This window comes from Xanthomonas sp. NCPPB 1068, from assembly GCF_041479385.2.
Taxonomy (GTDB): Bacteria; Pseudomonadota; Gammaproteobacteria; order Xanthomonadales; family Xanthomonadaceae; genus Xanthomonas; species Xanthomonas cannabis.
Genome location: NZ_CM192986.1, coordinates 1,030,905 through 1,087,184 on the forward strand (window position 1 = coordinate 1,030,905; position 56,280 = coordinate 1,087,184).

At 66.9% G+C, this 56,280-nt stretch carries 53 protein-coding genes (2 of these 53 running past the window's edge); 23 read left to right on the top strand and 30 right to left on the bottom strand.

The annotated features are described in order from the left end of the window. Positions 1–1,158, top strand: the 3' portion of a protein-coding gene (locus ACCQ12_RS04270; protein WP_372383028.1) for an OmpA family protein. It extends 45 nt beyond the left edge of the window; only the last 1,158 of its 1,203 coding nucleotides appear in the window; its start codon lies beyond the left edge, outside the window; it ends in the stop codon at positions 1,156–1,158. A 607-nt stretch (positions 1,159–1,765) separates the two neighbouring features. After that, positions 1,766–3,163 carry a histidine-type phosphatase gene (locus ACCQ12_RS04275; protein WP_372383029.1) on the top strand — a complete coding sequence of 466 codons (1,398 nt, stop codon included), beginning with the start codon at positions 1,766–1,768 and terminating at the stop codon, positions 3,161–3,163. A gap of 513 nt (positions 3,164–3,676) precedes the next feature. On the opposite strand, the gene metK is transcribed toward ACCQ12_RS04275, so the two are convergent. Beyond that, positions 3,677–4,888, bottom strand: coding sequence for a methionine adenosyltransferase (gene metK / locus ACCQ12_RS04280; RefSeq protein WP_047694400.1), 1,212 nt, complete (start codon positions 4,886–4,888; stop codon positions 3,677–3,679). Between the two features lie 221 nt (positions 4,889–5,109). Here metK and ACCQ12_RS04285 point away from each other — a divergent pair, with 221 nt between their 5' ends. Then, positions 5,110–6,210 carry a metal-dependent hydrolase gene (locus ACCQ12_RS04285; protein WP_372383030.1) on the top strand — a complete coding sequence of 367 codons (1,101 nt, stop codon included), beginning with the start codon at positions 5,110–5,112 and terminating at the stop codon, positions 6,208–6,210. Here ACCQ12_RS04285 and ACCQ12_RS04290 read toward each other — a convergent pair. The 4 genes from ACCQ12_RS04290 to ACCQ12_RS04305 all read right to left on the bottom strand — a co-directional run bounded on the left by ACCQ12_RS04290 (position 6,204) and on the right by ACCQ12_RS04305 (position 10,925). Next, on the bottom strand, positions 6,204–7,031 hold the full coding sequence (locus ACCQ12_RS04290; protein ID WP_047694402.1) for a class I SAM-dependent methyltransferase: 828 nt from the start codon (positions 7,029–7,031) through the stop codon (positions 6,204–6,206). The two genes, ACCQ12_RS04285 and ACCQ12_RS04290, sit on opposite strands and share 7 nt — an antisense overlap. Before the next feature lie 28 nt (positions 7,032–7,059). Continuing rightward, on the bottom strand, positions 7,060–8,058 hold the full coding sequence (gene dusB, locus ACCQ12_RS04295; protein WP_372383031.1) for a tRNA dihydrouridine synthase DusB: 999 nt from the start codon (positions 8,056–8,058) through the stop codon (positions 7,060–7,062). 531 nt (positions 8,059–8,589) lie between these two features. Further along, on the bottom strand, positions 8,590–9,546 hold the full coding sequence (locus tag ACCQ12_RS04300) for a ribokinase (RefSeq protein WP_039565492.1): 957 nt from the start codon (positions 9,544–9,546) through the stop codon (positions 8,590–8,592). Between the two features lie 80 nt (positions 9,547–9,626). Then, positions 9,627–10,925 (bottom strand): NupC/NupG family nucleoside CNT transporter, encoded by a 1,299-nt coding sequence (locus ACCQ12_RS04305; protein WP_039408521.1) that lies wholly within the window; start codon positions 10,923–10,925, stop codon positions 9,627–9,629. A gap of 169 nt (positions 10,926–11,094) precedes the next feature. Here ACCQ12_RS04305 and ACCQ12_RS04310 point away from each other — a divergent pair, with 169 nt between their 5' ends. The 5 genes from ACCQ12_RS04310 to ACCQ12_RS04330 all read left to right on the top strand — a co-directional run bounded on the left by ACCQ12_RS04310 (position 11,095) and on the right by ACCQ12_RS04330 (position 16,503). After that, the gene (locus tag ACCQ12_RS04310) at positions 11,095–12,063 is read left to right on the top strand and encodes a potassium channel beta subunit family protein (RefSeq protein WP_372383032.1); all 969 of its coding nucleotides are present in this window, start codon (positions 11,095–11,097) and stop codon (positions 12,061–12,063) included. Positions 12,064–12,164: 101 nt separating this feature from the next. Continuing rightward, the gene (hemP, locus tag ACCQ12_RS04315) at positions 12,165–12,404 is read left to right on the top strand and encodes a hemin uptake protein HemP (protein WP_024938306.1); all 240 of its coding nucleotides are present in this window, start codon (positions 12,165–12,167) and stop codon (positions 12,402–12,404) included. Between the two features lie 270 nt (positions 12,405–12,674). Beyond that, complete coding sequence (locus ACCQ12_RS04320) at positions 12,675–14,906, top strand: TonB-dependent hemoglobin/transferrin/lactoferrin family receptor (RefSeq protein WP_372383033.1); 2,232 nt, start codon at positions 12,675–12,677, stop codon at positions 14,904–14,906. 5 nt (positions 14,907–14,911) lie between these two features. Beyond that, positions 14,912–15,544 carry a Hemin transport protein gene (locus tag ACCQ12_RS04325; RefSeq protein WP_372383034.1) on the top strand — a complete coding sequence of 211 codons (633 nt, stop codon included), beginning with the start codon at positions 14,912–14,914 and terminating at the stop codon, positions 15,542–15,544. A 29-nt stretch (positions 15,545–15,573) separates the two neighbouring features. Continuing rightward, positions 15,574–16,503: a DUF6607 family protein gene (locus ACCQ12_RS04330; RefSeq protein WP_372383035.1), complete on the top strand. Its 930-nt coding sequence runs from the start codon at positions 15,574–15,576 to the stop codon at positions 16,501–16,503. 141 nt (positions 16,504–16,644) lie between these two features. Here ACCQ12_RS04330 and ACCQ12_RS04335 read toward each other — a convergent pair whose 3' ends face one another. The 7 genes from ACCQ12_RS04335 to ACCQ12_RS04365 form a co-directional block, all read right to left on the bottom strand. Then, the gene (locus ACCQ12_RS04335; protein WP_039408585.1) at positions 16,645–16,998 is read right to left on the bottom strand and encodes a DMT family protein; all 354 of its coding nucleotides are present in this window, start codon (positions 16,996–16,998) and stop codon (positions 16,645–16,647) included. A 168-nt stretch (positions 16,999–17,166) separates the two neighbouring features. Next, on the bottom strand, positions 17,167–18,051 hold the full coding sequence (locus ACCQ12_RS04340) for an ABC transporter permease (RefSeq protein ID WP_166750258.1): 885 nt from the start codon (positions 18,049–18,051) through the stop codon (positions 17,167–17,169). After that, positions 18,048–18,881 carry an ABC transporter ATP-binding protein gene (locus ACCQ12_RS04345; protein WP_372383036.1) on the bottom strand — a complete coding sequence of 278 codons (834 nt, stop codon included), beginning with the start codon at positions 18,879–18,881 and terminating at the stop codon, positions 18,048–18,050. The genes ACCQ12_RS04340 and ACCQ12_RS04345 overlap by 4 nt, the downstream gene beginning before the upstream one ends. 3 nt (positions 18,882–18,884) lie before the next feature. Then, complete coding sequence (locus ACCQ12_RS04350) at positions 18,885–19,931, bottom strand: ABC transporter substrate-binding protein (protein ID WP_372383037.1); 1,047 nt, start codon at positions 19,929–19,931, stop codon at positions 18,885–18,887. Between the two features lie 40 nt (positions 19,932–19,971). Further along, the gene (locus ACCQ12_RS04355; protein WP_372383038.1) at positions 19,972–20,889 is read right to left on the bottom strand and encodes a TauD/TfdA dioxygenase family protein; all 918 of its coding nucleotides are present in this window, start codon (positions 20,887–20,889) and stop codon (positions 19,972–19,974) included. A 380-nt stretch (positions 20,890–21,269) separates the two neighbouring features. Beyond that, complete coding sequence (locus ACCQ12_RS04360; protein WP_372383039.1) at positions 21,270–23,753, bottom strand: ABC transporter permease; 2,484 nt, start codon at positions 23,751–23,753, stop codon at positions 21,270–21,272. Then, positions 23,750–24,349 carry an ABC transporter ATP-binding protein gene (locus ACCQ12_RS04365; RefSeq protein ID WP_039565510.1) on the bottom strand — a complete coding sequence of 200 codons (600 nt, stop codon included), beginning with the start codon at positions 24,347–24,349 and terminating at the stop codon, positions 23,750–23,752. Before ACCQ12_RS04365 ends, ACCQ12_RS04360 begins: the two co-directional genes overlap by 4 nt. Before the next feature lie 109 nt (positions 24,350–24,458). On the opposite strand from ACCQ12_RS04365, the gene ACCQ12_RS04370 reads away from it, so the two are divergent. From ACCQ12_RS04370 to ACCQ12_RS04380, 3 genes are all read left to right on the top strand, one after another. Next, positions 24,459–25,127 (top strand): arylesterase, encoded by a 669-nt coding sequence (locus ACCQ12_RS04370; RefSeq protein WP_372383554.1) that lies wholly within the window; start codon positions 24,459–24,461, stop codon positions 25,125–25,127. Between the two features lie 91 nt (positions 25,128–25,218). Further along, positions 25,219–25,932 (top strand): response regulator transcription factor, encoded by a 714-nt coding sequence (locus tag ACCQ12_RS04375; RefSeq protein ID WP_002811889.1) that lies wholly within the window; start codon positions 25,219–25,221, stop codon positions 25,930–25,932. Between the two features lie 141 nt (positions 25,933–26,073). Next, positions 26,074–27,345: a sensor histidine kinase gene (locus ACCQ12_RS04380; RefSeq protein WP_372383040.1), complete on the top strand. Its 1,272-nt coding sequence runs from the start codon at positions 26,074–26,076 to the stop codon at positions 27,343–27,345. Positions 27,346–27,528: 183 nt separating this feature from the next. Here ACCQ12_RS04380 and ACCQ12_RS04385 read toward each other — a convergent pair whose 3' ends face one another. Continuing rightward, positions 27,529–28,227 (bottom strand): SGNH/GDSL hydrolase family protein, encoded by a 699-nt coding sequence (locus ACCQ12_RS04385; RefSeq protein ID WP_372383041.1) that lies wholly within the window; start codon positions 28,225–28,227, stop codon positions 27,529–27,531. A gap of 185 nt (positions 28,228–28,412) precedes the next feature. Here ACCQ12_RS04385 and ACCQ12_RS04390 point away from each other — a divergent pair, with 185 nt between their 5' ends. The 7 genes from ACCQ12_RS04390 (at position 28,413) to ACCQ12_RS04420 (ending at position 34,001) form a co-directional block, all read left to right on the top strand. After that, complete coding sequence (locus ACCQ12_RS04390; protein WP_372383042.1) at positions 28,413–28,793, top strand: diacylglycerol kinase; 381 nt, start codon at positions 28,413–28,415, stop codon at positions 28,791–28,793. Positions 28,794–29,183: 390 nt separating this feature from the next. Then, complete coding sequence (locus tag ACCQ12_RS04395) at positions 29,184–29,810, top strand: LemA family protein (protein WP_184552790.1); 627 nt, start codon at positions 29,184–29,186, stop codon at positions 29,808–29,810. 409 nt (positions 29,811–30,219) lie between these two features. After that, positions 30,220–31,113 carry a TPM domain-containing protein gene (locus tag ACCQ12_RS04400; protein WP_166743940.1) on the top strand — a complete coding sequence of 298 codons (894 nt, stop codon included), beginning with the start codon at positions 30,220–30,222 and terminating at the stop codon, positions 31,111–31,113. After that, positions 31,113–31,604 carry a TPM domain-containing protein gene (locus tag ACCQ12_RS04405; RefSeq protein WP_166743941.1) on the top strand — a complete coding sequence of 164 codons (492 nt, stop codon included), beginning with the start codon at positions 31,113–31,115 and terminating at the stop codon, positions 31,602–31,604. Before ACCQ12_RS04400 ends, ACCQ12_RS04405 begins: the two co-directional genes overlap by 1 nt. 53 nt (positions 31,605–31,657) lie before the next feature. Continuing rightward, positions 31,658–32,548, top strand: a complete 891-nt coding sequence (lgt, locus tag ACCQ12_RS04410) for a prolipoprotein diacylglyceryl transferase (protein WP_166750249.1) — start codon at positions 31,658–31,660, stop codon at positions 32,546–32,548. Then, on the top strand, positions 32,545–33,339 hold the full coding sequence (locus tag ACCQ12_RS04415) for a thymidylate synthase (protein WP_166752418.1): 795 nt from the start codon (positions 32,545–32,547) through the stop codon (positions 33,337–33,339). The genes lgt and ACCQ12_RS04415 overlap by 4 nt, the downstream gene beginning before the upstream one ends. 173 nt (positions 33,340–33,512) lie before the next feature. Further along, positions 33,513–34,001, top strand: coding sequence for a dihydrofolate reductase (locus ACCQ12_RS04420; protein WP_372383555.1), 489 nt, complete (start codon positions 33,513–33,515; stop codon positions 33,999–34,001). Between the two features lie 95 nt (positions 34,002–34,096). Here the strand turns inward: ACCQ12_RS04420 and ACCQ12_RS04425 are convergent, their stop codons facing one another. From ACCQ12_RS04425 to ACCQ12_RS04500, 16 genes are all read right to left on the bottom strand, one after another. Continuing rightward, complete coding sequence (locus ACCQ12_RS04425) at positions 34,097–34,489, bottom strand: hypothetical protein (RefSeq protein WP_372383043.1); 393 nt, start codon at positions 34,487–34,489, stop codon at positions 34,097–34,099. A 7-nt stretch (positions 34,490–34,496) separates the two neighbouring features. After that, entirely contained in the window at positions 34,497–35,684 is a 1,188-nt protein-coding gene (locus tag ACCQ12_RS04430) for an acyl-CoA dehydrogenase family protein (RefSeq protein WP_372383044.1), read from the bottom strand. 115 nt (positions 35,685–35,799) lie between these two features. After that, a complete protein-coding gene (locus tag ACCQ12_RS04435; protein WP_372383045.1) occupies positions 35,800–36,555 on the bottom strand; it encodes an ABC transporter ATP-binding protein in 756 nt (251 codons plus the stop codon). Beyond that, positions 36,552–37,403: an ABC transporter permease gene (locus ACCQ12_RS04440; protein WP_228333527.1), complete on the bottom strand. Its 852-nt coding sequence runs from the start codon at positions 37,401–37,403 to the stop codon at positions 36,552–36,554. Before ACCQ12_RS04440 ends, ACCQ12_RS04435 begins: the two co-directional genes overlap by 4 nt. An 8-nt stretch (positions 37,404–37,411) precedes the next feature. After that, positions 37,412–38,416, bottom strand: coding sequence for an aliphatic sulfonate ABC transporter substrate-binding protein (locus ACCQ12_RS04445; protein ID WP_372383046.1), 1,005 nt, complete (start codon positions 38,414–38,416; stop codon positions 37,412–37,414). Positions 38,417–38,427: 11 nt separating this feature from the next. Continuing rightward, on the bottom strand, positions 38,428–39,591 hold the full coding sequence (gene ssuD / locus ACCQ12_RS04450; RefSeq protein ID WP_166743950.1) for an FMNH2-dependent alkanesulfonate monooxygenase: 1,164 nt from the start codon (positions 39,589–39,591) through the stop codon (positions 38,428–38,430). 88 nt (positions 39,592–39,679) lie between these two features. Then, positions 39,680–40,243, bottom strand: a complete 564-nt coding sequence (msuE, locus tag ACCQ12_RS04455) for an FMN reductase (RefSeq protein ID WP_104580916.1) — start codon at positions 40,241–40,243, stop codon at positions 39,680–39,682. A gap of 883 nt (positions 40,244–41,126) precedes the next feature. Next, entirely contained in the window at positions 41,127–42,110 is a 984-nt protein-coding gene (locus ACCQ12_RS04460) for a symmetrical bis(5'-nucleosyl)-tetraphosphatase (protein WP_166752414.1), read from the bottom strand. A gap of 28 nt (positions 42,111–42,138) precedes the next feature. Continuing rightward, positions 42,139–42,522 carry a Co2+/Mg2+ efflux facilitator ApaG/CorD gene (gene apaG / locus ACCQ12_RS04465; RefSeq protein ID WP_039413027.1) on the bottom strand — a complete coding sequence of 128 codons (384 nt, stop codon included), beginning with the start codon at positions 42,520–42,522 and terminating at the stop codon, positions 42,139–42,141. A 36-nt stretch (positions 42,523–42,558) separates the two neighbouring features. Next, a complete protein-coding gene (rsmA, locus tag ACCQ12_RS04470; RefSeq protein WP_039413030.1) occupies positions 42,559–43,347 on the bottom strand; it encodes a 16S rRNA (adenine(1518)-N(6)/adenine(1519)-N(6))-dimethyltransferase RsmA in 789 nt (262 codons plus the stop codon). A 115-nt stretch (positions 43,348–43,462) separates the two neighbouring features. Beyond that, positions 43,463–44,434: a 4-hydroxythreonine-4-phosphate dehydrogenase PdxA gene (pdxA, locus tag ACCQ12_RS04475; protein WP_372383047.1), complete on the bottom strand. Its 972-nt coding sequence runs from the start codon at positions 44,432–44,434 to the stop codon at positions 43,463–43,465. 4 nt (positions 44,435–44,438) lie between these two features. Further along, positions 44,439–45,830 carry a peptidylprolyl isomerase gene (locus ACCQ12_RS04480; RefSeq protein WP_184439544.1) on the bottom strand — a complete coding sequence of 464 codons (1,392 nt, stop codon included), beginning with the start codon at positions 45,828–45,830 and terminating at the stop codon, positions 44,439–44,441. Continuing rightward, complete coding sequence (gene lptD, locus ACCQ12_RS04485) at positions 45,827–48,268, bottom strand: LPS-assembly protein LptD (protein WP_372383048.1); 2,442 nt, start codon at positions 48,266–48,268, stop codon at positions 45,827–45,829. Before lptD ends, ACCQ12_RS04480 begins: the two co-directional genes overlap by 4 nt. Positions 48,269–48,393: 125 nt before the next feature. After that, a complete protein-coding gene (locus ACCQ12_RS04490; protein ID WP_039413038.1) occupies positions 48,394–49,302 on the bottom strand; it encodes a histone deacetylase family protein in 909 nt (302 codons plus the stop codon). A gap of 38 nt (positions 49,303–49,340) precedes the next feature. Further along, positions 49,341–49,898, bottom strand: coding sequence for a cob(I)yrinic acid a,c-diamide adenosyltransferase (locus tag ACCQ12_RS04495; RefSeq protein WP_104580910.1), 558 nt, complete (start codon positions 49,896–49,898; stop codon positions 49,341–49,343). Between the two features lie 3 nt (positions 49,899–49,901). Continuing rightward, entirely contained in the window at positions 49,902–50,480 is a 579-nt protein-coding gene (locus tag ACCQ12_RS04500; RefSeq protein ID WP_372383049.1) for a hypothetical protein, read from the bottom strand. 197 nt (positions 50,481–50,677) lie between these two features. On the opposite strand from ACCQ12_RS04500, the gene ubiH reads away from it, so the two are divergent. The 5 genes from ubiH (at position 50,678) to ACCQ12_RS04525 (ending at position 55,576) form a co-directional block, all read left to right on the top strand. Continuing rightward, complete coding sequence (gene ubiH, locus ACCQ12_RS04505) at positions 50,678–51,886, top strand: 2-octaprenyl-6-methoxyphenyl hydroxylase (RefSeq protein WP_372383050.1); 1,209 nt, start codon at positions 50,678–50,680, stop codon at positions 51,884–51,886. After that, on the top strand, positions 51,883–53,064 hold the full coding sequence (locus tag ACCQ12_RS04510; protein WP_372383051.1) for a UbiH/UbiF family hydroxylase: 1,182 nt from the start codon (positions 51,883–51,885) through the stop codon (positions 53,062–53,064). Before ubiH ends, ACCQ12_RS04510 begins: the two co-directional genes overlap by 4 nt. Positions 53,065–53,189: 125 nt before the next feature. Further along, positions 53,190–53,909, top strand: a complete 720-nt coding sequence (locus ACCQ12_RS04515) for an alpha/beta fold hydrolase (RefSeq protein WP_372383052.1) — start codon at positions 53,190–53,192, stop codon at positions 53,907–53,909. An 82-nt stretch (positions 53,910–53,991) separates the two neighbouring features. After that, complete coding sequence (locus tag ACCQ12_RS04520; RefSeq protein WP_372383053.1) at positions 53,992–54,420, top strand: nuclear transport factor 2 family protein; 429 nt, start codon at positions 53,992–53,994, stop codon at positions 54,418–54,420. Positions 54,421–54,541: 121 nt separating this feature from the next. Then, a complete protein-coding gene (locus ACCQ12_RS04525) occupies positions 54,542–55,576 on the top strand; it encodes a SphA family protein (protein WP_372383054.1) in 1,035 nt (344 codons plus the stop codon). Between the two features lie 169 nt (positions 55,577–55,745). Here ACCQ12_RS04525 and ACCQ12_RS04530 read toward each other — a convergent pair whose 3' ends face one another. Then, positions 55,746–56,280, bottom strand: partial view of a GntR family transcriptional regulator gene (locus tag ACCQ12_RS04530; RefSeq protein ID WP_039413062.1) — the 3' portion only. Its footprint extends 140 nt past the window's final position; the window shows 535 of its 675 coding nt (coding positions 141–675); its start codon lies beyond the right edge, outside the window; its stop codon occupies positions 55,746–55,748.

The following is a 56,280-nucleotide window of genomic DNA, read 5'->3' on the forward strand; positions in this document are numbered from 1 at the left end:
GCGGCTTGCAGCCGTGGCGAAGGTCAGAAGACCGCGGCAGACGCTGCAGGCACAAGGCCGCAGGCAACGCAGACCGCAACGCTTGCCACCGATGCGCCACCCGCGACCGATGCGGCAGTGCCCGAATTTCCGGCCATCCCAATGATCGTGGTCCCCGACATCGTCGGCGTGACCCCGGCGCAACGCGCACTGGAAGCCTCGTTGCAGGACGTGCTCGACCCGATCGAAGGCGTCAGCGTGGCGCCCGCGCGTTGTGGCGATGGCGGCACGCTGATCACCGATGCCGGCATCACCAGCGTCGATGCCCATGGCAACCTGCTGCGCAACGGCGATGGTGGTTTGTTCGATCTCAAGGCCGACGGCAGTGGCACCGCCAACTTCGATGGCGGCTTGATCAGCATCAACGCCGATGGCAGCGGCACCATCAACGGCACCGGCCAGAACGGCGACGATGCGCTCATCGACGTGCAGTCCAATGGCGGCGGCACCTACAACGGCCCGGCTGGTTTGATCAGCCTGGACGGCAAGGGCGCCGGCACCTGGAACAGCAGCAAGAGCGGCCTGATCGACAATCGCGGCGATGGCAGCGGCACCTGGAACGGTCCGCGCGGGCTGGTGACCATCAACGCCGATGGGTCGGGTACCTGGAACGGGCCCGAGGGTCTGGTGCAGAACCACGGCGACGGCACCGGCACGGTGGGCACGCCTTCCCGCGAGGTGCGCATGCCGCCGCTGCCCAAGGTGCCGCCGGCCGGCCGCTTCCCGCCGCTGCAGAAGTTCGCCCCGCCCGGTGCGCCCTGCGGTTATCTGATCACTTTGAACGACCGCATCCTGTTCGACTTCGACAAGTCCGACATCCGTCCCGATGCGGCACGCGTGCTCGATACCCTGGCCGCTGCGCTCGGCAAGGTGACAGCACAGGACATGCAGGTGCGCGGGCATACCGACAGCAAGGGCGAGGACGCCTACAACCAGGCCCTGTCCGAGCGCCGCGCCAACGCCGTGTTGGCCGCGCTGCGTACGCGCGGTACCGCCCAGACGGCCGGTGCGAAGGGCTATGGCGAATCGCAGCCGGTGGCACCCAACACCCTCAACGGGCAGGACAATCCCGGCGGACGGCAGCTCAATCGGCGCGTGGAGATCTTTCTGCGGACGTGAGTGCGGCCCGCTGCCCACGGCATGGATGGCGGGTGCCTGGTCACGCTCTTTGGAAGAAGAGTATTGGATGGCGAAACAGGCTGCGGGGGCCGTAGCGCGAGTGCCCGCACTGCGATCCGAGTGGAAATGTCCGCGACCGCGCCGCTGCCCTCGTCTGCGCAGCCCGGCCGCCATTCCAGCTGCGTGGTCGCGCAACTGTGCCGAGGTGCGCGCCTGAGGCATGCAGATTTCGGGTCTTGCCCGGGCGTCACCGGGGTGAAACAACCCATCCCCATCATGCGCCGCGCCTGCCTGCAGGCGTGGTGCAGGGCTGCTGCATCGCTTTTCCGCTTGTGCCGTCGCACTGTCGGGATGTCCGACGGTGTTGCAGCCCGGCTGTGCTCTGGATGACGGAATGTACGCTCGTTGTTGGCTGCTTCACCGCTTACGAAGCTGCTCAGAGGACATGCAGACGATATGGGCTGCCGTCGTCGACAGGCGCCGCCGCAGCAGGATCGCCGCGCGCGAAGTCGGTGATGTAGGGCAGGGTGCCGGGCCGCAGGGGGCGTTCGCCGGCAAGCGGGAATTGCCGCGGTCCGCAGCGGATCGATGCAGCGGGCGCGATGCGATGGGGATCGCGTGGCGCCCGCCGCACTCCACGGGGCACCCTGCGCCGCCGGCAAGCAGCGCAACGCATGACGCGCGCATGCCGCGTATCGGTATGCCATCGATGTTCGCCGCAAGCGCGCTGTGGACGTCGTTGGCCGCCACGTTGTTGAGCGGCTGCGCAGCATCGGAACCGCATGCACCGCTGCCGTTGTCGGATGCGCGCACGCAAGGCAGCGCCGCCGCAGCGGGACCATCACCCGCTACAGCCACGGCCCACCTCGAGCGCGTGGTGGTGATCTTCCGGCACGGCGTGCGTGCGCCGCTACAGGGCGAAGCAGCGGCGGCACGCTATGCCGACCAGCCCTGGCCGCAGTGGTCCACCCCGGCCAGCCTGCTGACCCCGCGGGGTCGCACGGCAGTGCGCTTGAGCGGGGAGTATCTGCGTCAGTGGCTGGCGGCGCAGGGGCTGCTGCCGCACGCCGGCTGCCCGTCGCCGGGCAGCGTGTCGGTCTGGGCCAACACCGATCAACGCACCATCGACAGCGGCGCGCTGCTGGCCGACGCACTGGCACCCGGCTGCGGCCTGGTCGCCGGCCACCGCGAGGCAGGCAGCGACGACCCGCTGTTCCGGCCGATCGAAGCCGGCGCGGTGGCATTCGACGCGGCCGCTGCCGTGGCATCGATCCAGCGGCAGACTGGCGGGCCGGCCGCCTTGCTGGTAGGCCATGCGGCCGAACTGCAGGCGATGCAGCAGATTCTGGGCTGCCGCCGCACGCCCTGCGATTTTGCGCGCATGCCCTCCACGCTGGCGCCCTCGGCCAATGGGCGAGGCCTGGCCCTGGGCGGGCCGATCGACCTGACCTCCGGCACCGGCGAAGTGCTGTTGCTGCAGTATGCGGATGGCCTGCCGTTGGCGCAGGTCGGCTGGGGCCGCGCCACGCCCGAGCGTCTGGCACAGGTGTCGCGATTGCATGCACTGCTGTTCGATCTCTATGCACGCCCGCACTACATGGCGCAGCGTTCGGGCGCCCCGTTGGCGCGCGCGGTGCTGCAACGGTTCGGAAATGCGCAGGCGCCGAAGGTGTCGCTGTTCGTCGGCAGCGACACGCACATCGCCGCGCTGAGCAGCCTGCTGGGCGTGCACTTCCACTTGCCCGGCTACGGCGCCGACGACCCGCCACCGGGCGGCGCGTTGCTGCTCGGCCTGTGGCGTGCGCCAGACGGCACCCAGGTGGTACGCGCACGTTACCTGGCGCAATCGCTGGATCAACTGCGCACGCTCGCGCCGCTGGATCTGGCCCACCCGCCGCTGCAGCAGGAACTGTCGCTGGGCTTGTGCGCTCCGGAGCAACGCATGGCCTGCCCATTGGCAGATTTTGCTACGGCGCTGCAGCAGCAGTTGCAGCTCGATCAGTAGCGGAAAGGTTCGCGACAACTGTCCTGCGATAGTTTGCATGGCATGTGACTTCGACCGTACCCTCACCCCGACCCCTCTCCCGCAGGAGAGGGGCTTGAGCAGCGGTTGACGTCGTTGTCCCTTCTTCCCGCGCACAGTGTCCTCTTTCATGGGGGACAAGGTGCCCCGCAGGGGCGATAAGGGTACGTGCGCAGCCACGTGCTATTCGGCAGAGAGTGGCTTCGCCCCCGTACCCTCACCCCAACCCCTCTCTGCGCCCCGGCCCGCGCTTGCGGCGCGGGCGCTCCAAGGCACACGCGCCGGTGGCGCGTAAGCCGTGCCTTCTCGCCCCGCGGGGAGAGGGGCTCCATCTCGTCACGCCCGTCCGCGTGCGGGTCTGCCATAAGCCGACGCCTTCGCAACCTGCCACTTCCTGCAGTTGGGCAACCCACCGACAGACCCCCAAAACGCAACCGGGCCGCATTAGCGGCCCGGTCGTCACGCATCGCGCCCGCTCCCGCAGGAGCGGCGTGATTATTTCAGCTTGGCGTCGGCACGCAGGGCGTCGGCGCGGTCGGTCTTTTCCCACGAGAACGAGGTGGCGGAATGCTGCACGCCGGCACCGTCGGTGTAGGTGAAGTCCTTCGGCTTGCGGCCGAAGTGGCCGTAAGAGGCGGTCTGCTGGTACATCGGGTGGATCAGGTCGAGCATCTGGATGATGCCGAACGGACGCAGGTCGAAATGCTTGCGGATCAGCTTCTCGATCTGCTCGTCGGCGATCTTGCCGGTGCCGAAGGTGGTGACCGAAATCGAGGTCGGCTCGGCCACGCCGATGGCGTAGGAAACCTGCACTTCGCAACGGTCGGCCAGACCCGCGGCCACCACGTTCTTGGCCACGTAGCGCGCCGCATAGGCAGCCGAACGGTCGACCTTGGACGGATCCTTGCCCGAGAACGCGCCGCCGCCGTGACGGGCCCAGCCGCCGTAGGTGTCGACGATGATCTTGCGACCGGTCAGGCCGCAGTCGCCCACCGGGCCGCCGATCACGAACTTGCCGGTCGGGTTGATGTGGAATTTGGTGCCCTTGTGAAGCCACTTGGCCGGCAGCACCGGCTTGAGGATTTCCTCGCGCACGGCTTCGATCAGGTCCTTCTGCTTGATGCCCGGGTCGTGCTGGGTCGACAGCACCACCGCATCGATCGCGGTCGCCGCGCCGTCTTCATAGCGCAGGGTGACCTGCGACTTGGCATCCGGACGCAGCCAGGCCAGCGCCGAGTTCTTCTTCTTGCGGATCTTGGCCTGCTGCTCGACCAGGCGGTGCGACAGGTGGATGGCCGCCGGCATGAAGCTGTCGGTTTCGTTGGTGGCATAGCCGAACATCAGGCCCTGGTCGCCGGCACCCTGTTCTTCGGGCTTCTTGCGGTCCACGCCCTGGTTGATGTCCGGCGACTGCTTGCCGATCAGGTTGAGCACGCCACAGGTCTCGCCGTCGAAGCCGACGTCGGAGCTGTTGTAGCCGATGTCCAGGATCACCTTGCGGGTCAGCGCTTCCAGATCGATCCAGGCGCTGGTGGTCACTTCGCCGGCGACGATCGCAACGCCTGTCTTGACCAGCGTCTCGCACGCCACGCGGGCACGCTTGTCCTGGGCCAGGATGGCATCCAGCACGGCGTCGGAGATCTGGTCGGCGATCTTGTCCGGATGGCCTTCGGAGACCGATTCGGAGGTGAACAGGTAGCTGGACATCAGGCTTATATCCCTTAATTCGGATGAAAAGATGGGTGCGGATGATACACGCCCCGTGTGTCGGTTGCATTGTGCGCCTGAACGCGATGCCGTGGGGTTAAGCCGATGTCGGTGGGCGCGGCGCGTCCGGCGCAGGAGCCGGCGCATCCACAGCCCCGCGCCGACGAAACCTGGCGGTGGATATTCCCATGCGTGCATGTCGGGCCTGCTAGCATCGGCCGATGGATTCATTGACCCAGATCGTTCTTGGCGGCGCCATCGCCGCTGCCATCGCGCCGCCCGGACAGCGGCGCGCTGCCTTGTTGGCCGGCGCGGCACTGGGCACCTTGCCCGACCTCGACTCGCTGGCGTTGCTGCCGCTGACCGACGACCCGGTCACCCTGATGACCGTGCACCGCAGCGCCAGCCATTCGTTGTTCGTGCTGCCGTTGGTGGGCTGGCTGATCTGGTGGCTGTTCCGGCGCTACGGCAACGGGCGCGTGGCCAGTGCACCCACGCGCTGGTTCTGGGCGATCCAGCTGGCGCTGATCACCCATCCGCTGCTGGATGCCTTTACCGTCTACGGCACCCAGCTGTGGTGGCCGCTGCAGCCGCATCCGGCCATGTGGTCGAGCGTCTTCATCATCGACCCGGCGTACACGCTGTGGCTGTTGCTGGCCTGTGCGGTGGCCTGGTTCGCGCGTGCGCGCCCACTTGCGCAGCGCGCGCTGGTGATCGGGCTGGTGGCGAGCAGCGCGTACCTGGGCTGGTCGCTGATGGCCAAACACCTGGTCGACCAGCAGGCCGATCGCGCGCTGGCGGCGATGGGGCTGGCCGACGCGCCACGCTTCTCGGTGCCCATGCCGTTCAACACCTTGCTGTGGCGCGTGGTGGCGATGACGCCCGGCGGTTATGTGATCGGCGAACGTTCGCTGGTGGCCGACAGCGGCCCGATGCAGTTCCGCGGGTTCTCCAGCAATACCCAGGCACTGGGCGAAGTGGCCCGGTTCGATTCGGTACGCAGGCTGACTTGGTTCAATCGCGGCTTCATGCGCGCACGCCTGGTCGATGACGACCTGATGCTCAGCGATCTGCGCATGGGCCTGGAGCCGGACTACAACTTCAATTTCGTCGTGGCCCATCGCGAGGACGGACAGTGGCAGCCAATCGTGCCGCGGCAGGTGCAGGCGGCGTATCGCGCACCGGTGGCCCGCGACCAGATCGGCGCGGTGCTGGCGCAGATGTGGCGCCGCATCTGGCAGGCGCCAAGCGGCACGACGTTGACCGGCGACCTGGACACGGCCGGGACGCCAGCCGCCGCACCCGCTCCGAACGCTCAATAGACCGTGGCGCGGGCCTGCACGAACGAGTAGAAGAACACCGCATTCGGGTCGCTTTGCACCTGCGCCAGTTCGCCGCGCATGCCCTCCACGGTGTCTGCGTCGACGGCGCCGGCCTGCAGCAGCTGATCGGCCGCCGACAGCAGCACTTCTTCCCAGAACCCGATCATGGTCTTGCGCCGGCCGGGCTCGCGGTTGTCCAGATGCAGGGTCTTGATCTGCGTGTGCACATCGCGGAAGCCGCCGGCCAGCAGCAGGTTGCCCAGCTTGGCACCGACGAACGGGTCGCCGCCCTGGTCGTGCTGGAAGTCGTTGAACGCCATCCAGTAGCGCCACAGATTGGGCGAGTACGGGTGCAGCAGGAACGAGGCATTCATCACCTCGGTCACGTAGACCGGCGCGCCGGGCAGCAATACGCGCCGCACTTCGTTGAGTACGCGCGCCGGCGAGGGCACGTGTTCGAGCACCCAGCACAGGAAGGCCGCATCGAACTGGCGCGCCTCGAACGGCAGGTCGCCCGCATCGGCCTGCTGCAGCGTGTAGCGCTCGCGGCACCACGCCAACCGTTCAAGATTGGCCCGCGCCGCGCCCAGCTGCGCCTCGCTCAGGTCCACGCCGGTGACGTGCAGGTCGGGAAACCGGCGCAGCAGGATCTCGGTCTGCGCGCCGACCCCGCTGCCCACTTCCAGCAGGCGCCGCGCGCCGCTGTAGTCGACCTCGTTGAACAGGGTGGTTTCCAGCAGCCGGGCCTGTTTGAGCAGGCGCGCCTGTTCGGTGGCCGAAAATCCGTGCAGATAGGTCGGGGTGTCGCTTGGTGCACTCATGCGTGCGGCTCCAGCAATGCAGAAAAACTCAGGCAGCGTCCGACAATGCGGGCGGCACGCCGGCGATCAAGGCGTCGAAGTAATTGCGCGTCAGCGCCAACTGCGCTTCCGGCGTTTCGGCGCGATTGACCACCGCACGGAAGTCCGCGCTTTGCGGGTGATCCTTGGCATACCAACCCAGGTGCTTGCGCGCGATGCGCACGCCCTGCGGTTGGCCGTAGAACGCATGCAGGGCTTCCAGGTGGCCGAGTAGGGTATCGCGCACGAAGGCCAGCGATGGCGGCGGCAACACCTCGCCGGTGGCCAGAAAATGCGCCACTTCGCCAAAGATCCACGGACGTCCCTGCGCCGCGCGCCCGATCATCACTGCATCCGCACCGGTCTCACGCAGCACCTGCGCGGCCTTCTGCGGCGAATCGATATCGCCGTTGGCGATCACCGGGATCTGCAACGCCGCCTTGATCTGCGCGATCGTCGCGTACTCGGCGCTGCCGGTGTAATGCTGGTCGCGGGTACGCCCGTGCACGGCGAGCGCGGCAATGCCACAGTCCTGCGCGATGCGGGCGATGGTGGGGCCGTTGCGATGGTCGCAATCCCAGCCGGTGCGGATCTTCAAGGTCACCGGCACATCCACCGCCTGCACCACCGCGCGCAGGATGCGCGCCACGAGCGCCTCATCGCGCATCAATGCCGAGCCGGCCCAGGCATTGCACACCTTCTTGGCCGGGCAGCCCATGTTGATGTCGATCAGCTGCGCACCGTGGTCCACGTTGTAGCGCGCCGCCTCGGCCAGTTGCTGCGGCTCGGTGCCAGCGATCTGCACGCTGATCGGGTCCGGTTCGCCGGCATGATCCATGCGGTGCAGCGATTTACGCGTGCCCCAGAAGCGTGAGTCGGAAATGGTCATCTCCGACACCGCCAGCCCGGCGCCAAGCCGCTTGCACAGCAAGCGGAACGGCTTGTCGGTGACGCCGGCCATGGGCGCGAGAATCACCTTGGGGGCGATGGAGTAGGGGCCGATCTGCATGGGGGCATTGTAGCTGGGTGGGGAATCGGGAATCGGGAAAGCGCTTCCGGCCTTCGGTCCTGCGCGATTGCTGTGTGGGGCGCGCGACCAGATAGAACGAGGGCGGCGAACCTGTTGGCTGGCCGTACCCTCACCCCAACCCCTCTCCCGCGGGGAGAGGGGCTTCTATTCCTTCTCCGCCTCGTGGGTAGAAGAGCAGCTTCTTTCCTTCTCCACTTGGGAGTGGGAGCAGCTTCTATTTCCTTCTCCCGTCGGGAGAAGGTGGCGCGTCAGCGCCGGATGAGGGTACGGGCGCCCGACGCTGCATCACGCCTCATTCCCTAGCATCACGCCTCATTCCTGTACCCGACGCTTTCCGACGAAGGCGACCGAAGTTCCTGCACCAGCAGAGCTCGCAGCGCCCGTCGGCAGCCACGTCTCAACCTGCGGTCCCCGGCGCAAAACAGTCTCCAACGTGCACGCCAAACCCCTGAACGCAGAAGGCGACCGCATCGCTGCAGTCGCCTTTGTTGATCGCTTGACGCGTGCGGTTTACACAGCCACGTCAGGCAGCATCCGTGGCATCGAGGTCGCCGCGCCTTCCACCTCGGTGGAGCGCGCCGCGTAGCGGGTGGCAAAGCGCACGTGGGTGATGAAGCTTGCCCCCGGCGACTGCGCCAGCGAGGCGACCAGCGCGCCGTTGAAGGCGTCGCCGGCACCGGTGGTGTCCACCGTCTGCGCGCTTTCGGCGCCCACGCGATAATGCGCGGCAGTGTCGCCGCGCAGCTGTTCGTCGGCGTGCGAAATGAAGGCGCCCACCGCACCCAGCGTGACCACCACGGTCCCGCCCGGCAGCAACTTGCGGCACAGCGAGTGCAGCGTGTTGCCATCCAGCGCCGCGACATCGTCGGCGTTGATGCGCTCGCCGACGTGGCGGCCGAGCAGCGCGGCGAATTCGGTCTCGTTCGGGGTCAGCACGTCCGACAGCTTGAGCAGGCCGATCGAGGTCGGCGCATTGGCGGGCGCGGCGTTGAGCACGGTCAGTACGCCGCATTCGCGTGCAAGCGCCAGTGCCGATTCGACGGTTTCTGCCGGCGATTCCAGCTGTGCCAGCAGCACGCGTGCCGAGGCCACCAGCGCGCGCTGGTTGTCGACAAAGGCTGCACTCAGCACCGAGTTGGCGCCGGCACCGATTACGATGGTGTTGCGGCCGTGACCGTCCACATAGATGCCACCGGTGCCGGTGGGCTCGTTGCTGGGCTCGGCGATCAGCGCAAAGCCGTCGTGTGCGGCCAGCGAGCGCGCCAGCGCGCCGCCGGCATCGTCGCCCAGCGCGCACAGGAAATGCGTCCTGGCACCGGCACGCGCGGCCGCGACCGCCTGGTTGAACCCCTTGCCACCGGGCCCGGTGCTGTAGCGGCCGGCGATGGTGGCACCCGGCGCCGGCAACACGTCGCAGCGCCACACGTGATCGACATTGAAAGACCCGACAACGACGACCGAACTCATAAATACCTGCTTGCTTGAATGACTTGAATGAAACGTGGCGTGCAGCGATTAGACCGTGACGCCGATGAACCCGCGCCGCCTCAACCGAAGTGCGAGAGCACCCCGGCAATGGTAGCGGTCATGAAGGTGGCGATCGAACCGCCGAGCACCGCACGCAGGCCGAATTTGGCCAGATCGTGACGACGTTCCGGCGCCAGCCCGCCAATGCCGCCGATCTGGATCGCGATCGAGCTGAAGTTGGCAAAACCGCACAGGGCATACGTGGCAATCAGGCGGCCTTCTTCGCTCAGGCTCACGCCGGCCACCTGGCCCTTCACGATCTGCGACAACTCGGTGTAGGCGACGAACTCGTTGATCACCACCTTCTGGCCGATCAACGAACCGACCGTGGTCGCGTCCGCCCAGGGCGTGCCGATCACCCAGGCAACCGGTGCCAGCACATAACCGAAGATCGTCGACAGGTTGGTCGGCCGGCCCAGCGCGGCAGCCGCGCCGGTGACCTCGCCCAGCCAGGTCAGCGGCGCGTTGATCAAGGCGATCAGCGCGATGAAGGCCAACAGCATCGCACCGATGTTCAGTGCCAGGCGCAGACCGTCTCCGGCCCCGGCCGCCGCCGCGTCGATGATGTTGCTGGTGGTCTTTTCCACTTCCATCTTGACCGTGCCGCGGGTCAGCGGGGTGCCGGTTTCCGGCACCAGCAGCTTGGCGACCACCAGGGTGGCGGGTGCGGCCATGATGCTGGCGGCGAGCAGATGCTTGGCATAGAACGCCTGCTGCGCGGGGTCGCTGCCGCCGAGCATGCCGACGTAGGCGGCCAGTACGCCGCCGGCGATATGCGCCATGCCGCCGATCATCATCGTCAGCAGTTCGGACTGGGTCATCTTGGGGATGTACGGGCGCACCGTCAGCGGGGCTTCGGTCTGGCCGATGAACACGCTGGCGCACACGCTGGTGGTTTCCGCGCCGGACACACGCATCACCTTGGTGATTGCCCATGCCATCGCCCGCACCACCACCTGCATCACGCCCAGGTGGTAGAGCACGCCCATCAGCGCAGAGAAGAAGATGATGGTGGGCAGCACCTGGAACGCGAAGATGAAGCCGTAGCTTTCGATGTTCATCAGGCTGCCGAAAATGAAGGTGGAGCCTTCATTGACGAAGCTCAGCACCTTCACAAAGCCCTTGCCCAGCGAATCGAACACATCGCGTCCGCCCGGCACCAGCAGCACCAGCGAGGCGAACGAGATCTGCAGCAGCAGGCCGGTGCCAACCAGCTTCCAGTCGATCGCGCGGCGGTTGCTCGAAAACAGCCAGGTGATGCCGATGAGCACCGCCAGACCGAACAGGCCGAAACCGATCCTTCCCAAACCTTCGACCATTCCAATCCCCGGGGCTGCTGACGGCAAAACGAGAAGCCTAGAGCAGGGGGTGTCGGCGGGCAAGGCGAGCGGCATTCAGACGGCCGTCGCAGGCTTGCGCACAGCCCCGGCCCGGTAAACTGCGCAAGCCGGTCCGGGGCAGGTGCCCCGGAGGTTGCAGGAGTTCGCCATGCTTTACCGTCGTCTGGGTTCCACCGGGCTGCAGCTGTCGGCGTTGTCGTTCGGGGCCTGGGTCACCTTCGGCAAGCAGATCGGGCGCGGCGAAGCGCGCAACCTGATCGCTGCGGCCTGGGACAACGGCATCAATTTCTTCGACAACGCCGAGGTCTATGCACGCGGCCGCGCCGAAGAGGTGATGGGCGATGTGATCGCCGATCTGCGCCTGCCGCGCGACGGCTACTGCGTGTCGAGCAAGGTGTTCTTCGGTGCGGTGGACAGCCCGCGCCCGACCCAGCGCGGGCTGTCGCGCAAGCACGTCACCGATGCCTGCCACGCCGCGCTCAAGCGCCTGCGCGTGGACTATCTGGATCTGTATTTCTGCCACCGGCCCGACCCGGACACGCCGGTCCAGGAAACCGTGCGCGCCATGGACGCGCTGATCCGCCAGGGCAAGGTGCTGTATTGGGGCACCTCCGAGTGGAGTGCCGACCAGGTGCACGCGGCCATCGCCATCGCCGAGCAGGAGCACCTGCATGCGCCGGCGATGGAGCAGCCGCAGTACAACCTGCTGCATCGCCAGCGGCTGGAACACGAGTACGCGCCGCTGTGCGAGCGCGGGCTGGGCACCACCATCTGGTCGCCGCTGGCCTCGGGCCTGCTCACCGGCAAATACAACCAGGGCGTGGACGCGGACAGTCGTCTGGGCCAGCCCGGCAACGCCTGGTTGCAGGAAGAGGTGTTGGGGGCAGCGGAGTCGCGCCGTGTCGAGCGCGCACGCGCGTTCTGCGCGCTGGCCGCCGAACTGGGCCACGCGCCGGCACGGCTGGCCATCGCCTGGTGCCTGCGCAACCCGCACGTGTCCAGCGTCATCCTCGGTGCCAGCCGGGTCGCGCAGCTGGAAGAAAACCTCGGCGCCCTGGAGACGCTCGCGCAGATGGATGCAGCCGGATGGGAGCGGGTGGACGCAGTCACATTTTGACGCGTGGCGACACTATCGATTGATCTTGTCAATTGATAACTATGAGTTGATGCAAAGATCCAGCCATTCAGATGAGAATGGCTCTTGATCATTAAATGAGAATGGTTATTATTTGTCTGGCCAACCGACTGGAGATCCAGATCATGACCGCTCATCCCGTGCTGCTCCGCTCCGAACCGGTCAACCTGCGCGACCGCGCCGCGCCGCGTGCCGTGCCTGCCGAAGACCTCATCAGCAGCGAGGCGCTGCTCAAGGGCCGCCGCGAAGTGCTGATCCAGCATGGCGACCGTGTGTATCGCCTGCGCCATACCAGCAACGACAAGCTCATTCTCACCAAGTAACCCTGGCAGCGCGCCCGGCTGCGCCCCCACCACGCGGGCGCGGCCGTACGACGCTGAAGGCAGGACAGGCGCGCCCTCGCGCTAGTGTCCAGGGCACCGCTGCAACAGCAGCGCTTTACTGCTGTCGATTTGCACCAACGCACCCGCTGACGGGTGCGGCATCACCGCTGCGGGCGCTGCCGCCGCCGTCCGCCATTCCGTTCTCCCTCGGCTGCCGCACGCGGCGTATCGCTGCGCGCAAGGTCCGGGGTCTCCCACAAAGGTTCTTGAATGATCCGCCTGCATCCGCTGGTGGCCGCGCTGTCGCTTGCGCTGCCTGCAGTTCCGTTGTGTGCCCATGCTGTCGACGCAGATGCCGGCGGCGAGTCGGCGCGTGAGGTGCACGATTTCGACCGCCTGCAGGTCACCGCCACGCGCACCCAACGGGCGTTGGTCGACGTGCCGGGCACGGTGGACGTGATCGACCGCGAGCAGCTGGACAACCAACTGGTGCGCGAACTCAAGGACTTGTTTCGCTATACGCCCGGTGTGTCGGTCACCACCAACAGCGGCCGTTTCACCGGTGCCAGCGGCATCCGCGTTCGTGGCCTGGACGGTAACCGCGTGGCGATCCTGGTCGACAACGTGCCGGTATCGGATACCTTCGCGTTTGGCAGCTATCTCAATGCCAACCGTAACTTTGTCGATCTGGAAACGCTCAAGCGCGTGGAAGTGGTGCGCGGGCCGGCCAGCGCCTTGTACGGGTCCGATGCGCTGGGTGGTGTGGTGGCCTTCGTCACCAAGGATCCATCGGATTATCTGAGCGACGATACGTCCAGCTACGTCGGCCTGAAGTTCGGCTACGAAGGCGACTGGAACGGGCTGTTTGCCGGCGCCACCGGCGCCTTCGGCGGCGAGCGCTGGAGCGGGATGGTGGCCGTTGCGCACCGACAGGGCCAGGAGGCGCAAAACCAGGGCGAGATCCGCAGCCGCGATTTCACCCGCACTGCGGCCAACCCGCAGCAGGTCGACGGACGCAGCGTGCTGACCAAGCTGGTGTATGCGCCAAGCGCACGACAGCGTTTCAAACTCACGGTCGAAGGCAACGAAGACTACGGCAGCATCGATGCGCTCAGCAGCATCGACACGCGCTCGCCAAGCGCCTCGCTGCGCATTCTGTCGCAGGAGGGGCGCGACCATCAGACCCGTGCGCGGGTGTCGCTGCGGCACGAGATCGATGCGCTGGATTCCGCACTGGCCGACGATCTGCAGTGGCAGGTGTATCGCCAGGACAGCGAGAGCCTGCAGCGCACCAACGAGTTACGCGGCAACAACACCCGCCGCCATAACGAACACACCTTCGATCAGCGTGTTTACGGCCTGCTGGTCAACGCCCACAAAGGCATCGACACCGGCACGCTTCGCCACGAAATCACCTATGGCCTGGACGGCACCTGGACCGACACGCGTGCCAAGCGCGATGGCTATTCGGTCAACCTCGCCAATGGGGCAGTCACCAATCGGGTAGGCCAGGACGTGTTTCCGGTACGCGATTTCCCGACCAGCGAAACCACCAAGCTCGGGTTGTATGCGCAGGACGAAATCGGCCTGCTCGATGGTCGACTGTCGCTGACGCCGGGCGTGCGCGTGGACTATTTCCGGCTGTCGCCGCGGGTGGACGACATCTTCCGCGAAGACAATCCGGGCGTTGCCGCCGCGACCATCGAGCAAACCCAGGTCTCGCCCAAGTTCGGCGCGGTGTGGCGGTTCTCCGACGCATGGTCGGCTTACGCCAACTACGCGCATGGCTTCCGCGCGCCGCCGTACAACGACGTCAATATCGGCTTCACCAATCTGCAGGGGCGCTATACCGCCATCGCCAACCCCGACCTGAAAGCGGAAACCAGTCGCGGTGGTGAACTGGGGCTGCGCTTCAACGACGCGCTCGGTTATCTCGGCCTGGCGGTGTACTACACCGATTACCGCGATTTCATCGAGTCCAATGCGCCAGCCGGGGTCAACGCCGACGGTTTCATGGTGTTCCAGTCGCGCAACGTGGACGATGTGGTGATCAAGGGCGCAGAGGCACGCGGCGGCCTGGATCTCGGGGTGCTGGCCGGCTGGCAGGGCTGGTCGTTGAACAGCGCGGTTGCCTATTCGGAAGGCGACAACCTGACCGACAACACGCCGCTCAACTCGGTGGATCCGCTGCGCGGCACGCTCGGCGTGGCCTTCGACAGCGACAGCTGGGGCGCAGAGCTGATCGGCAGCTTCGTCGCGCGCAAGCGGCGCCCGCAGTTGGCCAGCTATTACACCCCGGCCGGCTACGCCACGCTGGACCTGATGGGGCACTGGGAGTTCGCACCCGGCGCCAGGCTCACCGCCGGCCTCTTCAATCTGGCCGACCGCCGCTATGTGGACTGGAATGCACTGCCCAACGGCACGCTGGCCGGCAGCACGGTGGTGGACCGCTTCACCGGCGCCGGGCGTACCGCCGCAGTCAGCCTGGCCGTGAGCTGGTAGCGGCCATGCCCATCGCCCGCACACCGCCGGTGTCGTCGCATGCACGCGCTACCGCCGCGGCGCTGCCGCGTCCGCCGCAGTTGTCGGCGTTGGGCACGGTGCTGTGCCTGTACCGCCCTGCGCTGGGCAATGAACTCGATGGCTGGCAACACGCGGTCGATGCGGCCGCCTTGCGACAGGTCGATAGCGAGGGCGTGCGCGAGAGCGTGTGGTTCTTCGATGCCGACGGCCACTGCTGCTGGCGGTTGTACCTGTTGCCGGACAGTGACTTCCTGAGTTGGGACCGGCTGGTTTCGCGCTTGCCGCCCGTACCGGACGACACCCAGGGCCTGGGCGTGGGCGAGCGCCTGTGGCGGCGGCTGGCCGGACGCATGCGCGGCGAGAGCTGGCGGTTGAGCGCGCTGCGGTTGCACCCGGCCGGCGGGCGCGCGCAACCCCTGGCGGCGAGCCTTGCGACCGTGTCGGCGTTGGGGGCGGAGGTCGCCGCACGGCTTGCGCGGGAAGAAGGCATCGACGGTCGCGTGGCCGTGGACGATTGCTGCTGCGCGCGCGCTGCCTTGTCGCGCGCGGCGCAGGCCGGCGCGCGCGGGGCCGATCCCATCGCCATGACCGCTGCGCTGCTGCGCCTGCGCCGCTGACATCCCCGTCTTCACCACCGAGAGTTCCGATGAGTCGATTCGTCCCCCCTTGTCTTGCCCTGACCCTGAGCCTGTTACCCGTGGTCGCCACTGCAGCGACAGATGCCGAGCGCGATCGCCAGAGCATCCTGGCGATGCAGGGCGAGTACGCGGTGGATTTCGCCTTCGACGAAACCGTGTTGCTCAAGCCCGGCTACGAGCGCGCCTCGGCGATGCGCAGCGGTGCAAGCGAGGTGGTCATCGTGGTCGAGGACAGCCCGCGCAAGATCGTGTTGCAGCACCTGCTGGTGGACGAGAAGACCAAGCACGTGACCAAGCACTGGCGGCAGGACTGGGTCTATCAGGCGCCACAGCGGTTCGAGTTCAGTGCGGACCAGACCTGGCAGGTACGTGCGGTGCCGGCCGCCACGACCACCGGTGCGTGGACCCAATGTGTGTTCGAAGTCAGCGATGCGCCACGCTACTGCGGTACCGGCCGCTGGGACTACGCCGATGGCCACCCGACCTGGACCAGTGACTTGAGCTGGCGCCCGTTGCCGCGCCGCGAGTACACCAAGCGCAGCGACTACAACGCGCTGTCGGTGATCAACCGGCATACCCTCACGCCCAATGGCTGGACGCACGAACAGTTCAACACCAAGGTGCTGCGCAAGCCCGACGGCAGCCAGGAAGCGATCGCACGCGAGTTCGGCTTCAACGACTACCGCAAGACCACCGAGGTCGATTTCGCTCCGGCCTATGCCTACTGGAAGGGCACGCAGGATTACTGGGCCAAGGTGCGTGCACGCTGGGCCAGATTTCTGGACACACCGCCGGGCCTGCACCTGAAGACCAGGCCCGATGGCATGGCGATGATCATGCCGATGTTCGAGCAGGCCGAAGCTGTGCAAGCGGGCAGGCGCGTCAAGGACGCGCAGATCGATGCAGTGTTCGCGCAATGGGCCGAACCGGCGAACTAGCCAGCCCAGGCCGTAGGAGCGCACCAGGGCGCGACGTGGCTTTCCCGACACGCCCATCGCGCCGCGCCCATGACGCTGCTGCGAGGTCGCGCCCTGGTGCGCTCCTACAGGCGAGGCGCGGGTTGGTCGCTCAAAGGGCCGTTATTCCTTGAACATCAGAAACGCCGCCACCAGGATCAGCCCGAATGCGGCCCAGTGGTTCCATTTCAGCGACTGGCCCAGGTAGAACGTCGAGAACCCGGCGAACACCAGCAGCGTGATCACTTCCTGCATGCCCTTGAGCTGCGGCGCCGAATACACCGCGCTGCCCAACCGGTTGCCCGGCACCTGCAGGCAATATTCGAAGAACGCAATGCCCCAGCTGACCAGGATCGCGATCATCAGCGGGGTGCTCTTGTACTTCAGATGCCCGTACCAGGCGAAGGTCATGAACACATTGCTGGCGAGCAGCAACAGGACCGGATACAGATAGGCGGTGAACGACGCGGTGGGCATGACGGCAGACGGCAGCGAAGGGGCCGGCAGCATAAGCCAGACCCGTTAAGCGCACGCGACCGTGCCGATGAGCCCGGCAAGCAGGCCAAGGCTGCTCAGGCTGGCCGCGTGCAGCGCAGTCAGGCATCGGGCCCCGGCTGCGCCTCGCCGCCGCCGGGGACAGAGCCGCTAGCGCTGCATGCCCCAGCGCCGCACGGTGAGCCGCTCGATCGCCTGGAACACCACGCCCTCCACCAGCAGGCCCAGCACGATCACCATGGCCAGGCCGGCAAACACCTTGTCGGTGTAAAGCTCGTTGCGGTTCTGGAAGATGTACCAGCCCAGCCCGCCCTGACCGGAGGTGGCGCCGAACACCAGCTCGGCGGCGATCAGGGTGCGCCAGGCGAACGCCCAGCCGATCTTCAGGCCGGACAGGATGGCCGGCAGCGCCGCCGGGATCAGCAGCTGCGCCACATAGCGTGGGCCGCGCAAGCCGTAGTTGCGGCCGGCCATGCGCAGCGTGTCGGGCACCGCCTGAAAGCCGGCGTAGGTGGTCAGCGCCAGCGGCCACAGCACCGAGTGCACCAGCACGAACACCAGGCTGCCGGTGCCCAGCCCGAACCACAGCAGGGCCAGCGGCAACAGCGCGATGGCCGGCAGCGGGTTGAACATGGCGGTGAGTGTGCCGAGCACGTCGCGGCCCCAGCGGGTGGAGGCGGCCACGGCGGTCAGCAGGAACGCCGACACCACGCCGAGCAGATAGCCCTGCGCCAGCACCTGCAGCGAAGCGCCTACCCGGCGCAGCAGTTCGCCCGACAGCAGGCCGTCGTAGAACGCGCGCGCAGTCTGCACGGCGCTGGGCAGCATCAGATCGTCGCCGACCACGCGTGCGGCGACCTCCCAGGCCGCTCCAAGGACCAGTAGCACTAGGGCCTTGCGCAGCCAGGCGGGTGCCTGCCATCGGATCGGCGCAGCGGCGGTCAACAGGGCCGGGTCCAGTGGCTGCAGCGTCAATTCGTATTCCGCGCGCACCGGTGGAATCGGCGGCAACGCCGTGGCGGGCGAGCGGCTCATGGCAGCGCCTCACGCTGCAGCGGGGCAGTGCGACGCAATGGCGCCACCTTGTCGTCGTCCAGGGTGTCGTCGGGCAGATCGAACAGCAGGCGATGAATCCGTTGCGCGGTCTGCTGAAACGCCACGCTACCGGCGCTATGCGGCCCGAAGGCATGTGCGTTGAGCTCGGCGCGCACCCGGCCCGGGTGCGGCGACAGCAGCAGGACACGGTTGCCGATCACCAACGCCTCTTCGATGGAATGAGTGACGAACAGCAGCGTGAAGCGCGATTGTTCCCAGAGCTCCAGCACCTGCTCCTGCATGCGCGAACGCGTCAGCGCATCCAGTGCCGCGAAGGGCTCGTCCATCAGCAACACGCGCGGGCGCATCGCCAGCGCGCGCGCAATGGCGACGCGCTGCTTCATGCCGCCGGACAAGGTGTGCGGGTAGGCCTCGGCAAACGCGCTCAGCCCGACCTGGGCCAGACTCTCGTCCGCCCGTTCGCGTGCTTCGGCGCGCGACAGCGTGCGCGCCGCCCGCAGGCCGAAGATCACGTTGTCGCGCACGGTCTTCCAGGGCGCCAGCTGATCGAACTCCTGGAACACCACCACCCGATCCGGCCCCGGCCCGGTCACCGCCTGTCCGTCCAGACGGATCTGCCCCTCGCGCGGGCCGACGAAGCCGGCCACCGCCTTGAGCAGGGTGGATTTGCCGCACCCCGATGGCCCCAGCAGCACAAAACGGTCGGCTTCATGCACATCGAAGCGCACCCGATGGGTGGCGCGCACCACCCGCTGGGCGGAGGCGTATTCCAGGCTGACATGATCGACCTGCAGCAAGGGCGTGCTCATCGCTCAGCTCCCGCCCGCAACCAGCGGGTCGTCGAAGAAGTAGTCGCTGACCTTGGCCGGTGCCTGCTTGATCGCCCCGCTGTGCTGCATGAACTTGCCCAGCCCCAGCGTGTTCTGCGGTGCCACGGTGAACTGCACCTTGGGGTCCTTGAGGATCTGCAGCACCAGCGCGCGGTCGATCCCCGAGCCATTGCGGCGCAGGAAGATATCCGCCGCCTGATCCGGATGCGCGGTGACGAACTTGGCTGCCTGGTCCAGTGCAGCGACGAAGGCGCGATAGGTCTTGGGATTGTCGCGGCGGAATTTTTCGGTGGCGTACAGCACCGTCGCCGACGAGGGGCCGCCCTCGATGTCGTAGGAACTGGTCACGATATGCGCGGCCGGGTTGCGCGCCAGCTCCTGCTCCTGGAACGGCGGACTGGCGAAATGCGCGGTGATTTCGGTGCGGCCACGGATGATCGCCGCCGCCGCATCCGGGTGCGGCAACGCCACCTGCAGCGGATCGAGCTGATGGGTGCCCTTGTCGCCCCAGCGCTGTTGCGAGGCATGCTGCAGAAAACGCGACTGCACCGACACGCCGGTGGCAGGCACCGCAATACGGTCCTGCGGGGTGAAATCGCCGATGCTCTTGATGCGCGGGTTATTGCTGATCAGGTAGTACGGAAAATTGCCCAGCGAGGCCACCCCACGCACATTCTGCCGGCCGCGCGTGCGGTCCCAGATGGTGAACAACGGTCCCACGCCGGCACCGGCGATATCGATCGACCCGGTGAGCAACGCATCGTTGACCGCTGCGCCACCGGAGAGCTGCAGAAACTGCACGTCGATGTCGACACCGGCGGACTTGCCCTGCTGCTCGATCAACTTCTGGTCCTGCGCCACATCCAGCAGCAGATAGACGATGCCGAACTGCTTGGCGATGCGCAGCTTGCCTTCGGCCTGCGCCTGCCCGCTATGCAGCAGCGGCAAGGCGGCCAGAAACAGCAGCGCGATGGGCCGCAAAAAGCGTCGGCGCTGCGAAGGTGCGTGAGAAGTGACAGTCAAACGCATGCGGCGCTCCGGTCGATGAGGGGAGAGGGCAGGCGCGCGCTCAGAACGGCGCATCGCCTTCGATGGTGGTGCGGTTGAGACGGCGACGCAGGTGATCGGGCGTACCGGCGGCCAGGTGCATGACCGAGCGGTTGTCCCAGAACACCATGTCATGCGGCTGCCAGCGATGCCGGTACACCAGCGCCGCGCGCGTGCTGTGCGCAAACAAGGTCTGCAACAGCGCCCGGCTTTCGTCCTCGGGCAGGCCGACGATGCGCGTGGTGAAATGCTCGCTGACGAACAACGCTTTCTGGCCGGTTTCCGGATGCGTGCGCACCACCGGGTGCTGCACGGGCGTCACTTCGGCAATCTGCTCGGGTGTCAGTGCCGGCCGCCACGGATTGCGCGCGCGCAGCTCTTCGTACTTGGCCAGATAACTATGTTCGGCGCGCAGGTCCTGCACCGTGTGCTTGAGCGCGTCGGGCAACGTTTGCCACGCCAGGTGCTGGTTGGCGAACAGGGTATCGCCGCCCTCGCTTGGCAGCTCCTGCGCGTGCAGCAGCGAGCCCAGGCTCGGGGTTTGCTTGTAGGACAGATCCGAGTGCCAGTAATGCCCGGCATCGCCCAGGCCGATCGGCTCGCCGTTTTCCTTGATGTTGGACACCACCAGCACTTCCGGGTGATCGCGCAGCTGGAAATTGCGCAGCACATGAATCTGCAACGGCCCGAAGCGACGGCTGAAATCCACCTGCTGCGCCGGTGTGATGCGCTGATCGCGGAACACCAGCACGTGGTGATCCAGATGCGCCCGATGGATGCGCGCGAACGTAGCGGCGTCCAGCGGTTGCGACAGATCCAGCCCGATCACCTCTGCGCCCAGTGGCGCATCGAACGGCACGATCCGCACGCCTGACGCAGCCGCGGTGGTGGCATCGGCACGCGGCGGTTGCACACGCGCGGCGGAACGACTGCTGGCCATGACCCTGGCACCTCGACAACGGCAAAGGCCGCCAACGGCGACCGGACTGGTCACTCTAGGCAGTCATGCCGTCGCTGCGAACGTACGATTGGCAAGGTGCTTATGCGCTGCGGGTATATGAAATACCGCCACCCGCATCGTGCTTCGCTCGCCGCAGAGACCGTCGCGCCGATTCCCGCGTTGCCATCAGACGGCGCAGCACATGCCGCCGTCAGCCGGCACGGCGTGCACGCGCGCCGAGAGCGGCCGCCGAACGTAGCGCGCAACCGTCAGACGGGCGCGGACGGCGTGCAGTAATCGCTGTGTACCGGTGGTACGTGCGAATCCCGAACACCGGCCGCGCCCGCCCGGGGCCTGCGCAGTAGTCTGGTTGGCTGCTCTTATTCGCTGCGCAAGGCCAACGCCGGTGGCGTGGACAGGATGCGACGGGTGCCTGACCAACCGGCCAGCAGACTCAGGGCGAGCCCGAATGCGCCGCCCAGCAGCAGACGCGGCCAGTCCGGTGCCAGTGCGATCTCGAAGGCCTGTTGTCCGACCAGTGCGCCGATCACCGCCGCCGCCGTCACCGCCAGCCCCGCCGCCAGCAACCCCAGTGCGCCAAATTCCACCAGCACTGCGCCGCGTAGCTGCCCGCGGCGCGCGCCCAGCGTGCGCAGCACGGCACTGTCGTAGCGGCGCTCGCCGGCGGTGGCCTGCAGCGCCGCCAGCAGCACCAGCACACCGGCGAGCAGGCTGAACCCCATCACCAGTTGAACCGCCTGTGCCACCTGGTCGATCACCTCGCGCACGCGGCCCAGGATGGCATCGATATCCAGCACCGAGATGTTGGGGTAGTCGCGGCTCAGCGACGCCAGCTTGGGGGCACTGCCGGGCGGCAGGTGGAAGGCCGAAATCAGGTTGTACGGCGCATCGCCGACTGCGCCCTCATTGAGCAGCAGGAAAAAGTTGACCCGGAACGAATCCCAATCGGCCTTGCGGATGCTGGTGACGGTAAAACTGCGTTGCTGTTCGCCCAGCAGCAAGGTGATGCGGTCACCGAGTTTGAGCTGGTAGCGCTGTGCCCAGCCTTCTTCCACCGAGGCTTCCGCTGCAGTGCTGTCGGCTGCCCAGAACTTGCCCTGCAACAGGGTATTGGCCGGCGGAAATGCGTGCCGCCAGGAAAAATTGACCGGGCGGTTGTCGCCGTCGCCATCGTCGGCCGGGTCGCGGTCGCCGCGCACCGGCGGCTTGTCGTTGATGGCGACCAGGCGTCCGGTGGAGAACGGCTCCACTGCTGCACCTTCCACCCCCAATCCGCGCAGCGTTTGCAGCACCGGCTCGGTCTGTTCGGGCTGGATGTTCATCAGGAAGTAGTTGGGCGTATCGGCCGGGAGGCGGTCGCGCCACTGGCCGAGCAGGCCGGGGCCGACCACGGCCAGCAGCAACAGCGCGCACAACGACAGCGACAGCCCGACCAACTGCACCACGCTCAGCCCGCGTCGCCGTGTCAACGAGGCCAGGCCCAGCTTCCAGGCACCACGCAGGCGGTGCTGGATCGGCCGCAGCAGCGCGAGCAGGCCAAGGCCCAGCATCATCGCCACCAGCGCCAGCGCGGCCAGTCCACCCAGCACCCAGCCAGCCAGCACCAGGTTGCCGGTGGCATACACGGTCAGCGCCAGCGTCGCGGCCAGGGCTGCGCCATACACCAGCAACGAGCTTGGCGGCACGGCGGCAAAACTGCGGTTGAGCACGCGCATCGGCGGCACGTTGCGCAGCCGCAGCAGCGGCGGCAGGCCGAAGCCCAGCAACAGGGTCAGGCCGATGCCCGCACCGGCCAGCGCAGGGGTAGCCTGCGGCAGCGGCAGGCGGTTCGGAATCAGGCTGCCGAGTGCCTGCACCAGGCCTTCCTGCGCCAGCATGCCCAGCCCGATGCCGACCAGGCAGGCCGGAATGGCGGTCAGCAGTAATTGCAGCGACAGCATCGCCAGGATGTCGCGCTGCTTCGCGCCCAGGCAGCGCAGCACTGCCACGGTGTCGATACGCCGCATCGCAAACCGGTTGGCCGCCAGTGCGGTCGCCACGCCGGACAACAGCACCGCCAACAAGGCCGACAAGGCCAAGAAGCGGCCGGCGCGATCGAACGCCGCACGCATGCCGCGTTGGGTGTCTTCGATGCCGACCAATCGGTACTCGCTGGCACGCGGCTTCAGCCAGGCGCGAAGATCGGCGATGGCCTCCGGCGCACCGGCGAACATCAACCGGTAGGAGGCGCGGCTACCCGGCCCGAGCAGGCCGGCACCATCGATATCGGCGCGATTGACCAGCAACGGCGGCGACAGCTGCATCAGCTCGCCGGAGGCATCCGGTTCGGCGCGCAGCACGCCGGTGATGGTCAAGTGGCCGGCACCGAATTCCAGCTGCTCGCCCACGCGCAGGCCCAGCGCTTCGAGCAGACGCGGGTCGGCATAAGCCTGGCCGGGCGGCGGTGCGCTGGCGACGCTGCCCTCCGTCCCGACGCCGTCCCTGGACACCAGCAGCTGCCCACGCAGCGGGTAACCGGCGCCAACGCCGCGGATATTGGCCATCTGGCTGGCATCGCCGTGGAACAGCACGCTGGGGAAGCTGACCATGCGCGTGCTCTGCAGGCCACGTCGTTGCGCTTCTTCGGCGAAGTCGGCCGGAATCTCCTGGCGGCCGGTCACGCCCAGATCGCCACCGAGCACCTCGGCCGCGCTGGAGGTCAAGGCGAGCGTCACCCGGTCGACCAGCGTGCCGACGGCGGTCATTACCGCAACGCCCAGCACCAGCGCAGCGAACACGGTGAGCAGGTCGCCGGCCAGGAATTCGCGGCGTACCGCGCGTGCGGCTTGTCGCAGCACGTTCATGCGGCCGGACCGGTCTGTGCGTGCAGGCGGCCGCTGTCGATGCGGTAGATGTGTTTGCAGCGCTGCGCCAGGGTCATGTCGTGAGTGACCAGCACCAGGGTGGTGTCGCTGGTGGCATTGAGCGCGAACAACAGGTCGCTGATCTGTGCGCCGGTGGCCTGGTCCAGGCTGCCGGTGGGTTCGTCGGCGAACAGGATGCGGGGGCGGGCCACGAATGCGCGCGCCAGCGCCACGCGTTGCTGCTCGCCGCCGGACAGCTGGCGCGGGTAATGGCGCGCACGCGCACTCAGGCCCACCGCTTCCAGCACTTCGCGCACCCGCGCCGGGTCTTCGCGCCCGGCCAGTTCCAGCGGCAGCGCGATGTTTTCTTCGGCGGTCAGCGCCGGCAACAGGTGGAAGCTCTGGAACACGAAGCCCACTTCGCGGGCGCGCAGGGCGGCGCGGGCTTCTTCGTCCAGCTGGCCCAGGTCCTGGCCCGACAGCGCGATGCTGCCGCGGCTGGGCAGGTCCAGCCCGGCCAGCAGGCCGAGCAGGGTGGTCTTGCCCGAACCGGAGGCGCCGACGATGGCGATGCTGTCGCCTTCACTGACCGTCAAGCTCACGTTGTCGAGGATGTGGAGTGTTCCCTCCGGGCCACTGACGGACTTGCCGACCTCGCGGACGTCGATGGCGGTGCGGGTGCTGGAGCGGGGGGCCAGACTGTCGATGAGGAATCTCCGAATGCGTGAAAGAACACTGCGATATGGCGCGCTGGCCCTGTGGCTGCTGGCACTGTCCCTGCTTGCGCCGGGGATTGCCTCTGCCAGAAGTCCGGCCACCACGGCACCGATCCTGGTCGTTGGCGACAGCCTGAGCGCTGCGCACAACATTCCGGTGCAGTCCGGCTGGGTGACCTTGCTGGACCAACGCCTGAAGCGTGACATGGCGACGCCACCGGCGGTCGTCAATGCCAGCATCAGCGGCGAAACCACCTCCGGTGCGCTGACCCGGCTGCCCGGTCTGCTGGAAAAACACCGTCCCGGCGTGGTGGTGATCGAACTGGGCGGCAACGACGCGCTGCGCGGCCTGACCCCGGCCCAGCTCAAGGGCAACCTGGAAAAGATGATCCAGCTCAGCGAACGGGCCGGTGCCAAGGTGCTGTTGCTGGGCATCGACGTACCGCCCAACTACGGCCCGGCCTACCGCGAGCGCCTCAAGGCCACCTATGCAGACCTGTCGAAACAGTACACCACCGCGCTGGTGCCGTTCTTCCTGGAAAAGGTGGCATTGCAGCCGGGGCTGATGCAGAACGACGGCCTGCACCCGACCGCCGCAGCCCAGCCCAAGGTGCTGGAGACGGTGTGGCCCGCGCTGCGTCCGCTGCTCCCGCGCTAGACCCTGCGCGTCACAAAACGTTATCCGGTCTTCACGTTCTTTCCACCTCCGATCCGGCATGTTTCACAAAGCTGAAGACCGAGGAAAGTCCATGCGTCAGACCAAGGAGACGTCCGGCCTCGTGCTGGTCGTCGAAGACAACCGCAATATCTCCGAAATGATCGGCGAATACCTGGAAGGCCGTGGCTTCGAGGTCGACTATGCGCAGGACGGACTCGACGGTTACCGTCTGGCCGCCGAGAACAGTTACGACGTGGTCGTGCTGGATCTCATGCTGCCACGCCTTGACGGTATCGAAGTGTGCCGCCGCCTGCGTAACGATGCACGCAAGTCCACTCCGGTGCTCATGTTGACCGCCCGCGACACGCTGGACGACAAGCTCACCGGCCTGGGCTTCGGCGCCGACGATTACCTGACCAAGCCCTTCGCGATCCAGGAACTGGAAGCACGCTTGCGTGCCCTGATCCGTCGCGAGCGCCGCCAGGTGGGCTCGGAAGTGCTCAAGGTCGCCGATCTGGTACTGGACCCGGTGAGCATGCGCGCCACCCGTGCCGGCACCGAGCTGCAGCTCTCGCCGATCGGTCTGCGCCTGCTGACCATCTTGATGCGCGAGTCGCCGCGCGTGGTGACCCGCCAGGAAATCGAGCGCGAAATCTGGGGCAATGGCTTGCCGGATTCGGACACCCTGCGCAGCCATCTGTACAACCTGCGCAAGATCATCGACAAGCCGTTCGACCGCCCGCTGCTGCACACCGTGCAGAGCGCCGGCTACCGCATCGCCGACATCGCCCAACCGATGGCCTGATGTCCCCCGACCGGCCGCCGTTCTGGCGGCCGGTCGGTGTTAGGCTCCACGCGCTAATGGTTTATCCGTGCTGCCGGCTGGCTGCACGACGGACTCACGGAAGCGTTGCCTATACTCCGGCGCTCTCCCCTGGATGCAGCAATGCCACACGGGCTCCCGCGAAAAATACGTCTTGCCTTCCTGCTACAGGTCGCGCTGGCGAGCCTGGCGATCGTGCTGGGCGGGTACCTGATTTCGCTTGTCATCAAGTACAGCCTGGTGCGCACGGTGCTCGCCGACGAGGCCGTGCATTTCTGGCAGATGCACAAGAGCGCACCGGACAATCGGCCGCCGAATACACGCAACATCCAGGGATATTTCGCACCTGCCGGCGCTGGCGACCAGGCCATCCCGCGCGCGCTGCAGACCTTGTCGCCGGGCTTCAGCGAAGTGGCCGCCGCCGACGCGCTGGTCTATGTGGACCAACATCCGGAAGGGCGCTTGTACCTGGTCTTCCCGCGTTCGCGTGCGGCGCATCTGACCCTGTGGTTCGGGGTGGTGCCGGCGATCATCGTGTTGCTGGGGATCTATGGCGTGTCCTGGTTCACCTACCGCGTCTCCAAGCGGCTGGTGTCACCGATCAGCTGGCTTGCGCTGCGGGTGTCGCATTGGGATCCGCGCAATCCGGACGTGGACGAACTTTCGCCGGAGCGCCTGCCCGCAGAGTTGCAGGGCGAAACCCGGCAGCTGGCTGCTGCATTGCATGCGCTGGGGCAGCGGGTCAGCGAGCATGTCGCACGCGAACGCAACTTCACCCGCGACGCCAGCCACGAACTGCGCACACCGCTGACGGTGATCCGCGTCGCCACCGACATGGCACTGGCCGACGACGAGCTGTCACAGCGCACCCAGCGTAGCCTGCGCCGGATCCAGCGCGCCGGCCGCGACATGGAGGCGGTGATCGATGCCTTCCTGATCCTGGCGCGCGAAGCGGAGATCGACCCGCAGAGCGAGACCTTCGATGCGGCCGAGCTGGCCAGCGAAGAAGTCGAAAGTGCGCGCGAGCTGCTCGGCGACAAGCCGGTGTCCCTGCGCATGGTGGGTGACCGCAGCCTGCAGATGTTCGCGCCGCCGCGGGTGATGCGGGTGGTACTCAGCAATCTGCTGCGCAATGCCTGCGCCTACACCGACACCGGCAGCATCGAGGTAGAGGTGACACAGGACCGCATCGTGGTGCGCGATACCGGCATCGGCATGAGCGATGAAGCACGTGCGCGGGCATTCGAGCCGTTCTTCCGCGCCGACCCCACGCGCCCGCAGGGCACCGGCCTCGGTCTGTCGATCGTGCGGCGCTTGTGCGACCGCTTTGGATGGCGGATCGAGCTGGAAAGCGAGGCCGGGCAGGGGACCTCGGTAGCCGTGGTAGTTGCCTGACACTGGCGGTCTGCCCGCAGGCAGGCCGTCAGTGTCGGCTGCCTGGCGGGATTGATCGGAACGGCTGCGCGGCGAAGGGCCTTCTGCGTCCACGTTGCAGCTTGCCGTTGCGATCGACGCATTGGCGGCGCGCCCTGGCCAACGGGCCGCGCCACTGGCCTGAGCGTGATCGGTCGGAGGTGACTACGGTTCCAGCACCGGGGCGACGGCCTTGCGCCAGATGGCGTAACCATCGGCGGTCATGTGCAGCATGTCCTCGCGAAACAGCTCCGGACGTGGCTTGCCGGCGGCATCGAGCATGGGCGTGTAGACATCCACGTAGTCCACCCGCGGCAGTGGCGCCAGCGCCGCCTTGATCAGGCGATTGGCGGTGATCACCGCCGGCAGCAATTGCGCGCGCGAGGGGCTAGGCTTGATCGACAGATAACTGATGCGCGCCTCGGGCAGGTCGCGGCGAACGCGGGTGACGAAGGCCAGCACATCGTCGCGCACCTGCTCGGGCGTACGGCCGCTGTTAAGATCGTTGTCGCCGGCATACAGCACCACCTGGCGTGGTGCGTACGGGATCACGATGCGGTCGGCATACCAGGTGCTGTCGCGTACTTCCGAGCCGCCAAAGCCGCGGTTGATGACCGGGGTGCCGGGGAAATCCTGCCCCAGCGTTTCCCAGAAGCGGATCGACGAGCTGCCGACGAACACGATGCCGTGCCTGGGCGGCGGTTGGCGCGCGTCGCTGGCGGCGAAGCGCTGCATATCCTGTTCCCATGCGGTATTGGACACCTGTGCAGGTACGGCCGGTGCCGCGTGCAGTGGCTGCGCATGCACCTGGCTGGACAGCAGCACGAGGGCGCACAGCAGCGTGCGCAAGTTGTGTCTGATCATGCGAGAAACCTGCAGCGATTGAGCGGGCTTGCCATGGTGCAGCAGTCTGCGAGCTGAGGGCAAACCGGACTGCGGCTGGCGATGCGCAGCGCCACGGTGCAAGATTCGCACTTTCCCCAGCAGCGACCATGCCATGCGTCTTCCCTGTTCTCAGACACGCCCTGCCGGGGCGCAAGCACCGACGCATGGCTGATCAACTGGGACACGTGCCGCGCGGCCCGCGCCGCATGCTCAAGGCGGCGATCTGGTCGTGTCAGGGATTGCGCGCCGCGTGGTTGCATGAATCCTCATTCCGGCTCGAAGTGTGCATGGCGGCGGTCATGGCCCCGTTGGGCCTCTGGCTGGGGCAATCACCGCTGGAACGTATCGCGCTGATCGCGCCGTTGTTGATCGTGCTGGCCGCCGAGCTGCTGAATTCGGCCATCGAAGCGGTGATCGAGCGTTACGGCCCGGAGCATCACGTGCTGGCCGGGCGTGCCAAGGACATGGGCTCGGCCGCGGTGTTCCTGCTGCTGCTCAACGTGCTGCTGTGCTGGGGCTTGATCCTGTTGCCGCGGCTGTTCTGAAGGCCTTCGGCAGCACAGGAGGAATTGTCCCGGAGCGATTGCAAGGGCCGCGCGTGCACCGTCGATACGGCGACAGGTGCGGGTATGGAGACATGGCTGGATGGCGATGCCGGCGCGTCCGGTGATCGGGTCGGATGAGTGCCCGCCCGTCCGCTGCCTTTGAGCTGCCCACATCGGTGGCAACCCGCATCGCAGGCCTGAGCCAGGGTGAGCGCCGCTTCATTGCCAGCCAGTTACCGGGCCGGGCGCTAGCCAACCGCGTACCGACCATCATTCGCGCTTGCCTGCTGCCGGCCTCTACAACGCGGGGCGCTTCAGATGCGGGCATGTGCATGCGGGCTTGACCTGGCCCATGGCATGCTCGCGCCTTCTTTCAACGGAATCGCCTGCATGCCTGTCCTGATTCGCGCCCTGGTGTTGCTGATCCTGACCGCGTCGCTGTCCGGTTGCGGCTATAACGCGATCCAGCAGAAGGAAGAAGGCGTCAAGGCCGGTTGGTCGGAGGTGCTCAATCAATATCAGCGCCGCGCCGATCTGATTCCGAATCTGGTGCGCACCGTGCAGGGCTACGCGCAGCAGGAGCGTCAGGTGCTGACGGAGGTGACCAATGCGCGTGCGCGGGTTGGTCAGATCCAGGTCAATGCCGATGACGAAGCCTCGCTGAAGCAATTCCAGCAGGCCCAGGGCGAACTCGGGAGTGCGCTGTCGCGGTTGCTGGTGGTCAGCGAAAACTATCCGCAGCTCAAGTCCGACCAGTCGTTCCGCGACCTGCAGGTGCAGCTGGAAGGCACCGAAAACCGCATCACCGTGGCGCGCGGCCGGTATATCCAGACGGTGCAGGACTACAACACCTACATCCGTTCGTTCCCGCAGGTGATCACCGCCAAGATCTTCGGCTACCAGCCCAAGCCGAATTTCAGCGTGGAGAACGAAGCGCAGATTTCGCGCGCCCCGCAGGTGGATTTCGGTAACCAGCCGGCGCCGCAGCAGCAGCCGGCGCCGCAGCCTGCACAGTAATCTGCAGCCCGCGCAGTAATCGCCCTTCTCCCTGCGGGAGAGGGGTTGGGGTGAGGGTACGGCGCGAAGCTTCTGTGTCTTCCCATTGCACGTGGCTTCGCTCGCACCCTCATCCGCCTCTCGGGGCACCTTCGAGAAGGGAACGACTGAGCTGTTTTACGGCGTCAAATCGACAAGAGTCTGCAAAACGAATCTGCAAACCGTGTCCGAGCAGGCTATGAGCCCCTCTCTCCTCGGGAGAGGGGTTGAGGTGAGGGTACGGAGCGAAGCCTCCATGGTGTCGCGCTGCACGTGGCTTTGCGCGGACTCTCATCCGCCCATTCGGGACACTTTTCCCCAAAGGGAGGACAGTGCCTCGATGGGGGAAGGAAACGACTGAATTTCAGTACGCATCAGGTAGGAGTCGGAAATGCGGCGAACGTCTTTGAGAGCGGTGTGGATGATGATGGTGTTGCTGCTGCTGCCGGCATCGCTGCTGGCGCAGGATCTGGCTGCCATCCCGCCGCTGCGTTCGCCGGTCGTCGATGTCACCGGTACGCTGGATGCCGCACAGATCCAGCAACTGGAGCAACAGGCGCTGGCCCTGCAGCAACGCAAGGGCGCGCAGCTGCAGATACTGATCGTGCCGACCACCCAGCCGGAGGCGATCGAGCAATACACCCAGCGCGTATTCGACCAGTGGAAGATCGGCCGCAAGGGCGTGGACGATGGCGTGCTGCTGCTGGTGGCCAAGGACGACCGTCGCGTGCGTATCCAGCCCGGGTACGGCCTGGAGGGCGCCATCCCCGACATCGTGGCCAACCGCGTCATCCAGGAGTATCTGGCACCGCGCTTTCGCGAGGGCGACTACGGCGGCGGTATCCGTGATGCAACGGCGACGCTGGCCGGACTGATCGAAGGCGAGGCGCTGCCGGCGCCGGTCAGCGGGCACGAGGGAGGTGCCGGCGCTGGCGCCAGTGGGGGCTGGATCATGGCGCTGTTCATCGGCTTCGTGGTGGCGATGGTGGCGCGCGGGATCCTTGGCGCGTTGCCGCGCCCGTTGCGTGCCGTGCTGACCGGGGTGGCCGCTGGTGGCGCGGCCTTGCTGTTCACCTCGTTGCTGTTCGCCAGCGCAGGCGCTGCGGTGATCGGGCTGTTGGCGGGGCTGGCCTCCGGCTCGCCGGGACGCTTCGTCGGCGGTGGCGGCTGGGGCGGTGGCGGCTTTGGAGGGTTCGGGGGCGGTGGCCGCGGTGGCTTTGGCGGCGGCGGCTGGGGTGGCGGCGGTGGATCATCGGGAGGCGGTGGCGCCTCGGGGAGCTGGTAATGCGACTGCTCAGGCACCTGTTCGCGCCCTCGGCGCAGCGTCGGTTTCCCGCCAGGTGCATGGAGACGATCACTGCTGCCGTGGCCGACAGCGAGCGCAGCCACACCGGCCAGATCATGGTGGCGGTGGAGGCGGACCTGCCGCTGGGGGCGCTGTGGCGTGGGCAAACGGCCCGCCAGCGCGCCGAGCAGGCGTTCGCGCAGCTGCGTGCCTGGGACACAGAAGGCAATAACGGCGTGCTGGTCTATCTGCTGCTGGCCGACCACGCCATCGAGGTGGTGGCCGACCGCGGCCTGCGCAGCCAGGTGCCGCAGGCGCAGTGGGACGAGGTGTGCCGGCGCATGCAGCAGTTCCTGCGCGAGGGGCAGTACGAGGTGGCGGTGCTGGCGGGCATCGAGGCAGTGACCGAGCTGCTGGTCGCTCACTTCCCGCGCGGCGCCGACGCGCCGCATGAAGACGAGCTGCCCAACCGGCCACAGCTTTTAGGCTGAGCGCGCCCGAGGTGTCAGAATAGCCGCCTCGCTCTACGTGATACGCGGTCCGCATGATCTATCTGCACGCCATCGACCCCATCGCCTTCTCGCTCGGCCCGGTGCAGGTGCACTGGTACGGCTTGATGTATCTGGCGGCGTTCTTCTCGGCCTGGGCGCTGGGTCGCTCGCGCATCCTGCGCGGCCGCCTGCCCGGGGTGGACATGGACGGTTTTTCCGACCTGCTGTTCTACGGCATGCTCGGCGTGGTGTTGGGCGGGCGCATCGGCTACATGCTGTTCTATGCCTTCGAGACCTTCCTGGCCAACCCGCTGATCCTGTTCAAGGTGTGGGAAGGCGGCATGAGCTTCCACGGCGGCCTGCTCGGCGTGCTGATCGCGTGCTGGCTGTGGGCACGCAAGCACCGGCTGCATTTCTTCGATGTCATGGATTTCGTGGCGCCGCTGGTGCCGCTGGGCCTTGGGTTCGGGAGGCTGGGCAATTTCGTCGGCGGCGAGTTGTGGGGCAAGTTCACGCAGGCCGGCTGGGGCGTGATCTTTCCGCATGCGCCGGAGCTTGCGAACCAGTTGCCGGCGCAGATCCAGGCACAGTACGCCGCCGGCGCATTGAATCAGTTTGCACGCCATCCCTCGCAGCTTTACGAAGCAGCGCTGGAAGGCGTGGTGATGTTCGTGGTGCTGTGGGCGTTCTCGATGAAGCCGCGCGCCCGTTACGCGGTGTCGGGTCTGTTCGCGCTGCTGTACGGCGTGTTCCGCTTCATCGTGGAGTTCGTACGCGTGCCGGACGCGCCGATCGGCTACCTGGCCTTCAACTGGCTGACGATGGGGCAGATCCTGAGCCTGCCGTTGATTGCCGTGGGCCTGGTGTTGCTGGCGATGTCGCGCCGCGCGCCGGTGCTGCAGCCGGTGGTTGCAGCACCGGCCACGGCAGAGGCGGCCAAGTGAAGCCGTATCTGGATCTGCTGCGGCATGTGCTGGAACACGGCGCCGAGAAGTCCGACCGCACCGGCACTGGCACGCGCAGCGTGTTCGGCTGGCAGATGCGCTTCGACCTCAACGACGGCTTTCCGCTGGTCACCACCAAAAAGCTGCATCTGCGCTCGATCATTCACGAGCTGCTGTGGTTCCTGCAGGGCGATACCAACATCGGGTATCTGAAAGACAACCAGGTGCGCATCTGGGACGAATGGGCCGACGCCAATGGCGACCTGGGTCCGGTGTACGGCAAGCAATGGCGACGCTGGACCGGCCCGGACGGCGTCGAGATCGATCAGATGCAATGGCTGGTGGACGAGATCAAGCGCAACCCGGATTCGCGCCGGCTGGTGATCAGCGCCTGGAATGTGGGCGAATTGCCGCAGATGGCGCTGATGCCGTGTCACAGCCTGTTCCAGTTCTACGTGGTGAACGGCAAGCTCAGTTGCCAGCTGTATCAGCGCAGTGGCGATATTTTTCTGGGTGTGCCGTTCAATATCGCCAGCTATGCCCTGCTGACGCACATGGTGGCGCAGGCCACCGGCCTGGGTGTGGGCGATTTCGTGCATACGCTGGGCGATGCGCATCTGTATTCGAATCACTTCGAACAGGCGCGCGAGCAGCTGGCGCGCACACCGCGCGCGCTGCCCAGCTTGCGCCTGAATCCGGAGGTGACCGACCTGTTCGCGTTCCGCTTCGAAGACATCGCCATCGAAGGCTACGACCCGCATCCGGCGATCAAGGCGCCGGTGGCGGTATGAAGGGCCGGGACCCGGGACCCGGGACCCGGGGCGCGCGAACGGCGACTGCAACTGCAATTGCAACGACCGGCAGTGCTGCGAACGTTACGGATGCGGCGGACCCGGCATTGGGCGGCACCTCGCTTTCCGGGTCCCGGGTCCCGGGTCCCGGGTCACGGGCGTCCCATCCGCGCATTTCGCTGATCGTCGCCCTCGACCGCAACAACGCCATTGGCCGCGACAACGACCTGCCGTGGAAATTGCCCGATGACCTCAAGCGTTTCAAGGCGCTGACGTTGGGCAAGCCGATCCTGATGGGGCGCAAGACGGCGCAGTCGCTGGGACGTGCGCTGCCGGGGCGGTTGAACCTGGTGCTGACGCGCTCGGGGCACGTGCCGTTCGAGGGCATGCAGGCGGTGGCATCGGTGGAGCAGGCCATCGAACGTGCCGCGCATGAGGGCGCGCAGGCGCTGTGCGTGATCGGTGGCGGGGAGGTGTATCGGCTGACCTTGGAACATGCCGATCTGCTGGCAGTGACCGAAGTGGATACCGTGGTCGCCGGCGCCGACACGCATTTCCCGCCGATCGATCCCGCCGTGTGGGAACCGGTCCAGCGCCAGGCGCATGCGGCCGATGAGCGCCATGCGTTTGCGTTCGAGTACGTGGACTACCGGCGCCGCTGAGCCTTGGCCGTTGTGCTGCGACCTTGCTGTTGCAGCATGCGCGCTCAGCCGTGCTGGTGGCTCGGCACCGTCATCCTGCGCCGGGCAGGCGCACCTCAGCCGGAGCGCGTGTTAACGACCAGTTCGCCCAGCGCGATCAGCCGTGCACGCACGACGTTGCGGCTGACTCCCAACAGTGCAGCTGTCCTGACCTGATTCTGGTCGCAGTGCCGATAGGCCGCACGGAACAGCTGCTCTTTGACCGTTGCGTGCAATGCGGCGTCGCCTGTCTCGAACGGTCTGGCAAAGGCCCGTGCAAGCAGCGCCTGGCCATCCGTGGGCGGCTCGTCACCGAGACGGGAGGGCAGGCGCTGTGGCGGCAGCTGGATGTCCTCGGCGCGAATCACGCCGTCGCGGTGCATCAGCCAGGCGTGGTGGATGACGGGGGCGAGCGGGCGTTGCGCGATACGCGCGATTGCGTGCAGCAGATCACGCCACCAGCGCAGCATCGGCGGCTCAGGAATAGAAGCTCGGTGTGGGCGCCTGTTGCCGCAGTGCCCACTCACCGAGCTCGCGCACCTTGTAGTCGACCGGGTCGTGCAAGGTCTGGGTGCGCAGGTTGCGCCAGTAGCGGTCCAGCCGCAGTGCCGCATGCGTGGCACGCGCGCCGGTGACGTCGAACAGTTTGCTGCACACCTCCAGCCCGACACGCGTGCTGGCGACCTTTGCGGCGGCCACCGCCACGGCGACCTGTGCGCGTTCGTCGCCGCCCAGCGCATGCTCCTTGCGCCAGGCGGCGTCGAGCAATTCGGCAGCCCGCCCGGCCAGCAGGCGGGCGCTTTCCAGGCCCAGCCAGAAGTCGCCGTAATGGGCGAGGATGTACGGATCGTCGCTGGCCTGCTCGACCCCGGAGCGATGCCACGGCCGCGTTTCGGTCAAGGTATAGCGGCGTGCCTCCTCGAACGCGCCTTCGGTGATGCCGAGGAAGACATGCGCAAACATCAGCTGCGCGAGCAACGGGCGCAGACACGCAAACGGCGTACTCAAGGGTCCGGGATCGAGCAGCAGTTCGCTCTCTTCCACGCGCACGCGCTCGAAGGTGGTGCTGCCGCTGTCGGTCTGGCGCTGCCCGATGTTGTCCCAGTCGTGACCCAGCGTGATGCCGCTGCGCGCGGTGGGAATCGCACCGATCAACAGCTTGCCGCTGCGTTCGTCCAGCGCCGAGGCGATCAGCATCTGCGAATCGATGGCGCCGGAACAGAAACTCTTCCTGCCGGAAAACTCGCGCCAGCCATCGCATTGCACCGCCACTGTGCGCGTATCCAGCGGGTTGAGCGCGTTGCCCCAGAACCAGTGTTTGCGCGCGGTCTGCTCCAGCCAGGGCTGCCACTGTGCCGGCTGGCCGAACAGGCGCACGGTGGCCAGCATCAGGTGGTGGAAGCCGAACACATGCGCGATCGAACTGTCGACCCGGGCGAACTCGCGCACGACCGTCAGCACCTCGCTCCAGCTGGCGCCCAGCCCGCCATACTGCACCGGGATGCTCAGGCCGAGCAGCCCGCTGACGCGTAGCGCATCGCGCTCGGCCTTGGGCGTGCCGCCACGTGCATCGCGTTCGACTGCCGTGGCGGCAAACTCGCTCGCCAGGCGCTGCGCGGTGTGCAGCGGATCGAGCAGGGTCGGTTGCGGTCGGCCGTCGGTCATGCGGGGATCTCGTTCAAGACGCAAAGGGTGAGCCGTGGCGGGGCTGGCAATCGATTCGGCAGTGCATGCGGTCACTGCCCAGCAGCGACGGATGCATCTGAGGACGGGCCAGCGGCTACAGCACGTGGATGTCGTGCAGTGCGGCCAGCAATGCCTGTCGCGCCTGATGTAGCGCTGGCGCATGGTCCTGGCGGTGGCGCGGACGCGGTGTGTCCAGCACCTGCGTCTGCACGATCGACCCGGGGTGACCGCCGATGACGATGGCGCGGTCGCTCAGATAGGCGGCCTCCTCGATATCGTGGGTCACCAGCAACACGGTGAAGCCGTGCTCGTGGGCCAGCCGCAGGAGCAGGTCCTGCAGCTTGATGCGGGTGAAGGCATCCACCGCGCTGAAGGGCTCGTCCAGCAACAGCATCTGCGGCTGCCGATACAGCCCGCGCGCCAGTGCCACCCGCTGCGCCTGGCCGCCGGACAACTGCTTGGGTAAGGCGGTGGCGTGGTCGAGCAGGCCGACCTCGGCCAGTAATTGCTGCACGCGCGGCGATTGCCGTGCAGCGGCTGGCGACAGCCCGGTGTCGTCGGCGAAGGCGACATTGGCGGCCACATCCAGCCAGGGCAACAAACGTGGTTCCTGGAAGATGAAGCCGATGCGGCGGTCGGCGCCCTGCACGCGCACGCCGTCCAGCACCACCTCGCCGGTGTAATCGCGTTCCAGGCCGGACACGATGCGCAGCAAGGTGCTTTTGCCGCAGCCGCTGGCGCCGATCAGGCTCAGGATCTGGCCGGGTGCCACGCGCAGGTCGATATCCTGCAGCACGCTGCGCTGGCCGAAGCGCTTGGCCGCAATCCGGATCTGCAGGCCGGCACTCATGCGTCGTGTGCCGCGCGCAGGTGGGTGTGGCTGTTCTGCAGGTTGTCGCGCCAGTGCAGCGTGCGCGTCTCGATCGCCTTGAGCGCGCCGTCGCTGAGTTTGCCGAGCAATGCCAGCAACACGATGGCACCGATTACGATGTCCGGGCGCGAGGTTTCGCGTCCATCGCTCAGCAGATAGCCCAGCCCCCGCGTGGCGGCGATCAGTTCGGCGGCGACCAGAAACATCCAGGCCAGGCTCAGGCTGGTGCGCAGCCCGGTGAAGATCGATGGCAGCGCGGCCGGAAGCAGGATCCTCCGTACCAGCCGCAGCTTGGACAGGCCGTAGCTTTCGCCAAGTTCCACCAGCGTGCGGTCGACCTGGCGCAGTCCGGTTACCACGCCCAGATACACCGGGAAAAACGCGCCGATAGCGATCAGGGTGATCTTGGGTGCTTCATCGATCCCCATCCACAGCAGCAGCAACGGCACCCAGGCCAGGCTGGGCACCGCGCGCAACGCCTGGAAGCTGGGGTCGAGCAGGCGTTCCAGCCAGCGGCTCAGGCCCACCCCCACGCCGACCAGCACGCCGAGCCCGGCGCCGATCGTAAAGCCCGCCAGCACCCGCAACACGCTGGCGCCGATGTGGCCGGCCAAGCCACGGCCTGCCTCGTCGGCAAGCGTGGACAGGATCTGGCTTGGCGGCGGCAGCAGGTAGCGCGGCGTCCAGCCGAACACAGCGGCCAATTCAATAGCGGCGAAGAAGCTGAGCGGCAGGAGCCAGCCAAGGCTGCTGGCCGGCAGCCTGAGTCGCGGCCGCGATGGCGTGCCGGCCAGCGTGCGGGAAACGCGCAAGGAGGTCTCGTTCATGGCCGCGCTCAGCCCTGCGCCACGTGTGCGCGTTTGGCGTAGCTGGCATCGATCAGCGTGGCCAGCACCTTGCTCAGATCGGTGCCGGGCCGGACCAGGCCTTCTTCGAGCAGGATCGGCGCAGCGCTCTGCAAGGCGGCATGTTGCTCGGCGCCGATCAGCGGACGACTGAAGTCGTTGCGCTGCAGCTGTAGCTTGGCCACCGGCAGCGAGACGCGGGCCTCCTCGGCGATCAGGCCGACCAGCGCGTCGGGATGTTCGATGGCCCAGCGGCGCGCCTTTTCATAGGCCTGCAGCACCAGCGGAATCTGCGCCGGGTAGGCCGCGGCAAACGCCTCGCTGGTGTTCAGGAAACCATACGAATTGAAGGCCACGTTACGGTAGATCAAGCGTGAGCCGGCTTCGATCTGGCTGGCCGCCAGGTGCGGATCCAGGCCCGACCAGGCGTCCACATCGCCACGCTCCAGCGCGGTACGGCCATCGGCATGCTGCAGATGGACGATGTTCACCGCGTTCTTGTCCAGCCCCGCCTGGCGGAGCGCACGCAGCAGGAAGAGATAGGCATCGGTGCCCTTGGTTGCCGCAATCCGCTTGCCCTTGAGCTCGGCCACGCGCTGGATCGGCGAACGCTTGCCGACGGCCAGTGCAACCCACTCCGGCCGGGAATAGACGTAGACCGCCTTGACCGGATTGCCGTTGGCGCGCGCCAGCAAGGCGGCCAGGCCAGCGGTGCTGGCGAAATCGATGCTGTTGCCGGCCAGGTATTCGAGTGCGCGGTTGCTGCCGGCCGACAGCACCCAGGTCACCGCGGTGCCCTGCGCCTTGAGCGCTTGTTCCAGCCAACCGAAGTGCTTGAGCACCAGCGAAGTGGGCGAGTAATAGGCATAGTCCAGGCGCAGTTGCTTGGGAACTGCGGGCTTGGCTTGCGCGAATGCGGCGCGCGACAACAGCGGCGAGCTGCCGAGCGCGACGCCGGCGAGGGTTCCGAGTTTGAGCAGGTTGCGACGCTTCATGAGGGCTCCAGTCAGCGCGCCGAAGCGCGTGGCACGATGGTGTTGGCGATGACTTCGCCGAAGGGCCCGCTCAGTGCCTGGCCAGGAAGTTTCTGTTTGACCGCGCGCGGCAGCAGCGGGAACACCAGCTCGGCGAAACGGTAGGCCTCTTCCAGATGCGGGTAGCCCGAGAAGATGAAGGTGTCGATGCCGAGCGCGGCGTATTCCTCGATCCGCCTGGCCACGGTCTGCGGGTCGCCCACCAGCGCGGTGCCGGCACCGCCGCGCACCAGGCCGACGCCGGCCCACAGGTTGGGACTGACTTCCAGATCGGCACGTGTCCGGCGCTGACCGCGGCCGTGCAGTGCAGCCATGCGTCGCTGGCCCACCGAATCCATGCGCGCAAACGCACTCTGCGCGCGCTCCACGGTTTCGTCGTCGAGATGACTGATCAGCGATTCCGCCGCCGCCCATGCTGCCTCGTCGGTTTCGCGCACGATCACGTGCAGGCGGATGCCGAAGGTGAGCGTGCGCCCGAGCGCAGCGGCCTTGCTGCGCACCGAGGCGATCTTTTCCGCCACCGCTTCCGGCGGCTCGCCCCAGGTCAGGTAGGTATCCACCTGCTCGGCCGCCAGATCGTGCGCGGCATCGGACGAGCCACCGAACCAGACCGGCGGATACGGCGTCTGCACCGTGGGATACAGCAGCTTGGCCGCCTTGACCTGCAGGTGTTTGCCATCGAAGTCGTAGCTCTCGCCGGTGTGGCTGTGGGCGATGATCTCGCGCCAGATCCGGATGAATTCGGCCGAGGCTTCGTAACGTTCGGCGTGGTCCAGGAACACGCCATCGCCTTCCAGCTCGCCGCGGTCGCCACCGGTGACCAGATTCACCAGCAAGCGCCCACCGGAGAGCCGGTCGAAGCTGGCCGCCGTGCGCGCGGCCAGCGCCGGTGCCATCAACCCCGGGCGCAGCGCGACCAGGAACTTCAACCGACGCGTGGCATTGATCAGGCTGGAGGCAATCACCCACGGGTCCTCGCACGAGCGCCCGGTGGGAATCAGCACACCTTCGTAGCCCAGCGTGTCGGCAGCGACCGCCACCTGGGTGACGTACTCGGCACTGACCTGGCGTGCGCCGTCGCTGGTGCCCAGATAGCGGCTGTCGCCGTGGGTGGGGATGAACCAGAACATCTGCATCGTGGTGTCCTCAGGCGTGGATCGGTTGAGCGCTTCCTGCGTTTCAGCGCGCGTGCCGCTCAGGCGGTGCACACCGCTGGCGACTGGTTCAGGCAATACGCAATAGCGCATCCGGTCGCGCACCAAGCACGCCGGCGGCACGTTCTGCGGCCAGCGCGATGCGCTCGCGCAGTGCCGGATTGCTCACCCGGTAATCCTGAAAATCCGCTTCGGCGGCATAGATGCCGACCGGCAGGGCCAGCGCCTGGAAGAAGGCGAACAACGGGCGCAGCTGGTGGTCGATCACCAGGGCATGCCGCTCACTGCCGCCGGTGGCGGCGAGCAAGACGGGCGTATCGATCAAGGCGCTGATGTCGATGAGATCGAACAGATGCTTCAGCAGCCCTGGATAGGAACCGCGATACACCGGGGCGACCACCAGCAACAGCTCCGCGGTCTCGATCTGGCGCAGTGCGTGTTCGGTGTGCTCGTCCAGTTCGTTGCGCCACAGCGCTGCACCCAGCGGCCGGGCGATATCGCCCAGGTGCACGATGCTGGGCTTGATCGCAATGCGTTGGGCCAGTGCGGCCAGGGTGGCCTCGGTCAGCGCAAGGCTGCGCGACGGACGGGCCGAGCTGCCGGAGACAGCGACAACATTCAACGGTGTGCGCATGCAAAGGTTCCTATGGTGCGGCGGACCGGGTCACGGCAAAGCGGTATCCCGTCCCGGCAGCCCCACTGTTGCGATGGAGGCAGAATGTGCTGCGTTGCCACTGTGCGTGCGCAAGCAGCCAGCCATTTCAATCTGCCTGCCGGACCCAAGCGATGGCAATGCCTTGGCGCCTGTAAATGCCCGATGGCTTAGGAGGTTTGAGAATGACGTGATGAAAAAGTGCGCGACTCAATGGAATCGCGCTGTTTCGCGCGCGTTTCCTCATACCTCTCGATGCATCAGGAAAGTGCGTCAGGAAATAAGCGCGTCATAACTGTTTGTGGAAAAACATCTCCGCAGCAGTGTGTTGGATATCACTCAATGAATAACCGCAGACGGTTGCAGGCCCGATCGTTGGAAATGCCATCCATCCAGCCAGAGAGAAATTCGAAACAGAGATGCAAAGCGGATAGTGTTTTATTCAATCCATGAGGCGTGATGTGTCGCGATTCGCACGGAGTGATGGCGACGCATATCGCGGCGCTGCACGTAGTGCCGGCACGATCGTTCGCGGCTCATCCAGGTCGAAGGACCTGGCTGCGTCATCCGGTACAGCCGCCACGCCAGCACCGCAATGGCATGGCCATTTACTCGGTCGGACATGATTGCCTCAAGGTTCCGGCACGCGGGGCATCAGCAATTGATGCGGGCCTAGAACCGGAACCAGATCTAGGCGTAAGCCTGGCGACCCTTACGTTCCTTCTGCGCATCGAAACGTCGGAATGCTACGAACGCGTAGCGTGCGTCCTGAGTCACAGCCCGCACGCTGCTGCATGCGGCGCGCATCGCGCGACCTTGCGAGAGTCAGCCAGACGCGCGTCGTGCCGCACGCCTCGCTGGCGGATCATTCCGTTGCCGGTGTGGCCGGACGGTTGGGCGCCGTTGTGTCGGCCCCCGTGTTCGCGCCACCGCCGCCGCCGTGGCCCCGTCCACGGCCACGCCCGCGCTGGCGGCCCTGGCCCTCGCGCGGGCGCCGCGGCGCATGCGCTGCCGGTGCTGCCGGAGTGGGGACTTCGCGCCCGGGGACCTGCACGACGCGCAGTTCGTCGGTGTCCAGCTGCAGGGCGGTGAGCTTGCCGCCCCACACCGCGCCGGTATCGATGGCGTGCACGCCCTGGGTGATCGTCAGGCCCAGCGCCGACCAATGCCCGCAGACGATCTTCAGATCGCGTTCGACCCGGCCGGGCACTTCGAACCAGGGATACAGGCCCTGCGCCTGGGTGCCCGGCGTGCCCTTGTCGTCGGTGGCGATCCGCCCGCGCGGGGTGCAATAGCGCATGCGCGTGAACAGGTTGATGATCGCGCGGCTGCGCTCATAGCCGCTCAGCCCCGGCGACCAGCCGGGCTGATCGCCGTACATGTTGCGCAACAGCTTGCGATAACCGCCGCCCTGCAACTGCTGCTCGACTTCGCGGGCATGTTTCTCGGCCATCTGGGTGGTCCACTTCGGGGCCAGCCCGGCATGGATCATCATCCAGCCCAGCTCGCGATCCACATGCGCCAGCTTCTGCATGCGCAGCCAGTCCAGCAGCACGTCGCGGTCCTCGGCCAGCACGATGCGCTGCAGGTCCGGATTGACCTTGCGCTGCTCCTCTTCCGAGCGTGCACCGATCGCCAGCAGCGAGAGGTCGTGATTGCCCAGCACCACCACGCTATGCGCGCGCAGCGAATGCACCAGGCGCAACGTCTCCAGCGATTGCCCGCCACGGTTGACCAGGTCGCCGCAGAACCACAGCGTGTCCCGCGCCGGGTCGAAGTTCACCTTTTCCAGCAGGCGCTGGGTGATGTCGTAACACCCCTGCAGGTCGCCAATTGCCCAGACGCTCATCGCGCGCGCTCCATCAATCCAGCAGTCATCAGTGCAGCGTCCTGGGTACGCTCAGCACGAAGGCGGCGATCGGGGCGGTGAATTCGGTGCCATCGTCGGCCACCATGTCATAGTGGCCCTGCATCTGGCCCTGTTCGGTTTCCAGCAGCACCCCGGAGGTGTACTGGAACGCTTCGCCGGGACGCAGCCAGGGTTGTTCGCCGACCACGCCTTCGCCATCGACCTGTTCGGTGCGACCGTTGGCATCGGTGATCTTCCAGTGGCGCGCCACCAGGCGCGCAGGCACCGCGCCCGCATTCTGGATACGGATGCTGTAAGCGAAGGCGTAACGGCCTTCTTCCGGGGTCGATTGGTGGGCGAGGAAGCGCGGCGAGACCTCGACCTCGACCCGATAGCGTGGATCATCGTGCATGGGAAAAGTCTAAATAAACCACTGTGGGAGCGGTGCTCAAGCCAGCTCGACATTGGCCAGCCGGATGAAATCGGCGACCTCGAGCTGCTCGGCGCGGGCATCCGGACGCACGCCGGCGGCCTCGAAATGCGCCGGTTCGCACACATTGGACAAGGCATTGCGCAGGGTCTTGCGGCGCTGCCCGAAACCGGCGCGCACCACATCGGCGAAGCGGCGGCGGTCCTTGATCTGCACCGTGGCCGGGTCGCGCGGCACCAGCCGCACGACGGCCGAGTCCACCTTCGGCGGCGGCCGGAACGCGCCCGGCGGCACCACGAACAACGCGGTGACCTCGCAGTACGCCTGCAGCATCACACTTAGCCGGCCATACACCTTGCTGCCGGGACCGGCCGCCATGCGGTCGACCACTTCCTTCTGCAGCATGAAATGCATGTCGGCCACGGCCGCGGCATGGTCCAGCGCATGAAACAGGATCGGCGAGGAAATGTTGTAGGGCAGGTTGCCGACCAGGCGGATCGGCGTGCCGTCGGCCAGTGCGGTGAAATCCACGCTGAGCACGTCGCGATGAATGATGCTCAGCGCGCCGATCGGCGCTGCAGCATCGGTCAATGGAGCGATCAGGTCGCGATCGAACTCGATCACGGTCAACGCGCCATGGGTGCGTAGCAGCGGGAAGGTGATGGCGCCCTGGCCGGGGCCGATTTCGACCAGATGCTGGCCGGCGCGCGGGCCCACCGCCTGCACGATCCGGTCGATGTAATACCGGTCGGCAAGAAAGTGCTGGCCAAGCGACTTCTTGGCCGGTGCGCTGAAGGAAGAATTCATCTGCGCAGTTTAACGGAGCCGGCGGCTGCACGCCGCGTGGTGCGACGTGCGCGGCGTGTGCCGCCACGGCCAGTGACCCGCACGCAGCTTCGCAATGCCCTGCCTGGCTGGTGGCTCAGCCGCGCGCCGCCAGCCGCGCGCACAACGCCGTGGCCGCCATCAGGCTGGACGGGTCGGCGGTGCCGCGTCCGGCCAGTTCCAGCGCGGTGCCGTGATCCACCGCCACGCGCGGGTAGGGCAGGCCCAGGGTGATGTTCACCGCCTGCTCGAAACCACTGTACTTCAGCACCGGCAGGCCCTGGTCGTGGTACATCGCCACCACCGCGTCGAAGCCGCTCAGTTTCCGCGGCAGAAAGGCAGTGTCTGCCGGCAATGGCCCGATCAGCTGCAGGCCCTCGCCGCGCAGCTGCTGCAGGACCGGAATGATCACGTCCAGTTCCTCGCGGCCCAGGTGGCCGTCCTCGCCCGCATGCGGGTTGAGGCCGAGCACGGCAATGCGCGGCGTCGGCAGGCCGAAGTCGCGCTGCAAGGCGGTATGGGTGATGCGCAGGCACTGCACCAGCGCGTCGGCGCTGATCGCATCGGCGACCGCGCGTAGCGGCAGGTGCGTGGTCACCAGCGCCACGCGCACGATGCTGTTGGCCAGCATCATCACCACCGGGCAGCCGGCCTGTTCGGCCAGCAATTCAGTGGTGCCGGTATAGGCGATGCCGCCGGCGTTGATGACCGCCTTGTGCACCGGGCCGGTCACGATGCCTTGCAGGCGCCCGGCCAGACAGTCGCCGGCGGCCGTGCGCAGGGCGGCAATCACCGCGGCGGCATTGGCGGGATCGGCGTGGCCGAAGCGGGTCGGCGCCGCCTGTCGAACCGGAAACAACGGCAGGTCGCCGGGGCGACGCGCAGGCTGGTCCGGATCGAGCAGGCGCACACACAGCGACAGCGCCTGTGCGGCGCTGTGCAGGGTGTCAGGATCGGCGTAGGCGATCAGGTGCGCATCCGTGCGCGGCCGTTGGGCGAGCCGCACACACAGTTCCGGCCCGATCCCGGCCGGCTCGCCCGGCACCAGCGCGAGCGAGGGTACCCCCATCGGCTCAGCGCGCCGGCTGTGCCGGCGGCGGGGTCGGAGCGGCCGGTTCGGCCGGCTTGGTCGGCTCGGCAGTGGCATTGCCGTCGGCACGATCACCGGTGCGGTAGCTCACGTACGCTTCGCCACGCAGTTCCTGCAGGTAGCGGTTGTATTCCTCTTCCAGCTTGCGGCGACCGATCGTTTCACGGATCTGCGCACGCTGGTTTTCGGAGCTGACATCGGTCTGGCGGCTGCCGACGCGCTGCACGATATGCCAGCCGGCCTGGGTGCGGAACGGCTCGGACACGGCGCCATCGGCCAGGCTCTCGACCTGCTTGCCGAAGTCCGGGCCGAACGCATCGGCCGGGAACCAGCCCAGGTCGCCGCCCTGGCTGCGGCTGTTGGTGTCCTCGGAGGACTCCTTGGCCGTCGCCTGGAAGTCCGCGCCGCCCACGATGCGGGCGCGCAGCGTGTCGATCTTGGCCTTGGCCTGCGCGTCGGTCTGGTTGTCGCCGATGCGGACCAGAATGTGGCGCGCGTTGTACTCGGTGACCATCTTCTTCTCGCCGCCGGCATTGGCGTCGCGCATTTCCACCAGCTTGAGCAACTGGAAACCGCTGGGGCCACGCAGCGGGCCGGCCACCTGGCCAGGCTGCATGTCGCGAATGAGCTGGGCAAACGCGTTGGGAATCTCGTCCAGGCTGCGCCAGCCCAGGTCACCGCCTTCCAGCGCATTCGGGCTATCCGAATAACGCACCGCCGCTGCCGAGAAATCCAGCTCGCCCTTGTCGATCAACGCCTTGACGCCATCGACCTTCTTCTGGCCGGTGGCGATCTGATCGGCGGTCGCGCCTTCGGGCAGGCCGACCAGGATGTGGGCCAGATGATACTGGCTGCCGGTCGTGGCCTGCTGGGCCAGCGCGGTATCCACTTCGCCTTCGCTCACGCTGATGCGGCTCTGCGCAAAGCTCTGACGCAGGCGCTGCACGATGATCTCCTCGCGCACCGACGAGCGGAAGTCGCCGTACGCCATGCCGTCGGCCGCCAGCTTCTGACGCAGGCCATCGACGGTGGTGCCGTTCTGCTGGGCGATGCTGGCGATGGCGCGGTTGAGCTCCTCGTCGCTGACGCGGATCCCGCTGCCATCGGCACGGCCCACCTGCAGCTTGACCAGGACCAGGCGCTCGAGCACCTGACGCTGCAGGACATCGTCCGGCGGCAGCTGGTTTTCGCGGCCCGCATATTGCGACTTGACGTTGCGCACAGCGCGATCGAGCTCGCTCTGCAGCACCACGTCTTCGTCCACAATGGCGGCGATACGATCCAGCGGCTGGGATTGCTGCGCCGAGGCCAGCGGCGAGACCGTGCTGGTGATCACCAGCAGCGAGGCAAGAAGAACAGAGAAAGGCTTGGTCATGGAATCAGGTTCGGATCGTAATCGTCCGGATTGCTCGTGGTGTTGGTGTTGCTGGGCGGGACCAGGTACAGGTCGTCGCGGTAATAGCCGAGAATAGCACGGCGCAAAGTGCGGTCCGTGTTCTGGCCAAACGAGCTCAAGCCCTTGAGCACGAACTCGAACTGGATGGAGTTGTCCATCTCTCCGTCGCGGTTGCGCACGAACCGGCGTACCAGCGCGCGGACCGCCAGGCAGCAGCTGTCCCACTGCACGCCGCCGATGATTTCCAGCGGCTTGCGATCCAGTAGCGAGTAGTAATAACGGCCAACCGCACTCCAGGTGGGGTTGATCGGGTACAGGAACGAGAAGTCGGCCTGCTTGAGCTGGTCGCTGTCGTCGATCAGGTTGCGACGGTAGCGGTAGGCCAGATTGATGATGCCATCGTTATTGAGCAGGTAGCGCGTACGCAGGCTGGCCAGATCTTCCTTGCGTGAGTTGGGGTTCCACTGATACGTGGCGCCCATCGACCAGCGGTCGTTGATCGAGTAATTGCCATCGACCACCCAGGCAGATTTGCCCTGCTCGATCGGCTGCTCGCTACCGCCGGTGGCGGCATTGGTACTGTTGTTAATGGTGACCAGTGAATCGTTGAAGTACAGGATTTGGCCCGCGCTCAGCGAGAGCTTCTCGCGGCCATTGTCCTGTCGCAGCCAACGTGACGTTACGGCCAGGGTCAGCTGATTGGCATCGTTCTGGCGGTCGGCGCCGGTGTAACGGGTGTCGCGGAACAGCTGTCCATAGCTGAATGTGAACGGACGGGTGTCGAATACCGGCAGGTCGTCCTGATCGCGATACGGCACATACAGGTAGTACATGCGCGGCTCCAACGTATTGAGATAGCTGGTGCCAAAAAGCGAGGTCTCGCGATCGAAATACAGTCCGGCGTCCACCGACGCGATCGGCAGGCTGCGCGAAGGCGAGCGATCACCGGTCAACGGCGCGGTGTTGGCCAGCGTGGAATCCAACTGATATGCGGTGTAGCGCCACGCTACGGTGGGCGTCAGAAACCATGCCGCGCCGGATAGCGGCATGGAGATATAGGGTTTGACATCCAGGCGCGCGCCGTTGCCGTAGTCCTTGTTGCGGATATTGGTGCGGACGTAATCGTCGTCGTCGTCATTTCCGCTGTTGCTGCCATTGATGGGTGGCCTGACGAAGTAAGAGTCGTCGTGTGTGAAGCGCACCGCTTCGGCATACACGCCAGCTTCGAAAATGCCGAAGGGCTTTTCCCAGGTGAAATACGCGCGCGGCTGCCGGTTGTAGGGCAGCGCCTGCTCGTCCAGGGTGTAGTCGGTCAATTGCCAACGATCGGCCATCAGTCCAGCAGTCCAGGTTTCGCCGGTGCCGTAGATGCCGATGGTGCTCTGCAGGCTGGAGGCCGAGCCCATGCCGTTCAGGCGGCTGGTGAAGTCTTCCACATAGCGCGTATCGCTGACCCAGGAGATGCTGCTGCGCGCCTGCCAGTGGCTATTGACGTTGTGGTAGCCGCTATAGAAGACGCTGCCACGGTCCTTGTCGCGCAATTTGTCGTTGGGCAGGTAATTGCCGGTGATCTCACCACGACCGCCCTCGTAGAGGTAACGGAATTCGGTGCCGAACATGAAACCGCGCTTGCTCATATAGCGCGGCAGCAGGGTGGCATCGTAGTTCGGCGCCAGGTTGAGATAGATCGGCTGCAGGTAGTCGAAGCCGTTGCGGCCGGACAGGCCGAACTGCGGAAACAGCAGGCCGGTCTGACGGCGGTCGTCGATCGGGAACTTGAACCAGGGGAAATACAGTACCGGCACCTTGCCGATCTGCAGCACGGCATTGCGTGCCGTGCCGAAGCCTTCTTCATTGTCGACGTCGATCTCGGGCGCGCGCACGCGCCAGATCGGCTGCGACGGATCGCAGGTGGTATAGGTCGAGCGGTGCATCTGGCCGACCTGGCCCTGCAGGTCCACCGATTCCGCACCGCCGTTGCCGCGCCGGTCCACCAGTTGGTACTGGATGTTGGTGACCTTGTGGGCGTCGGTGTCCTGATTGCCCTCGGCACGGTCGGCAATCATCCGGAACGAGCTGTCCTGGTACCGCACGTTGCCTTCGGCGATGTAGTTGCCGGTCTCGGTGTCCATGCGCAGATTGTCTGCACCCAGGAACTGGTCGCCGCGCTTGAGCGCCACGTTGCCCTGGTATTGCGGAGTGGTACTGGTCCCGGACAGCTGGTCGCCTTCGATGTCGGTCGGCAACTGCGGGCGCATCTCGGCTGCCTTGGGGTCTGCGGCTGGGGCGCCGTCGAAGCCGGGTAGCGGGTCCACGGCCGGGCACAATCCCCAGTTCAACGGCTTGTCGGCAGCCATGGCCGGGAGGCAGATGGCAATGCTCAAGGGCAGGGGCAGCAGGCGGAGAGCTCGGCGCACGCGTGGTTCAACCAATAAAATGGCGACTAGCTTGCCGTATACCCCGCATAGGGGCAATGAAGAGCGCCTGCGCCGCGCGGGCGAGGTTCATCGCCGGCGGCCGAGCGCCCGGCGTGCCGACGGGGTCAGCGCAGGGCGGCGACGTGAGCCACGCTGCTCTCGCGCAACGCCTGCAGGTCGTATCCGCCTTCCAGCATTGACACCACCCGACCGCGCGCATGCCGCTCGGCCAGGGTGCGCAGCGCGCCGGTCAGCCAGGCAAAATCGTCGTCGTCCAGCATCAGGTCGGCCAGCGGATCGCGCAGGTGCGCATCGAAACCGGCCGAGATCAGGATCAGCTGCGGGCGGAAGGCATCGATCAACGGCAGCATCTCGTCCTCCCAGACATTGCGGAAGCGCAGCCCGTCGCTGCCCGGTGGCAGCAGCAGGTTGTGGACGTTGCCGACGCCGCGCTCGTGGACACTGCCCGAGTGCGGATAGAGCCCGGACTGATGGGTGCTCAGATACTGCACGGCCGGGTCGCGCTCGAAGATCGCCTGCGTGCCGTTGCCGTGGTGGACGTCGAAATCGACGATGGTGATGCGCTCCAGCCCATGCCGGTCGCGCGCATGCGCGGCGGCTACGGCGATGTTGTTGAACAGGCAAAAGCCCATCGACACCTGCGCGGTGGCGTGGTGGCCGGGCGGGCGCACTGCGCAGAAGGCGGTGCGGGTCTGGTCCTGCATCACTGCGTCCACAGCCGCGATGCCGGCGCCTGCAGCGCGCAGGGCGGCCGCACGCGAGGCGGGCACCATCCGCGTGTCCACGTCCAGTTGGCGATAGCCGTCGAAGGCGGTTTCCAGCACCGCGTCCACCTGCTCGCGCTCATGCACGCGGCACAGGTCGCCCAGCTTGGCCAGCGGCGCCTCGCGCCAGTCCAGGTCCGGAAAGGCGGCGCGCAGGGCGTCGACCACCGCTTCCAGGCGGGCGGGGCTTTCAGGATGCTCGGGGCCGGCGTCGTGACCGAGGCAGGCGGGATGGGTAAAGACCAACATGGGACGACTCTAGCCTCTCCGCCGTGCCGGGCACAGGGTCAACCGCGCCGGCGGTCGTGCCGCCAGAGCACTTCCTGCTGGCCATCGACCCGCGCCAGCACGCGCGCCAGGACGAACAACAGGTCCGACAGCCGGTTGAGATAGCCGATCGCCTCGCTGCGCACCGCTTCCTGGCGGGACAGCGCGACGGTCTCGCGCTCGGCCCGGCGCACGATGGTGCGGGCCAGGTGGCAGCGCGCGGCCGCTTCGCCACCAGCCGGCAGGATGAAGTCCTGCAGCGGCGGCAAGCCGTCGTTGTAATGGTCCAGGTGGCGTTCCAGGGCGGCGATATCGGCCGCCTCGATCGCCGCATGCCCGGGGATGCACAGCTCGCCGCCCAGGTCGAACAGCTGGTGCTGCACGGTGGTCAGCAGGTCGGCGACCGGGGCGGGCACGCCGGGCGCGGCCAACAGCACGCCAAGTGCCGAATTGGCCTCGTCCACCGTCCCGTAGGCATTGACGCGCAGCGCGTCCTTGCCGGTACGGCTGCCGTCGCCCAGGCCGGTGCTGCCATCGTCGCCGGTACGGGTATAGATGCGCGAAAGCCGGTTGCCCATGACCTAGCCGGCGTGGGACTGGTGCTGCGGCGCTGCCAGGCGCTCGGCCGCGACCTGGAGCAACGCGGCGGCGGCGACATACAGGGCCGCACTGCGCAGGTAGGGCCACAGCCAGTCGGTGTAGTTCTTGAACCAGCCGGCCAGCGTGGGCTCACTGACGCTGGCACTGATCCAGTAGAAGCTGCCCTGGGCGATCAGCTGGCACAGCGCCACGCCAATCAGCAGGGCGGGTACCAGCCGGGCCAGCGCGTTCCAATGGGCGCCGTGGTAGTGCCGGCGCAGCCAGACGCCACCGGCCCACAGCGCGAAGTACGCCGGGATCAGGCACCAGTAGGCCGGCGAGACGCAATAGTGCTGCCAGAAGCTCAGGCCCTGGCGGGTGATCACCAGCCAGTCCACCGCCACCGCAAGCCCCATCAACAGCGGGAACGCCAGCCGCGTGCGCGCGGCCGAGTGAAAGCCGCCGATGAAGAACACCGCCCAGGACGCATCCGGGACCGGCGCGAAGTGATTGATCCGCGTGGCCGCCATCAGGAGGGCGAGCAGACTCAGAATCCAGGTGTCGTGCGAGCGAGACGTCATGCGCGAAGGTGGCCAGGTCACAGGTCCGGGAGTGTAGCGTGGAACCCGGCATGCCCGTGCCGGCCCGGCAGACGCGCGATGCGTCGAGCGTCTGCCGGAGTGGGCGTGCCGGCGACGCGGGGTAGACGGGCCGGGCGCGGCAATCTGTCTCAATGCCCGGCGGCACCCTGCCTGGGGCCAGGGCTTATCATGTGGCGATGACACATCCACATGACGTTCTGATCGTTGGCGGCGGCCTGGTCGGCTCCAGCCTGGCGATTGCGCTGGACCGCCTCGGCCTGGATGTCGGGTTGGTGGAAGCCACCCCGGCCGGCGCGCCACCGGCGGTATTCGACCAACGCAACCTGAGTTTTGCCGCCGCCACGGTCAATGCATTGAGCGCGCTCGGGGTCATGGCAAAGTTGCGCAACCCGCCCGGGCCGATCCGGCGCATCCACGTCAGCCGTGCAGGCGACTTCGGGCGCGTGCAGCTGGATGCCGCCGACTACGGGCGCGACAGCTTCGGCCAGGTGGTGGTGGCGCGCGATTTCGGCGACGCCCTGCAGGCGCGTCTGGACGAGCTGACCCGGTTGCACCGGTATCGCCCGGCACGCTGCATCGGCGTGGAGCCGGTGCAGGACGGCCTGCGCGCAGTCCGCCTGGCGGCCGCCGACGGCGAGCGACTGGTCCGCGCCAGGCTGGTGGTTGGCGCCGATGGCAGCCACAGCGCGGTGCGCGAGCTGCTGCATATCGGCACCGACGCGCACGATTTCCTGCAGACCCTGTTCGTGGCGCGGGTGCGAGCCGCCAGGCCGCCCGATGGCACTGCCTGGGAGCGCTTCGGCGAACACGGGCCAACCGCATTGCTGCCGCGGGGCGACCGCCATTACGGCGCCATCCATTGCGTGGCGCGTGCCGATGCCGAAGCGGTGGCGGCCCTGGACGAGGCCGGCTGGCTGGCACGGCTGCAGCGCGCGGCCGGCTGGCGTGCCGGGCGCTTCATCGCCAGTGGCGAGCGCAGCGCCTACCCGTTGGTGCAGGTGCTGGCGAACAGCCTCATCGCCGAACGCGTGGTGCTGCTGGGCAATGCCGCGCAGACGCTGCATCCGATCGGCGCGCAGGGCTTCAATCTCGGGCTGCGCGATGCGCTGACGCTTGCCGAACTGATCGAACACGATCGCAGCGATGCCGGTGCCGGTGCGCTGCTGGATGCGTATCTGGCGCGTCGACGCGTGGACCGCGAGCACACGATCGGCTTCTCCAGCGGGTTGGCGCGGCTGACCGGCAATCCGGCGCCTTTGCTACGGCCGCTGCGCAGCCTGGGCCTGCTGGCGACCTCGCAGGCCGCCCCGTTGCAGTCGATGCTGGTCGGGGGCGCGATGGGCTTCCGTGGCGAAGTCCCGCAGCTGTGCCGGGGTGTGGCATGAACCGGCGCACGCCGCGCGATGCGGTGATCGTCGGTGGCGGTGTGGTCGGCGCCGCCTGCGCCTTGGCGCTGGCCGATGCCGGGCTGCAGGTCGCGTTGGTGGAAGGGCATGAACCCGCGCACTGGCACGCCGACCAACCCGACCTGCGCGTCTACGCATTCGCCGCCGACAACGCCGCGTTGCTGGACAGCCTGGGCGTGTGGTCGGCAGTGCGTGCGGCCCGCGTGCAGCCCTACCGGCGGATGCGGGTCTGGGATGCCGGCGGGGGCGGCGAGCTGGGCTTCGATGCCGACACGCTGGGGCGCGAACAGCTGGGCTGGATCGTCGAAAACGCGCTGCTGGTCGATCGCCTCTGGGCGGCCGTGCACGCAGCCGGCATCGAGGTGCATTGCCCGGCGCGCGTGGTCGAACTGGAGCAGGACAGCGGCAGCGTGCGTCTGCGGCTGGACGATGGCAGCCGCCTGGAGGCGGCGATTGCGATCGCCGCCGATGGTGCTGCGTCCACCTTGCGCGAATTGACCGGGGTGCCGGTCTCGCGGCACGCCTACGCGCAACGCGGCGTGGTGGCCTTCGTGGAGACCGAGCGGCCGCACGAGTCCACCGCCTGGCAGCGCTTTTTGACCACCGGGCCGCTGGCGTTCCTGCCGTTTGCCCAAGGCCGCAGTTCGATCGTATGGACCTTGCCGGATGCCGACGCCGCACGTGTGCTGGCCCTGGATGATGCGGCGTTTTCGCGTGAGCTCACCCAGGCCTTCGCCGCACGCCTTGGCCAGGTGCGGGTGGCCTCGCCGCGCGCTGCCTTTCCGCTGCAGCGGCAATTGGTGGAGCAGTATGTCAGCGGTCGTGTGCTGACCCTGGGCGATGCCGCGCACGTGGTGCATCCCCTGGCCGGGCAGGGCGTCAATCTGGGGTTACGCGATGTCGCTGCGCTGCGCGAGCAAGTGCGCAACGCGCGCGCCAAGCGTGCCGACTGGGCAGCGCCGCACCGCCTGCAGCGCTGGGCGCGAACCCGTCGCAGCGACAACGCCGTCGCCGCCTACGGCTTCGATGCGATCAATCGGGTGTTTTCCAATGACGAGATGCACCTGACCCTGCTGCGCGGATCGGTGCTCGGCCTGGCCGGAAAACTGCCGCCGCTGGTCGATGTGTTGTGGAAGCGCGCCTCCGGCGGTGCGTGAGCATCGCCGCGCCGGCCGGCGTGAACGCGGATAACCGGCGCAGCCTTTGTTATATGCCTGGAAACTTATAGCGAAGGCCGCATCTTCCATACGACGGACGCGCACGGCCTAGCTACAGTCGGCGCATGACCTCGGTTGCGCACCCACCCAAGCCCCCCTTGCTGCTGCTCTGCGGCCTGCTCTGCGATGCCGCGATCTGGCAGCCGCAGCGCGAGGCGCTGGGGGACCTGGCGGAGGTGCAGGTGCTGGACTTTCCCGGTTTCGACAGCATCGTGCAGATGGCCACCCACGTGCTGGCCGGTGCACCGCCGCAGTTCGCGCTGGCCGGGCACTCGATGGGCGGACGCGTCGCGCTGGAGATCATGCGCCAGGCACCGGAGCGCGTGACCCGGCTGGCATTGCTCGATACCGGCATCGCCCCACGTCGCGAGGGCGAGCGCGAAGAGCGACAGGCGCTGGTGGACCTGGCCCGCACCCAGGGCATGCAGGCGCTGGCGTCGGCCTGGTTGCCGCCGATGCTGCACCCGGACCGTGTCGACGATGCCGCGTTGATGGAGCGCCTGACGGCGATGGTGCAGCGTCAAAGCCCGCAGGGGTTCGCCGGCCAGATCACGGCCCTGCTGGAGCGCCCCGATGCCGCGCCGGTGCTGGCACGGATCCGCTGCCCCACCTTGCTGGGTGTCGGGCGCCAGGACGCCTGGAGCCCGTTGGCCCGGCACCAGGACATGGCGCGGCACATCCCGCAGGCGCGCCTGGTGGTGTTCGAAGACAGCGGGCACATGGCGCCGGTGGAGGCGCCGGTGGCGGTGACCGCCGCCCTGCGCGACTGGCTGCAGGCCGCGTGATGGCCAGCAGGCCACGCCACCGGCGGTGACGCAGCGGTCGCTGGCGACGCCGATCGGTTTTGCTGAAATCCAAGGAGGCTGCATGCACGACGAGGCATCGACCATCATTGCCTGCGAGCAACTGATCCGCAGGTTCGCGCTGTACAACGACCGCCACGATCACGAGGCGCTTGCTGCCTTGTTCACCGACGATGGCGTGTTCGCACGGCCCAGCGCACCCGATGCACCGGTGCGTGGGCGCGAGGCCATCCTGCAGGCGTTTCGTGCGCGTCCGCCGCGCACCACCTGCCACCTGATGCTCAATACCCTGGTCAGCGTTCAATCGCCGACCCTGGCGCACGCGCACAGCCATGTGCTGCTTTACACCGCCAGCCAGACCTCTGCGCCACCGCCGTTCGCCGCGCAGTCACCGGCCTTGCTCGGCAGTTTCGACGATGTGCTGGTCTTCGAGCAGGAGCGTTGGCTGTTCAAGCAGCGGCTCGGTGCGTTGCAGCTGCAGATCGGTTCCTGAGCCGCCATCGCTAACACGCAAGAAACGTTGCAGCCGCCATCGGCCTGCGGCGCTGTCGTATCGCTTTCTCCCCCACGCCGCGCCCGCTGTCACCCACCTGTCCGCACCGGAGATTCGCCTAGTGGAACGCGTCCGTTTGTCTGCTCATTGTCGTTCGGTGTTGCTGCGCGCCCTGTCGCGTCGGCAACGGTCATGGATTGTCGGCGCCACACTCGCTGCGGTGTTGCCGGGCACGGTGATGGCGCAGGCCGTACCGGAAACGGCGGCACCGCCGCAGGGCATCAATGTGGGGGGCACCAGTTTCATGGACGGGTTTGGCTCGCTGACGCCCGGCTGGACCGTCATCGAATACCTGCGCCATTACCACTTCAATTCGATCCGGAATGCCAGCGGCGACGATTCGCCGGCCTTCCGCGACCCACAAGTGGACGTCAGCGTGCTGTTGACCCAGATGATCTATGTCACGCCCTATACCTGGAAGGGAAGTTCGTTGAGCTTCAATGCCATCGTGCCGTTGGTCAATTACGACACCGCATTTGACGCAGACAGCCCCGTGCAGCTGAGCAGCAATGGGTTCGGCATGGGCGATATCTCGTTCGGGCCTGCCTTGCAGATGCCGCCGGTCATGCGCGACGGGCGCGTGTTCTTCTTCCAGCGCTTTGCGATCGACGCCTTTGCGCCGGTCGGCAAGTTCGATCGTGATACCGCGATCAACCAGAGCACCGGGTTCTGGTCGGTGGCCCCGCACTGGGCATTCACCGTGCAACCCAGCGATCGCTGGGAAATCAGCGGGCGCCTGAATTATCTGTACAACTTCCGGACCAGCCGCGCCGGCGGCGTGCCGCCGATTGCCGGCTTCCGTTTCCGCAACGGGCAGGCCGGCGACCTGGTCTGGCTCAACTTCGCCACCTCGCTGAAGCTCAACGAGCAGTGGCGGGTGGGGATCAATGGGTACTACCTGCAGCAGTTGAAGGACAACCGCACCAACGACCAGCGTGTGCCGGACAGCAAACGCAGGCAGTTCTATATCGGCCCCGGCCTGTCCTGGCGCATGAACGAAAAGAACCTGTTCAACTTCAATGTGTACCTGCCGGTGGATGTGGAAAATTCGGTCGCCGGCAATAACTTCAATCTGATGTTCGTGCATTCGTTATAGGCGTCCACCGCCGCCATGCGCAGCGCCTGCGACGGGGCGCTGCGCATGGCGGGGTAACTGCCCTTGCCACCTGCACGAGCGGGTGGCAAGGGGGGCGCTCAATGGGTGCCGCGTGGCGCGTCTGCGGTGTTGGCGCAGGTGCCTCGTGCTCAGCTCCGGGGCGCGGTAGTCACATCCCCATGCTGTGCCGTTGCGTATGCGCATGTTCGCGGAACAGCAGTTCCGCCCGTGCTCCGTCGCGTTGTTCGATCGCAGAGACGATCGCCCCATGTTGGCGGTGCCCGTAATACAGATCGTCGTAGGCCACGGTGGCCGAGCGCTGGCCGAACACCACATGGCTGGGGCTGACGAACGGCACCACCGTGCAGCGGTCCACGGTTTCGGTGAGGATGGGCTTGTTGGCCGCCACCACGATGGTGCGATGGAAGCGGGCATTCATCGCGGCATAGGCCTGCTCGTCACCGGCATCGAGGCTGCGCTTGGCGAACAGGCGGTCGCCTTCGCCAAGACAGCCGTGCAGGGTGGCGAGCACCTCGGCCGACGCGCCCTGCTCGGCCAGCGTGCGCGCCGCCAAACCTTCCATCAGGGCGCGCACGGCCAGGGCATCCAGGCTTTCCTGCTGGCTGAAGCGGCGCACCGCATAGCCGCGGTTGCCTGTCTGTGCCAGCAGGCCTTCCTGGCACAACGCCGGAAGGGCCTGACGG

Coding starts and splice junctions, on each gene's coding strand:
- ACCQ12_RS04275 (WP_372383029.1), top strand. CDS start 1,766: ATGGGGATCGCGTGGCGCCCGCCGCACTCCACGGGGCACCCTGCGCCG.
- metK (WP_047694400.1), bottom strand. CDS start 4,888: ATGTCCAGCTACCTGTTCACCTCCGAATCGGTCTCCGAAGGCCATCCG.
- ACCQ12_RS04285 (WP_372383030.1), top strand. CDS start 5,110: ATGGATTCATTGACCCAGATCGTTCTTGGCGGCGCCATCGCCGCTGCC.
- ACCQ12_RS04290 (WP_047694402.1), bottom strand. CDS start 7,031: ATGAGTGCACCAAGCGACACCCCGACCTATCTGCACGGATTTTCGGCC.
- dusB (WP_372383031.1), bottom strand. CDS start 8,058: ATGCAGATCGGCCCCTACTCCATCGCCCCCAAGGTGATTCTCGCGCCC.
- ACCQ12_RS04300 (WP_039565492.1), bottom strand. CDS start 9,546: ATGAGTTCGGTCGTCGTTGTCGGGTCTTTCAATGTCGATCACGTGTGG.
- ACCQ12_RS04305 (WP_039408521.1), bottom strand. CDS start 10,925: ATGGTCGAAGGTTTGGGAAGGATCGGTTTCGGCCTGTTCGGTCTGGCG.
- ACCQ12_RS04310 (WP_372383032.1), top strand. CDS start 11,095: ATGCTTTACCGTCGTCTGGGTTCCACCGGGCTGCAGCTGTCGGCGTTG.
- hemP (WP_024938306.1), top strand. CDS start 12,165: ATGGTTATTATTTGTCTGGCCAACCGACTGGAGATCCAGATCATGACC.
- ACCQ12_RS04320 (WP_372383033.1), top strand. CDS start 12,675: ATGATCCGCCTGCATCCGCTGGTGGCCGCGCTGTCGCTTGCGCTGCCT.
- ACCQ12_RS04325 (WP_372383034.1), top strand. CDS start 14,912: ATGCCCATCGCCCGCACACCGCCGGTGTCGTCGCATGCACGCGCTACC.
- ACCQ12_RS04330 (WP_372383035.1), top strand. CDS start 15,574: ATGAGTCGATTCGTCCCCCCTTGTCTTGCCCTGACCCTGAGCCTGTTA.
- ACCQ12_RS04335 (WP_039408585.1), bottom strand. CDS start 16,998: ATGCCCACCGCGTCGTTCACCGCCTATCTGTATCCGGTCCTGTTGCTG.
- ACCQ12_RS04340 (WP_166750258.1), bottom strand. CDS start 18,051: ATGAGCCGCTCGCCCGCCACGGCGTTGCCGCCGATTCCACCGGTGCGC.
- ACCQ12_RS04345 (WP_372383036.1), bottom strand. CDS start 18,881: ATGAGCACGCCCTTGCTGCAGGTCGATCATGTCAGCCTGGAATACGCC.
- ACCQ12_RS04350 (WP_372383037.1), bottom strand. CDS start 19,931: ATGCGTTTGACTGTCACTTCTCACGCACCTTCGCAGCGCCGACGCTTT.
- ACCQ12_RS04355 (WP_372383038.1), bottom strand. CDS start 20,889: ATGGCCAGCAGTCGTTCCGCCGCGCGTGTGCAACCGCCGCGTGCCGAT.
- ACCQ12_RS04360 (WP_372383039.1), bottom strand. CDS start 23,753: ATGAACGTGCTGCGACAAGCCGCACGCGCGGTACGCCGCGAATTCCTG.
- ACCQ12_RS04370 (WP_372383554.1), top strand. CDS start 24,459: ATGAGGAATCTCCGAATGCGTGAAAGAACACTGCGATATGGCGCGCTG.
- ACCQ12_RS04375 (WP_002811889.1), top strand. CDS start 25,219: ATGCGTCAGACCAAGGAGACGTCCGGCCTCGTGCTGGTCGTCGAAGAC.
- ACCQ12_RS04380 (WP_372383040.1), top strand. CDS start 26,074: ATGCCACACGGGCTCCCGCGAAAAATACGTCTTGCCTTCCTGCTACAG.
- ACCQ12_RS04385 (WP_372383041.1), bottom strand. CDS start 28,227: ATGATCAGACACAACTTGCGCACGCTGCTGTGCGCCCTCGTGCTGCTG.
- ACCQ12_RS04390 (WP_372383042.1), top strand. CDS start 28,413: ATGGCTGATCAACTGGGACACGTGCCGCGCGGCCCGCGCCGCATGCTC.
- ACCQ12_RS04395 (WP_184552790.1), top strand. CDS start 29,184: ATGCCTGTCCTGATTCGCGCCCTGGTGTTGCTGATCCTGACCGCGTCG.
- ACCQ12_RS04400 (WP_166743940.1), top strand. CDS start 30,220: ATGCGGCGAACGTCTTTGAGAGCGGTGTGGATGATGATGGTGTTGCTG.
- ACCQ12_RS04405 (WP_166743941.1), top strand. CDS start 31,113: ATGCGACTGCTCAGGCACCTGTTCGCGCCCTCGGCGCAGCGTCGGTTT.
- lgt (WP_166750249.1), top strand. CDS start 31,658: ATGATCTATCTGCACGCCATCGACCCCATCGCCTTCTCGCTCGGCCCG.
- ACCQ12_RS04425 (WP_372383043.1), bottom strand. CDS start 34,489: ATGCTGCGCTGGTGGCGTGATCTGCTGCACGCAATCGCGCGTATCGCG.
- ACCQ12_RS04430 (WP_372383044.1), bottom strand. CDS start 35,684: ATGACCGACGGCCGACCGCAACCGACCCTGCTCGATCCGCTGCACACC.
- ACCQ12_RS04435 (WP_372383045.1), bottom strand. CDS start 36,555: ATGAGTGCCGGCCTGCAGATCCGGATTGCGGCCAAGCGCTTCGGCCAG.
- ACCQ12_RS04440 (WP_228333527.1), bottom strand. CDS start 37,403: ATGAACGAGACCTCCTTGCGCGTTTCCCGCACGCTGGCCGGCACGCCA.
- ACCQ12_RS04445 (WP_372383046.1), bottom strand. CDS start 38,416: ATGAAGCGTCGCAACCTGCTCAAACTCGGAACCCTCGCCGGCGTCGCG.
- ssuD (WP_166743950.1), bottom strand. CDS start 39,591: ATGCAGATGTTCTGGTTCATCCCCACCCACGGCGACAGCCGCTATCTG.
- msuE (WP_104580916.1), bottom strand. CDS start 40,243: ATGCGCACACCGTTGAATGTTGTCGCTGTCTCCGGCAGCTCGGCCCGT.
- ACCQ12_RS04460 (WP_166752414.1), bottom strand. CDS start 42,110: ATGAGCGTCTGGGCAATTGGCGACCTGCAGGGGTGTTACGACATCACC.
- apaG (WP_039413027.1), bottom strand. CDS start 42,522: ATGCACGATGATCCACGCTATCGGGTCGAGGTCGAGGTCTCGCCGCGC.
- rsmA (WP_039413030.1), bottom strand. CDS start 43,347: ATGAATTCTTCCTTCAGCGCACCGGCCAAGAAGTCGCTTGGCCAGCAC.
- pdxA (WP_372383047.1), bottom strand. CDS start 44,434: ATGGGGGTACCCTCGCTCGCGCTGGTGCCGGGCGAGCCGGCCGGGATC.
- ACCQ12_RS04480 (WP_184439544.1), bottom strand. CDS start 45,830: ATGACCAAGCCTTTCTCTGTTCTTCTTGCCTCGCTGCTGGTGATCACC.
- ACCQ12_RS04490 (WP_039413038.1), bottom strand. CDS start 49,302: ATGTTGGTCTTTACCCATCCCGCCTGCCTCGGTCACGACGCCGGCCCC.
- ACCQ12_RS04495 (WP_104580910.1), bottom strand. CDS start 49,898: ATGGGCAACCGGCTTTCGCGCATCTATACCCGTACCGGCGACGATGGC.
- ACCQ12_RS04500 (WP_372383049.1), bottom strand. CDS start 50,480: ATGACGTCTCGCTCGCACGACACCTGGATTCTGAGTCTGCTCGCCCTC.
- ubiH (WP_372383050.1), top strand. CDS start 50,678: ATGACACATCCACATGACGTTCTGATCGTTGGCGGCGGCCTGGTCGGC.
- ACCQ12_RS04510 (WP_372383051.1), top strand. CDS start 51,883: ATGAACCGGCGCACGCCGCGCGATGCGGTGATCGTCGGTGGCGGTGTG.
- ACCQ12_RS04515 (WP_372383052.1), top strand. CDS start 53,190: ATGACCTCGGTTGCGCACCCACCCAAGCCCCCCTTGCTGCTGCTCTGC.
- ACCQ12_RS04520 (WP_372383053.1), top strand. CDS start 53,992: ATGCACGACGAGGCATCGACCATCATTGCCTGCGAGCAACTGATCCGC.